At 64.5% G+C, this 56,986-nt stretch carries 47 protein-coding genes and 2 pseudogenes; 35 read left to right on the top strand and 14 right to left on the bottom strand.

Annotated features, from left to right (window positions below):
• The 17 genes from ABGI63_RS21020 to ABGI63_RS21100 form a co-directional block, all read left to right on the top strand.
• Nucleotides 1-1,658 (top strand): PEP-CTERM sorting domain-containing protein (locus ABGI63_RS21020; protein WP_349744424.1); only part of this gene is annotated, 1,658 nt, incomplete at its 5' end.
• A 23-nt stretch (nt 1,659-1,681) separates the two neighbouring features.
• The gene (locus ABGI63_RS21025) at nt 1,682-2,383 is read left to right on the top strand and encodes a PEP-CTERM sorting domain-containing protein (protein WP_349744425.1); all 702 of its coding nucleotides are present in this window, start codon (nt 1,682-1,684) and stop codon (nt 2,381-2,383) included.
• Between the two features lie 77 nt (nt 2,384-2,460).
• Nucleotides 2,461-3,162, top strand: a complete 702-nt coding sequence (locus ABGI63_RS21030) for a PEP-CTERM sorting domain-containing protein (RefSeq protein WP_349744426.1) — start codon at nt 2,461-2,463, stop codon at nt 3,160-3,162.
• Nucleotides 3,159-4,481: a hypothetical protein gene (locus ABGI63_RS21035; RefSeq protein ID WP_349744427.1), complete on the top strand. Its 1,323-nt coding sequence runs from the start codon at nt 3,159-3,161 to the stop codon at nt 4,479-4,481. The genes ABGI63_RS21030 and ABGI63_RS21035 overlap by 4 nt, the downstream gene beginning before the upstream one ends.
• 10 nt (nt 4,482-4,491) lie before the next feature.
• Nucleotides 4,492-4,944 carry a hypothetical protein gene (locus ABGI63_RS21040; protein ID WP_349744428.1) on the top strand — a complete coding sequence of 151 codons (453 nt, stop codon included), beginning with the start codon at nt 4,492-4,494 and terminating at the stop codon, nt 4,942-4,944.
• Entirely contained in the window at nt 4,941-7,004 is a 2,064-nt protein-coding gene (locus ABGI63_RS21045; RefSeq protein ID WP_349744430.1) for a SpoIIE family protein phosphatase, read from the top strand. Before ABGI63_RS21040 ends, ABGI63_RS21045 begins: the two co-directional genes overlap by 4 nt.
• Entirely contained in the window at nt 6,980-7,423 is a 444-nt protein-coding gene (locus ABGI63_RS21050; RefSeq protein WP_349744431.1) for an ATP-binding protein, read from the top strand. Before ABGI63_RS21045 ends, ABGI63_RS21050 begins: the two co-directional genes overlap by 25 nt.
• 34 nt (nt 7,424-7,457) lie before the next feature.
• Entirely contained in the window at nt 7,458-7,802 is a 345-nt protein-coding gene (locus tag ABGI63_RS21055; RefSeq protein WP_349744432.1) for an STAS domain-containing protein, read from the top strand.
• Nucleotides 7,803-7,817: 15 nt separating this feature from the next.
• Nucleotides 7,818-9,434, top strand: coding sequence for a Na/Pi symporter (locus tag ABGI63_RS21060; RefSeq protein WP_349744433.1), 1,617 nt, complete (start codon nt 7,818-7,820; stop codon nt 9,432-9,434).
• Nucleotides 9,431-11,212: a solute carrier family 23 protein gene (locus tag ABGI63_RS21065; RefSeq protein ID WP_349744434.1), complete on the top strand. Its 1,782-nt coding sequence runs from the start codon at nt 9,431-9,433 to the stop codon at nt 11,210-11,212. The genes ABGI63_RS21060 and ABGI63_RS21065 overlap by 4 nt, the downstream gene beginning before the upstream one ends.
• A 287-nt stretch (nt 11,213-11,499) precedes the next feature.
• Nucleotides 11,500-12,291: a Crp/Fnr family transcriptional regulator gene (locus tag ABGI63_RS21070; RefSeq protein ID WP_349744435.1), complete on the top strand. Its 792-nt coding sequence runs from the start codon at nt 11,500-11,502 to the stop codon at nt 12,289-12,291.
• Between the two features lie 61 nt (nt 12,292-12,352).
• Nucleotides 12,353-13,165, top strand: coding sequence for a Crp/Fnr family transcriptional regulator (locus ABGI63_RS21075; RefSeq protein WP_349744437.1), 813 nt, complete (start codon nt 12,353-12,355; stop codon nt 13,163-13,165).
• Nucleotides 13,162-13,599, top strand: a complete 438-nt coding sequence (locus tag ABGI63_RS21080) for a chemotaxis protein CheW (RefSeq protein ID WP_349744439.1) — start codon at nt 13,162-13,164, stop codon at nt 13,597-13,599. Before ABGI63_RS21075 ends, ABGI63_RS21080 begins: the two co-directional genes overlap by 4 nt.
• Complete coding sequence (locus ABGI63_RS21085) at nt 13,596-13,994, top strand: response regulator (RefSeq protein WP_349744441.1); 399 nt, start codon at nt 13,596-13,598, stop codon at nt 13,992-13,994. The genes ABGI63_RS21080 and ABGI63_RS21085 overlap by 4 nt, the downstream gene beginning before the upstream one ends.
• 159 nt (nt 13,995-14,153) lie before the next feature.
• On the top strand, nt 14,154-14,627 hold the full coding sequence (locus ABGI63_RS21090) for a protein phosphatase CheZ (protein WP_349744653.1): 474 nt from the start codon (nt 14,154-14,156) through the stop codon (nt 14,625-14,627).
• 266 nt (nt 14,628-14,893) lie between these two features.
• Nucleotides 14,894-15,847, top strand: a complete 954-nt coding sequence (locus ABGI63_RS21095) for a transporter substrate-binding domain-containing protein (RefSeq protein WP_349744442.1) — start codon at nt 14,894-14,896, stop codon at nt 15,845-15,847.
• Nucleotides 15,844-17,514: a sensor histidine kinase gene (locus ABGI63_RS21100; RefSeq protein ID WP_349744443.1), complete on the top strand. Its 1,671-nt coding sequence runs from the start codon at nt 15,844-15,846 to the stop codon at nt 17,512-17,514. The genes ABGI63_RS21095 and ABGI63_RS21100 overlap by 4 nt, the downstream gene beginning before the upstream one ends.
• 36 nt (nt 17,515-17,550) lie before the next feature.
• On the opposite strand, the gene ABGI63_RS21105 is transcribed toward ABGI63_RS21100, so the two are convergent.
• Genes ABGI63_RS21105 through ABGI63_RS21115 form a run of 3 tightly spaced genes read right to left on the bottom strand, consistent with a single transcriptional unit; the run spans nt 17,551 to nt 21,554 of the window.
• Nucleotides 17,551-20,001 carry a sensor histidine kinase gene (locus ABGI63_RS21105; RefSeq protein WP_349744445.1) on the bottom strand — a complete coding sequence of 817 codons (2,451 nt, stop codon included), beginning with the start codon at nt 19,999-20,001 and terminating at the stop codon, nt 17,551-17,553.
• 12 nt (nt 20,002-20,013) lie between these two features.
• Entirely contained in the window at nt 20,014-20,832 is an 819-nt protein-coding gene (locus tag ABGI63_RS21110) for an ABC transporter substrate-binding protein (protein ID WP_349744447.1), read from the bottom strand.
• Nucleotides 20,829-21,554, bottom strand: a complete 726-nt coding sequence (locus ABGI63_RS21115) for an HD-GYP domain-containing protein (protein ID WP_349744654.1) — start codon at nt 21,552-21,554, stop codon at nt 20,829-20,831. The genes ABGI63_RS21110 and ABGI63_RS21115 overlap by 4 nt, the downstream gene beginning before the upstream one ends.
• A 119-nt stretch (nt 21,555-21,673) precedes the next feature.
• On the opposite strand from ABGI63_RS21115, the gene ABGI63_RS21120 reads away from it, so the two are divergent.
• The 10 genes from ABGI63_RS21120 to ABGI63_RS21165 all read left to right on the top strand — a co-directional run bounded on the left by ABGI63_RS21120 (nt 21,674) and on the right by ABGI63_RS21165 (nt 33,535).
• Nucleotides 21,674-22,342, top strand: a complete 669-nt coding sequence (locus ABGI63_RS21120) for a response regulator (RefSeq protein WP_349744448.1) — start codon at nt 21,674-21,676, stop codon at nt 22,340-22,342.
• Complete coding sequence (locus ABGI63_RS21125; RefSeq protein ID WP_349744449.1) at nt 22,339-23,034, top strand: response regulator; 696 nt, start codon at nt 22,339-22,341, stop codon at nt 23,032-23,034. Before ABGI63_RS21120 ends, ABGI63_RS21125 begins: the two co-directional genes overlap by 4 nt.
• A 171-nt stretch (nt 23,035-23,205) precedes the next feature.
• A complete protein-coding gene (locus tag ABGI63_RS21130; RefSeq protein ID WP_349744451.1) occupies nt 23,206-23,586 on the top strand; it encodes a response regulator in 381 nt (126 codons plus the stop codon).
• Between the two features lie 48 nt (nt 23,587-23,634).
• Nucleotides 23,635-24,084 carry a response regulator gene (locus ABGI63_RS21135; RefSeq protein ID WP_349744655.1) on the top strand — a complete coding sequence of 150 codons (450 nt, stop codon included), beginning with the start codon at nt 23,635-23,637 and terminating at the stop codon, nt 24,082-24,084.
• Between the two features lie 499 nt (nt 24,085-24,583).
• On the top strand, nt 24,584-26,131 hold the full coding sequence (locus tag ABGI63_RS21140; RefSeq protein ID WP_349744453.1) for a methyl-accepting chemotaxis protein: 1,548 nt from the start codon (nt 24,584-24,586) through the stop codon (nt 26,129-26,131).
• A 919-nt stretch (nt 26,132-27,050) separates the two neighbouring features.
• A complete protein-coding gene (locus tag ABGI63_RS21145) occupies nt 27,051-27,758 on the top strand; it encodes an ABC transporter ATP-binding protein (protein WP_349744455.1) in 708 nt (235 codons plus the stop codon).
• Nucleotides 27,755-29,179, top strand: a complete 1,425-nt coding sequence (locus ABGI63_RS21150) for a DUF3526 domain-containing protein (RefSeq protein ID WP_349744456.1) — start codon at nt 27,755-27,757, stop codon at nt 29,177-29,179. The genes ABGI63_RS21145 and ABGI63_RS21150 overlap by 4 nt, the downstream gene beginning before the upstream one ends.
• Nucleotides 29,180-30,631 (top strand): DUF3526 domain-containing protein, encoded by a 1,452-nt coding sequence (locus ABGI63_RS21155; RefSeq protein ID WP_349744457.1) that lies wholly within the window; start codon nt 29,180-29,182, stop codon nt 30,629-30,631.
• A gap of 7 nt (nt 30,632-30,638) precedes the next feature.
• Complete coding sequence (locus ABGI63_RS21160) at nt 30,639-32,843, top strand: TonB-dependent siderophore receptor (RefSeq protein WP_349744458.1); 2,205 nt, start codon at nt 30,639-30,641, stop codon at nt 32,841-32,843.
• A 5-nt stretch (nt 32,844-32,848) separates the two neighbouring features.
• Nucleotides 32,849-33,535, top strand: a complete 687-nt coding sequence (locus ABGI63_RS21165) for a PepSY-associated TM helix domain-containing protein (protein ID WP_349744459.1) — start codon at nt 32,849-32,851, stop codon at nt 33,533-33,535.
• Nucleotides 33,536-33,617: 82 nt separating this feature from the next.
• Here the strand turns inward: ABGI63_RS21165 and ABGI63_RS21170 are convergent, their stop codons facing one another.
• Nucleotides 33,618-36,443: a diguanylate cyclase gene (locus ABGI63_RS21170; protein ID WP_349744460.1), complete on the bottom strand. Its 2,826-nt coding sequence runs from the start codon at nt 36,441-36,443 to the stop codon at nt 33,618-33,620.
• A gap of 88 nt (nt 36,444-36,531) precedes the next feature.
• Nucleotides 36,532-38,076, bottom strand: coding sequence for a methyl-accepting chemotaxis protein (locus tag ABGI63_RS21175; RefSeq protein ID WP_349744461.1), 1,545 nt, complete (start codon nt 38,074-38,076; stop codon nt 36,532-36,534).
• 506 nt (nt 38,077-38,582) lie between these two features.
• Here ABGI63_RS21175 and ABGI63_RS21180 point away from each other — a divergent pair.
• Both ABGI63_RS21180 and ABGI63_RS21185 read left to right on the top strand, forming a co-directional pair.
• Nucleotides 38,583-39,824: a cyclic di-GMP phosphodiesterase gene (locus tag ABGI63_RS21180; RefSeq protein WP_349744462.1), complete on the top strand. Its 1,242-nt coding sequence runs from the start codon at nt 38,583-38,585 to the stop codon at nt 39,822-39,824.
• A 93-nt stretch (nt 39,825-39,917) separates the two neighbouring features.
• The gene (locus tag ABGI63_RS21185) at nt 39,918-40,967 is read left to right on the top strand and encodes a hypothetical protein (protein WP_349744463.1); all 1,050 of its coding nucleotides are present in this window, start codon (nt 39,918-39,920) and stop codon (nt 40,965-40,967) included.
• Between the two features lie 306 nt (nt 40,968-41,273).
• Here ABGI63_RS21185 and ABGI63_RS21190 read toward each other — a convergent pair.
• Both ABGI63_RS21190 and ABGI63_RS21195 read right to left on the bottom strand, forming a co-directional pair.
• Nucleotides 41,274-41,642 (bottom strand): annotated as a pseudogene (locus ABGI63_RS21190) (transposase); the annotation flags it as partial.
• Between the two features lie 242 nt (nt 41,643-41,884).
• Nucleotides 41,885-44,146: a bifunctional diguanylate cyclase/phosphodiesterase gene (locus ABGI63_RS21195; RefSeq protein ID WP_349744464.1), complete on the bottom strand. Its 2,262-nt coding sequence runs from the start codon at nt 44,144-44,146 to the stop codon at nt 41,885-41,887.
• Between the two features lie 318 nt (nt 44,147-44,464).
• On the opposite strand from ABGI63_RS21195, the gene ABGI63_RS21200 reads away from it, so the two are divergent.
• The 3 genes and pseudogenes from ABGI63_RS21200 to ABGI63_RS21210 form a co-directional block, all read left to right on the top strand.
• Nucleotides 44,465-45,424: an IS1595 family transposase gene (locus ABGI63_RS21200; protein ID WP_349744465.1), complete on the top strand. Its 960-nt coding sequence runs from the start codon at nt 44,465-44,467 to the stop codon at nt 45,422-45,424.
• Nucleotides 45,425-45,745: 321 nt separating this feature from the next.
• Nucleotides 45,746-47,113 (top strand): methyl-accepting chemotaxis protein, encoded by a 1,368-nt coding sequence (locus tag ABGI63_RS21205; RefSeq protein ID WP_349744466.1) that lies wholly within the window; start codon nt 45,746-45,748, stop codon nt 47,111-47,113.
• Nucleotides 47,114-47,176: 63 nt separating this feature from the next.
• Nucleotides 47,177-47,810 (top strand): annotated as a pseudogene (locus ABGI63_RS21210) (methyl-accepting chemotaxis protein); the annotation flags it as partial.
• A gap of 4 nt (nt 47,811-47,814) precedes the next feature.
• On the opposite strand, the gene ABGI63_RS21215 reads toward ABGI63_RS21210, so the two are convergent.
• From ABGI63_RS21215 to ABGI63_RS21230, 4 genes are all read right to left on the bottom strand, one after another.
• Nucleotides 47,815-48,741: a GGDEF domain-containing protein gene (locus ABGI63_RS21215; RefSeq protein ID WP_349744467.1), complete on the bottom strand. Its 927-nt coding sequence runs from the start codon at nt 48,739-48,741 to the stop codon at nt 47,815-47,817.
• A 125-nt stretch (nt 48,742-48,866) separates the two neighbouring features.
• Nucleotides 48,867-50,420: a methyl-accepting chemotaxis protein gene (locus tag ABGI63_RS21220; protein WP_349744469.1), complete on the bottom strand. Its 1,554-nt coding sequence runs from the start codon at nt 50,418-50,420 to the stop codon at nt 48,867-48,869.
• 19 nt (nt 50,421-50,439) lie between these two features.
• On the bottom strand, nt 50,440-51,003 hold the full coding sequence (locus ABGI63_RS21225) for a cache domain-containing protein (RefSeq protein WP_349744470.1): 564 nt from the start codon (nt 51,001-51,003) through the stop codon (nt 50,440-50,442).
• Between the two features lie 30 nt (nt 51,004-51,033).
• Entirely contained in the window at nt 51,034-51,876 is an 843-nt protein-coding gene (locus tag ABGI63_RS21230; protein WP_349744471.1) for a substrate-binding periplasmic protein, read from the bottom strand.
• An 84-nt stretch (nt 51,877-51,960) separates the two neighbouring features.
• On the opposite strand from ABGI63_RS21230, the gene ABGI63_RS21235 reads away from it, so the two are divergent.
• Nucleotides 51,961-52,593 carry a Mu transposase domain-containing protein gene (locus tag ABGI63_RS21235; RefSeq protein WP_349744473.1) on the top strand — a complete coding sequence of 211 codons (633 nt, stop codon included), beginning with the start codon at nt 51,961-51,963 and terminating at the stop codon, nt 52,591-52,593.
• Between the two features lie 755 nt (nt 52,594-53,348).
• Here the strand turns inward: ABGI63_RS21235 and ABGI63_RS21240 are convergent.
• Nucleotides 53,349-53,522, bottom strand: coding sequence for a hypothetical protein (locus ABGI63_RS21240; RefSeq protein ID WP_349744475.1), 174 nt, complete (start codon nt 53,520-53,522; stop codon nt 53,349-53,351).
• A gap of 266 nt (nt 53,523-53,788) precedes the next feature.
• Between ABGI63_RS21240 and ABGI63_RS21245 the strand changes: the two genes are divergently transcribed.
• Nucleotides 53,789-54,691, top strand: a complete 903-nt coding sequence (locus tag ABGI63_RS21245; RefSeq protein ID WP_349744476.1) for a hypothetical protein — start codon at nt 53,789-53,791, stop codon at nt 54,689-54,691.
• Between the two features lie 10 nt (nt 54,692-54,701).
• The gene (locus tag ABGI63_RS21250; RefSeq protein ID WP_349744477.1) at nt 54,702-56,015 is read left to right on the top strand and encodes a phosphoribosyltransferase-like protein; all 1,314 of its coding nucleotides are present in this window, start codon (nt 54,702-54,704) and stop codon (nt 56,013-56,015) included.
• Here the strand turns inward: ABGI63_RS21250 and ABGI63_RS25910 are convergent.
• Nucleotides 56,012-56,215: a GIY-YIG nuclease family protein gene (locus tag ABGI63_RS25910; protein WP_432767455.1), complete on the bottom strand. Its 204-nt coding sequence runs from the start codon at nt 56,213-56,215 to the stop codon at nt 56,012-56,014. The genes ABGI63_RS21250 and ABGI63_RS25910 overlap by 4 nt on opposite strands.
• 452 nt (nt 56,216-56,667) lie before the next feature.
• On the bottom strand, nt 56,668-56,922 hold the full coding sequence (locus ABGI63_RS21255; protein ID WP_349744479.1) for a helix-turn-helix domain-containing protein: 255 nt from the start codon (nt 56,920-56,922) through the stop codon (nt 56,668-56,670).
• Between the last annotated feature and the right edge of the window lie 64 nt (nt 56,923-56,986).

The following is a 56,986-nucleotide window of genomic DNA, read 5'->3' on the forward strand; positions in this document are numbered from 1 at the left end:
GATTGCGAAACGGGACTTACGAGCTGAAATTCAACAGCCTGCTAGTGCTGGCCGGCGGCAGGTTGGAAGTGGACGGCCTGCGTGGCGCCGTCGGCAGCGGTGGCCTGGATTGGCGCAGCGGCACGCTGCAGCTGCATGGCAACGCCCGCCTGGCCGAGAACCTGCCCGCCCAGCTGGCGCTGCGCAGCGGCCAGCGGCTCATCGCCGATGGCAGCCTGTCCATAGACCACGGCAGCCAGTTGCTGCTGCAGGGAGGCGTGCTGAGCTTCGCCGTGCTGAACCTGGACGGCGGCCGCCTGGACCTGAACCCGCAGCAGGCCCTCGGCGGCCACTTCGCCTGGCAGCGGGGCACGCTGGCCATGCGCGGCGATGTGGCGCTGGACAACCCCTGGCTGGGTGGTCGCGCCACACTGGCCCAGGGCCGCACCCTGGAGGTCGGTGGCCAGCTACAGCTGGGCCAGGGCCAGCTCACCGTGGCCCAGGGCGGCGTGCTGGTGGCACAAGGCGTGCAGGGCAGCGGTCGCCTGGTGCTGGACGGCGGCATGCTGCGCACCGAGACCTTCGGCGCCGAGACTGCGGCCCGCCTGAGTTGGCAGCGTGGCACCCTGGCCATCACCGGCGATGGCGGGGCAGCCCTGGGCCAGGGTGGCCTGAAGAAGTTGACCTTGCTCAACGAGGGGCAGACGCTGCAGGTCAGCCAGACCCTCAGCCTGGCCCGCGGCACCCAACTGCTGTTGAACGGCGGCCAGATCGACGCCGGCACCCTGGCCCTGCAGGGTGGCGCTCTGATCAGCACCGGCGCCCCCATCCTGCTGGGCGACGTGCGCACACTGCAAGGCCATGGCCTGGTCAGCGGCGCGGTGCAGGGCGCAGCCCGCACCCAGCTGGTGGCCCAGGGCGGCACGCTGACGCTGGGTGATGCGGACCAGTTGGGCGGCTTCGTCCATGCCGGTACGCTGAGCGTCCACAGTGGCGCCACCGCCCTGCTGCTGTCCGCCGATGCGGCCAGGCTGGGCGCCTCGACCGAGCTGCAGGCCGGCGCTCGGCTGAGCACGCTCAACGGTGCCCTTTTAAGCCAGGGCACTGTGCTGCAGTCCCATGGCGATGCGACGGTGCAGGGCGAGTTCATCAACCAGGGCCGGGTGCAAGGCGAAAACGGCACGCTGAGCTTCCTGAACGATGTGCGGGGCGCGGGCAGCTTTGCCGGCTCGGTGCTGTTCAAGGCCGGCTACCGGCCCGGCAACAGCGACGCAAGCGTCGACTTCGGCGGCGGCCAGCTGAGCTTTGCCCCGGGATCGGTGCTGAACATTGAGTTGTTCGGCGCTCGGCCGGGCCAGCAATACGATCAGTTGCTGAATATCGGCTCACTGGACTTCCAGGGCTCGCTGAACCTGGTGTTTGCGGCAGGCTTTGTGCCCACGGCGGGCAGCAGCTTTGCCTTGTTCGACTTCAAGAGTTTCAGCGGCTCCTTCGACCCCAGCCGCATCAGTGTCAGCGGCTTCGATCGCAGCCGGCTGGATTTCTCCGACATCAGCAGCAATGGCCGCGTGCTGGTCAGCGCCGTGCCCGAGCCGCACACCTATGCGCTGATGCTGGCCGGCCTGCTGGCCGTGGCCGGCACCGCACGGCGGCGCGCCGCCAAAGCCTTGCCATGCTGATCCTGCAATCCGGAGCCTCCACCATGCCCGTCGTCCTCAGATTCGTCGCCAGCCTGGCCCTGCTCGCCTGCAGCACGGCCCCGCAGGCCAATTCATTCAGCGCCCAAGCGCTGGGCAGCACCACGATCCGGGTCGGCGAGGTCTTCTCGTTCGAGGCCGCCCTGAGCTACACGCCCTGGCACAGCACCGAAGCCTTGCCCGGCGACCCCGTGCCCGGGCCCACCTTCTGGGGCGAGCAACAGTGGTATGCCCAGGGCTACCGCCACGTGTACGAGAACATCCAGGACATGCGCCTGACAGCCCTCGCCAGCAACGGGCAGTCGTTCGGCGCCCAGGCCTCGATCGGCAATACCCGGCAGGTCTTCGGCTTCAGCTTTGACCGCCCCGGCATCTACCAGATCAGAACCGCGGCCGACGTGGCGAGCATCTTCCATATCACCACCGAACAGCGCTACGACGCCCGGGAGTGCTATTTCTGGATCTGTGGCGACTCCTACCACCATCATTACGCCCGCAGCTTCAGCAGCTACGTTCAGCACGCCGGCCTCGGGCAAGGACTGTTCGATCTCACCGTCCTGCCGGCGGTGCCCGAACCGGCCAGCGCAGCCCTGTTACTCGCCGGGCTAACAGGCCTGGGCCTGTACGGACGTCGCCGTGCCCCCTCAACCGTGGGGCGTGAGCCTGGGCCGATTCAACGCTGGTTCAACGACGGCCGCCGACGATGAATCTCCTGCATCCGATCACGGGTGACGGACCGATACCCGCAAGCCGGCCATCGATCAACCGAAAAAGGCCCCACCTCATGCGCCTCATCCAAACTGCCAGCGCGCTCGCCGCGCTCCTGCTGCTGTCGGCCTCGGCCCTGGCCGCCCCCGTCGTCAGCCTGGGCCAGCTCAGTCGCGCCGACGGCAGCACCCTGATCACTGACAGCCTGAACCAGCGCGACTGGCTGGGCTGGGATATCAGCAGGGGCCGCACGCTGGCCGAGCTGGCCGTGCTGACCGCTGCCGGCGGCGTCTTCGCCGGTTACTCGATCGCCACCAGCGACGATGCCGCGCTGTTCATGCGGGCGGCCGGTGCTGCGTCCTGCCCCGACATCCCGGTCTACGCCGACTTCCGTGACTGCCTGGTCTCACCGGCCCTGAAGGGCCTGGCCGCGCTGGTCGGTGCCATGGACTACGGTGATGGCGGGTCCCCCGACTTTGCACACGGCGTCGTCGCCTACATGAACGAGCGGTTGCCGCAGCGGGCCGGGATGCTGATCGCGAAGGACCACTTCGGCCGCATCGAGACCTGGAGCCACCTGCTCAGCAGCGACAACTTTGCCTCGCACGCCGACGTCGACGAGCTGACGGCCTCCGGGATTGGCGTTGGCTGGCTGCTGTATCGCGAGCAGGCCGGCACGGTGCCGGAGCCGGCCAGCCTCGGTCTGGTCGGCCTCGCCCTGGCCGCCCTGGCCTGGAGCCGCAGAAGCCCCCAGCGCCGCCGGCTCATGCCGGCATGACTGCGCGCGGCATTCTGAAGCAGGGATTGCTGGCCCTGGCAGGCCTGGCCATGGCCGGCGAGGAGACTGGCGTCGAGCCCTTGCGCTTCTCGGGCTTTGCCACGCTGGGACTGACCCACAATGACAACGCCACGGCTGGCGCGATCACCTCGTTCTCGCAGACGCGGCCGGCGCGGCGCGGCTGGTCGGCCACTATGGACTCGGTGCTGGGCCTGCAGCTGGAATGGCAGCCGCTGGCCGGCACGTCGGTGCTGCTGCAGGGTGTGGCCCGGGCCGGCGAGGACATGCAGCCACGCCTGCGCATCGCCGCGCTGCGCCAGCAACTGGGCCAGGGCCTGAGCCTGCGCCTGGGCCGGCTGCGCAGTCCGCTGTACTTCGACTCCGATATCGCCGAGATCGGCTATGCCAATCTGACCGCGCGCCCCGCCCCCCCGATCTACGGCCTGGTCAACAGCGTGGCCAGCCTCGACGGCGGCGATCTGCAATGGCGGGTCAACCTCGGTGACGCCAGCCTGCTGGCCCAGATCTATGGCGGCGGCAACGACTACCAGCACCGCTTCAACAATCTGTCACCGGTGCAGATGGCCGATGCGCGGCTGCGCGGCCTGCGCGGCTTCAGTTTCAGTGCCAATCTGCCCGATCTGACCCTGCGGCTCTCGCGCACCGAGATCGATCGCTACACCCTGCGCTCGCCCCAGGTGGCGGAGATCAATGGCGGCCTGACCCAACTGAGCACCGCGCTCAAGCAACTGGCGTCGAATCCGCAGTTGCCGGCGCCGATGGCGGCCGCGCTGCAGACCAAGGCCGCGGCCCTGGCCGGGCTGAGCAACCCCTTCGACAACCGTCCGATCTACACCAGCCTGGGCCTGGACGGCAACTGGCAGCGCTGGCGCCTGCTGGCCGAGTTGACGCGGATGAACCCGCGCAACGACCTGGTCGGCCGCTACCGCGGCTACAGCCTGACGCTGGCGCGCAGCATCGGTGACTTCACGCCCTACCTCAGCCTGGTCCAGCAAAAGCGCTACGGCCCGGTGCTGGACACACAGGCGCTGGCACCGCTGGGCCTGGATCCGCAGCTCGATGCCGGCCTGAAGCAGTTGCGCGCCGGCCTGGATCAGGCCCAGCAGTTCGCCGACATCTCCACCCGCTCGCTGAGCCTGGGTCTGCGCTGGGACTGGCGCGAGAACACGGCGCTGAAAACCCAGCTGGACCTGGTGCGCACGCCCAACAGCTATACCCCGGGCGCGCTGGCCGTGCGCACCCTGCCCTTCGACAACAAGCTCCAGCTGTTCAGCGTCACGCTGGACCTGGTCTTCTGAAGGGCCGGCCATGAACAAGGAACGACTGAGCGCCCTGCCCGTGATCTCCCTGCTGGCCCTGCTGTGGGCCGTCCCAGCCCTGCCTGCGGCGGCAGCCACCGATCTGATCGTCATCGCCCACAAGGATGTGGCCCTGGACAAGATCAGCCCTGAGCGCGTGACCCAGATCTTTCTTCGACAGCAGCAGAACTGGCCCGACGGCCTGGCCATCCAGCCCATTGATCTGCGCGAGGGGAGCGGCCTGCGCCGTGCCTTCTATGACCAGGTGACCGGCCGCAGCCCCGGCCAGTTGCGCGCCTACTGGGCACGCCAGAGCTTCACCGGTATGGGCCTGCCGCCGCGCCAGGTCGACAGCGACGAGGAGGTCGTTCGGCTGGTGCAAAACACACCCGGCGCGATAGGCTATGTGATGCGCAAGCCCAGCAGCAGCGTCAAGGTTCTGCTGGTGACCGCGCTCGAATGAGAGCGGAGCAAACCAGGGAGCGGCGCGGCCCGGTCCTGCAGCTGCTGGCTCCAGCCACTTGGCTGTCGGGCCGGTTGAGCTTTTCGCGCAAATACCTGCTGGTGGGCGCGGTGATGTTGCTGGCCCTGGGCCTGCTGAGCCTGCCGCTGCTGCGTCAGACCCATGAGGCCGCGCGCCGCGCCGAGCTAGAGCGCCGCGGCCTGCAGGCTTTTGCGCAGCACAGCGAGCTGCTGGCCGAACTCGTAACCTTGCGTAGCCGCGCGATGGCCGATGCCACAGCCGACACCAGCAGCAGCGCTTCGCTTGGGGAGCAGATCGCGGCGCTGCAGCGCTGGAGCGAGCGCGCTGCGCCGCGCCCCTCGGAGCTGCCCCAGCTGAGCCAGCGTCTGCTGCGGCAGTGGACCCAGCTGCAGGAACTGCCGCCCGGTGAACCGGCCCAGCCGCGTTTTGCCGCCCACACCGGTGGCATCAACGCCATGCTGGCCTTGATGCGTGAGAACGCGCGCGCGCACCGCCTCAATGTCGATGCCGAACTGGACGCCGCCTTCGACGTGCTCAGCAACCGCCTGCCCCTGCTGCTGGAAACCCTGGCCAAGCAACAGGATGTGCTGGGCCTGCGCAGCGAGGCCATGTCCGGCTACGCGCTGGGTGCCCAAGTGGTGATCAGCGAGAACGCGCCGGCCCTGCGCGCCGGCATCGCCCAGTTGCAGCAGGAGGCTGCCGTCGGCGTGGACCTGCAGGGCTCCCTGGCCGAGCTGCTGGCACGCATCGAGCGCCAGCAGGAGGCGGTCGACAAGGTGCTGGGCGATGCCAGCGCGCTGCAGGAGATGCGCCAGCTGGCCGGTGCCAATCTGCAGCAGGCCCTGGTCTTGTTGCGCAGCGCCACCACGGTGGCCGATGCCCGGCTGCAGCAGCGGCTGACCCGACTGGAGCGCAGCCAATGGCTGGTCGGCGCGCTGCTGGTGGCCGCAGTGGCGGCCATCGCCTATCTGTTCGCCGGCATCTATGTCTCGACCCTGGGCTCGCTGCGCCGGCTCTCGCAGGGCACCGAGGCCTTTTGCGCCGGCCGGCTCGACACCCGCATCAGGCTCGACAGCCAGGACGAACTGGTGCAGGTGGCCGGCAATTTCAACACCATGGCCACGGAAGTGGGACGGCTACTGGCCGTGATACACGAGCAGAACGAATCGCGCCAGCGCGAACTGGAGCGGCTGGTGCAGGCGCGCACGCTGGAGCTGGCCGACAAGAACGACCAGTTGCACATGGCCGCGCTGCGCGTTCAGGAGGAACTGGCCTCGGCACGCGAGATGCAGCAGGCCATCCTGCCGCAGAGCTTTCCCGACACCGCCGACTTCTCGATGAGCGCCTGCATGCATCCGGCGCGCGAGCTCGGCGGCGATTTCTACGACTGCTTCGCGCTGGCCGATGGCCGCTGGGGTTTTCTGGTCGCCGACGTGGCCGGCAAGGGCGTCGGTGCAGCCTTCTTCATGGCGGTCTCGCGCACCGTGCCGCAGGATCTGGCGCAAACGGGCATGGCGCCGGCTGCGGTGCTGGCCCGCGCCAACGAGCTGCTTTGCGGGCGCAATCCGATGGAGCTGTTCGTGACCGCCTGCTACGTCATCTACGACCCGCGCGACGGCGGCCTGGTTTACGCCAGCGCCGGCCATCCGGCCCCGCTGCTGCGCAGCGCCACCGGCCAGGTGCAGGCGCTGGACTGTGACTGCGACCTCGCGCTGGGCGTGCTGCCGGGCATGGACTACCGCAACCGCCAGGCCAGGCTGGCCGCTGGCGACACACTGCTGCTCTACACCGACGGCGTCACCGAAGCCTTTGCCGGCGATGGCCAGGGCTATGGAGATGCCCGTCTCCAGGCCTGGCTGCGGCAAAGCTGCGGCGAAGTGGCCGCCGACAAGCTCGACGCGCTGGTGGACGATGTGGCCGGCTTCGTCGGCACCGCCGAGACCTCCGACGATCTGACCGCCCTGCTGCTGTGCCGCAAGTCCGGGCCAGCAACCCTTGCCAAGGAGAGCTCGACATGGGCCATGCCCCTCTGCAACTGAAAAACAAGACCCTGCTGCTGGCCTATCGCCTGGTCAGCCGGCTCGACGCAATCGCACCGCTGGCTGCGGCAGTGGACAAGGCGCTGCCAGACCGCCCCGACCTGGCCCTGACGGTCAATCTGTGCCTTGAAGAGCTGATCACCAACATCATCGAGCACGGCCTGATGGGCGCAAGCGACCGCCAGATCCTGATCCGACTATCGCGCTCCGAGGATTGGCTGGAGGTGCTGCTCAAGGACGACGCTCCGCCCTTCGATCCCTTTGTCCAGGCCCCCGCGCCCGAGCTGGATGCCGATGTCGATGCGCGCGCCATCGGCGGCCTGGGCGTGCATCTGGTCAAGACCCTGATGGACGATGTGCGTGCCTTCTATGACGGCAGCGGCAATCTGATCATGCTGTTCAAGACCCTCAAGCGCTGAACGCCAGCGCAACACCGCAAGGAGAGCAATCCAGATGAGTTTCGAACATCAAAGCAGCGAGGAGCAGGGCAGCCAGTTGCTGGCGCTCAGGGGCCGCATCGACAGCGCCAGCGCCCCACTTTTCGAGCAGGCCGTGCTGACACTGTTCGCGATGCCGGGACGCCGTGCGGTGCTGGATTTCGCGGCCGTGGACTACATCTCCAGCGCCGGCCTGCGCGTGGTGCTGATGGCCGCGAAACGCGCCAGGCAGGGCCAGGGGCGGTTGCTGCTGTGCGCGTTGCCCCAGCATGTGCGCGAGGTGTTCGAGATCAGCGGCTTTCTGAAGATCATCGAGGCGGTGGACGAGCGCGCGGCCGCGCTGCGCCAGCTGGCGGCCTGAACCCGCACGAGGTCCATGAGCATCTTTTTCAGCCTGTTCGCCGGGCTGGGCCTGTTCTTCATTGGCGTGCGCCTGATCAGCGCCAATCTGCGCCAGGTGATCGGGCGGCGCCTGCGCCAGCTGATCGCACGCGCCGTCACCGGCAGCGGCTCGCTGGCGCTGTTCGGCCTGCTGGCCGGCGCGGTGATGCAAAGCGTCAACGCCGTCATTCATGTGTTGGTGGCCCTGGTTACCGCCGGCGCCATGGATCGGCACAAGGCCTTTCCCATCATCCGCTGGGCCAATCTGGGCACCTCGCTGCTGGCCCTGGTGGCGGCCATCGATCTGCATGCGCTGGCCCTGTGCCTGCTGGGCCTGACCGGCATCGCCTACTACCGGCAGATCGACCAGTCGACACGCTGGCGCCATGCCCTGGGCGCGCTGCTGGGCCTGGGCCTGCTGTTCCTGGGCACCGACTTCATCAAAAGCGGCGCAGCGTTGCTGAAGACCGCGCCCTGGCTGCGCAGCCAGATCAGCGAGCTGAGCATCTGGCTGCTGCCCAGTTTCGCGATGGGCGCCGCGGTGGCCTGGCTGGCGCAGTCCTCGACCACGGTGGTGGTGATCACGATGAGCCTGGCGGCGGGCGGCCTGCTCGGCTGGAACGGCGGCGCGATGCTGGTGATTGGCGCCGGCCTGGGCTCGGCCGCCTCGGCCTGGAGTCTGGCCGGCCGGCTGCAGGGCAGCGCGCGCCAGCTGGTGTTGTTCCGGGTGCTGCTGCGCCTGCAGGGCCTGGTCCTGAGCTTGCTGTTCTACGCGGCCAATCGCTGGCTGCTGGACGATGCCTTCGGCAGGCTGATGGATGGGTTGGGCCTCGGGGCGGCGACTCGCCTCGCTGCCCTTTACATGGTGGTGCAGTTGCTCAGCGACCTGGCCAGCCGCGCGCTGCAGGCGCCGAGTCTGCGCCGGCTGGAGGCCTGGGCCCCGCCCTCGGTGCAGGAGGACTTGAGCCGCCCGCATTTCGTGCACGACGAGGCGCTGGACGAGCCCGAGACCGCACTGCTGCTGGCCGACAAGGAGCAGCAGCGACTGCTGACGGCCCTGCCTAACTATCTGGACGCCTTGCGCCAGGATGGCGGCGCCGCGCTGGCCGCTGGCGCCCGCCAGGCCGCCGAGAGCCAGGTGCTGCGCTTGTGCGAGCAGTTCCTGCTTGAGCTGATCGACCGGCAGCGCAGCCGCGCGGTGCTGGAGCGCAGCATGGTGTTGCGCGATCGCAACCGCCTGCTGGCTTCGCTGCAGGATTCACTGGCCGAGCTGTACGGCGCGACCCGTTCCGCCCATGACAGGGCCGACGCGGCAGCGGTGCGACAGCTGCTGGACCAGTTGGTGCAAAGCCTGCACATGATGCTGCAAACCCTGGCCGATGCCGCCGGCAGTGCCGAAGCCGAAGATCTGGCCCTGCTGCGCGCCCTCACCCATGACCGGTCCGAGCTGATGGACGGCATACGCCGCCGCCTGCAGAGCGGCGATCTCGACGCCAGCTTGCAGCAGGCCGTGTTCACCGCCACCAGCGTGTTCGAGCGCTGCGTGTGGCTGCTGCGCCGCTACGTGCTGCTGTTGGACGCACCGTTCGGCCTTCCGACCCCGAGCCCATGACCCTGTCCCAACTGCTGTCCCGCTGGCTGCCTCCATCCAAACCGGCACGCCGTCCCTTTGAGCTGGTCTATGCGGCCGACGAATGCCCGCCGCCGGCCGCGCTGGGCCTGCTGGCGCTGCAGCATGCGGCCATCGTGCTGGCCCTGATCGCCCATGTACTGGCAGCCGCCAAGATCGCCGGCCTGTCGCCGCCACAGACCCATTCCATCGTCGCGATGACCTTGCTGGGCATGGCCCTGGGCACGGCCCTGCAGGCCTGGGGTGGCCGGCTGGGCAGCGGCACGCTGCTGGTGTTTCAGCCCGATCCAATGATGATCACGGTCGCCGGCGCAGCGATCGCCGCCCAGGGCGTCGGGGCGCTGGTGCAGGTAACCGTGGTAACCGCATTGGTCACCATGGGCCTGGGCCCGCTGATGCGGTACCTACGCCCGCTGTTCCCGCCAACCGTGGTGGGCACGGTGATCTGCATGGGCGGTCTGGCCCTGGTGGAGCCGGCGGTGCGCAGTGCGCTGGGCATCAGTGGCGGCGGCGCCACAACACGGCTGCAGATCGATGCCGTCAGTGCGCTGATCTCGGGCACGGCACTGACCGGCATCGTCGTGTTGTCGGTCTGGGGCGGGCGGCGCTTGCGCCTGCTGGGCCTGCTGGTAGGCATGCTGGCCGGCCTGCTGATCGCCGCCTTGAGCGGCCGGCTGGAGGGCATGGACTGGCTGGCCGGTGCGCCGCTGCTGGCCCTGCCGGAGCCGATCACCCCCAGCTTCAGCCTGGGGCCCGAGATCCTGATGGCCATCGTGCTTATCGCGGCACTCAACCAGCTGGACAACATCGGCTGCTTGATCGTGATGGACAAGACCAACAACGCCGACTGGCGGCGTGCCGACATGCAGATGGTGGGCCGGGGCATCCGCGCGAACGGCGCCAGCGATCTGATCAGCGGCCTCGTCGGCAGCTTTCCCACCGCCCCCAGCTCGGCCAATATCGCCCTGGTCCACGCCACCGGTTCCAGCGCCCGCGTGATCGGCCTGGCGGCGGCCGGCCTGCTGCTGCTGGTCGCGCTGAGTCCCAAGCTGAGCATGGCCCTGACCCTGATACCACAGGCGGTGCTGGGCGCGGTGTCGCTGTATGCGGCGGCCTATCTGATCGTCTCGGGCATCGAAATGATCGCCAGCCGTGCGCTCGACAGCCGCGGCATCTTCATGGTGGGGCTGTCGCTCTGCGCGGGTCTGGCCACCCTGCTGATGCCTGGCCTGTCCGAGGGACTGCCGGAAAGCCTGCGCTTTCTGGCCGGCGATGGCTTTGTCGTCACCGGGCTGTGCGTGCTGCTGCTGAACCTGCTGTTTCGGCTGGGCAGCAAGCGCAGCGCCAGCAGCCTGCTGGACCCGATGGCCGGCGCGCTGAACCACCAGATCACCGATTTCGTCGAGCGCCAGGGCCGCGCCTGGTCGGCGCGCGCCGAGGTGGTGCAGCGCGCGGCATTGGCCGCGCTGGAGGCCGCCGAAGCCCTGGCTGCCGCCGGGCGCGGCCGGCCGCTGTCGCTGCAGGGCCGCTTCGACGAGTTCAACTTGGACATCGAGTTACTGCACGAGGGCCCAGCCCTGCCGTTGGCCGGCGGCCAGGCCCCGAACATGGACGCGCTGTTGGATGGCGATGACGAGGCCGCGCTGGACGCCGCGATGCAGCGCGTCTCCAGCGTGCTGCTGCGCCACCTGGCCGACAAGGTTGAGAGCAGCGGGATCGGTGGTGGCCACGCAGTCTTGCGCCTGCACTTCGATCATTGAGGAGGAAGAAGAGCATGTCAGCGCTGGCGGCCTTGCCGGCGTCTCCCCGCAGAAGGAGGTACCAACGCTCATTCAACAGCCGCTACGGTCGACGCCGGACCAGAATCGCTCGCCGGGCACCACCGCCCCACACAAAGACACTGCGGATTCGCCTGGAGGCCTTCCAGTGTGCACTACCCCACGAATTCCCCGCCGGCTAACGGCAGCCACTTCGCAAATATGACAGTTTGAATTATCGTTACTAGCAATTACACCAATTCAGGTGCAATTGTTACCAACCCAGGATCATGGATCTTTGCAACTTGGTGCTGGTGTTGGAAGGGGTGGGCATCACACCGGCCGTCGCGGGTCAGCTGGCCGCGAGTGCGTCAAGCCGCGACTTTCCGAAAGGAGCGCTGATCGAAATGCGCGGCCAACCGGCTCGCTATTGGTGCAAGGTCGAATGCGGTGCGGTCGCCGCGCAAGTAAAGCTCGGGCCCGACATCGAAGCGCCCTGGCCCGTGACCCTTGTCCATGGGCCGGGGGTGTGGCTGGGGGAGGCCGCCCTGGTGGCCGGTGCGCGGCGGGCCGTGGACATCGTGGCCCTGACAGACTGCCGACTGATCCTGATCCCGCGCGAACTCTTCATGCTTGCGCTCGATGGTTGTCCGGTGTTCGCTCGCTACCTGTTGGACACGGTGGGCTTCCGCACGGCGCGCATGACCGAGGTGCTTCTGGCAGTCAAACATGGATCGTCAGCCTTTCGGGTCGCATGCACGTTGGCGCATTTGGCCGAGTCGCTGGACTCCGGCGGCTTCGATCTGGCACCCGCCAGCGACCCTACGGTCGACCTGATGGCCTCGCAGCAGATCCTGGCCCAGGTGTGCAACGTCTCGCGCGTCGTGCTCAACGGGATTCTGGCAACTCTGAACACGGCTGGGTTCCTGCGCACCTGCTATGGCCGAACCAGGCTGCTGCGCTGCGCCGACTGGCGCGCTCTGGCGCAGCGCACGCGACAGGCGCCACTGCTGCCGTGCACGGCGTCCATCTCTCAGGTCATATCCGCCCTGCAGGGATACACCGATCTGGAGGCTGCATGAGCCCCCGTCCGGCCGCTCCGCAGAGGGCTCGCACCGGCGTGCGGAGCACGGAGGTTGCCCAATGAGTTACATGCTGGACCATCTGATCGGCATGGGAGTGCCTCCGGTTCATGCCGCAGCAGCAATGCGAGAAATTCTTGTCCGCACGTTTCAGCCCAGCGAAACACTGGCAGGGCGTGGTGATACAGCGGCGTGGCTCTACCACCTGGCTGATGGACTCGTGATGGGCTGCGTGCAGACGGACCTCGGCCTCCAGGCACTGCACCTGCATGGCCGTGAAGACTGGTTCAACGCCCCGGCAGGGCATTTCGATGCGCCTCTGCCGACCGATCTGGTCGCGCTAACCTGCACGACTGCGTTTCTTGTTCCCGTCTCCCTCTACAGCCATCTGCTCAACACCGAGCCAGCATTCGCCCGACGGATGTTGGATCTGGTGGCCTTTCGAGGATACAGATTGGTGGACATGATGCTGGCGTTCAAGCACGGGACGCCAGCGTTTCGCATTGCCTACACGCTCGGGCATCTTGCCGAGTCGATCCAGGCCGGTCCCACCGGAGAATCGAGTCTGGAGGCCTCGCTCGCCGTGTCGTCGCAACTGTGTGGCGTCTCCCGAACCATCCTGACGGACATGGTCGCACGCCTGGTCAAGGCGGACCTCCTGCAGCACCACTACGGACGCCTGGTGTTCAAGCAAGGCCGAACTGTGTGGGTGAGCTTCATGCATCAGTTGCGGGAGTGCGAGTTCATGCCGGTGCAGTTGAGCGCCAGTGAGGCCGTTGCGATGCTGGTCGCGGTGCGTTCCGGCAGCCGTCTGCGCGACATTGCCGGGGCTGGCCATGTGCATCTGGGATCATTGAGGAATGCCACCACATGACGATGAACGGAACACCGCCTGTAGGGGCGCCCGATGACGCCGTTTGCCGAGTCTTGGCATTCACAGCATGCGGCGACACCTTCGCAGTCGAGCGCCACCATGTACGGCAGATCGACCTGTGTGATCCGAGCGTACCCGTGCTCGACCTGGGCGAGTGGCTGATGGGGCAGTCAGCGTCACCCGGGGAACTTCTCATGCTTGAAACCCACGGACAGTTGCTGATCCTGCGTGTTCAGCGCGTGTTGGGCGAAGTGTCCTTGCCACGGAAGCAGATACAGACGCTGAACCAAGGAGTCAGGCGGCATGTGGTCGATGCAATTGCCCACAACGGCCGAATGAGCATTGCGATTGTGAGCCCAGACCGTTTGATGACCGCCGCACACGCAGGCAATCACCGAATTGATACCCCCAGCCAATCATGGAGTCCGCAATGAAGAATCGAATCTCCGGAATGACCTTCCTGGTCGTGGACGATTGCTCGACCATGCGCAGGATCATTCGAGGCCTGATCGTGGGAACTGGGTGCGAACGCGTCATCGACGCCGCGAACGGTGCAGTGGCGCTACGAATACTCGAGCAAATCCCAGTTCATTTCGTGATCAGTGACTGGAGCATGCCCGAGATGACCGGCCTGCAGTTGCTGCGGCAACTACGTTCGACAGAACGCTTGAAGGCACTGCCGTTTCTGATGGTGAGTGCCGAATCCGCGCACACCAACATCGTAGAGGCCGCCCAGGCCGGCGCCGACGGCTACATCGTCAAACCATTCGACGCCGCGCAGTTGAGCGAAAAGGTCCATCACATTCTTGAGAGGCGAGCCATGACGTAAGGTCTGAGCCTTGGCCAGCCTGTGGCCTCCTGACCGCCTCTGTCCTATGCTCAAAGTCGGAAATCCAATAGCCGCACACGGGATGTAGACGCCAACCGGGGAGAAACACAATGGCAACGGTGCTGCAACTACTACAAGAGATGCCGGACGCGCGCGCGCCTGGCTTACGCGGGCCGGATGACCGAAGCGGCAGCCCATGAGGTACTCAACCTTGTCGAGGGAAGCCAGCCAGAGTGCCAACGCGCCGTCGCCCAGTGCAACGAACTGATGAGTGCGTTGGACGGCATGGCCGCCTCTCCCGAGCTTGATCTCGTCAGAGCCCGATCAATGCTCCGCTTGTGCAGCACCTTCGCCGCGCGCATGGCGGCCTTTGCCAGCGCGCAGCACGTCACCCTGAGCGACATCATGCTGAGGCAAGATTTTCAGGACCTGTCAGGCCAGGTGATCGGCAAGGCAATTGCGTTGATCGAGCACGCCGAGGGCCGACTTGGAGAAGTCATTGGAAGTCTCAGCCCCGCAACGACGACCCCACCCAGCGAACCAGCCGATTCAGTCCTGGCGGGACCGCAAGTGCCAGGCAGGGCGCTCAAGCAGGATGATGTGGATGACCTGCTCGCATCGCTCGGCTTCTAGGCGGTGCTGATCATGGCAATGCTTGATGCCGACAGTCCTTGCGCGTTGGCTTGCGCCAAACCGGCAGCTGTAAGAGTTGACGGGGCGTTGCTCCTCACAATTGATGATGTAGCCACGCTTGATTGCGGTCGGCGCAATCAACGCCAGACGGCAATCCTCCTGGCGACAAACGAGCTGGTCCGAGCTGGTCAATTGACCCCAACGAGCGTGGACAACTTCATCCTCGAAGGCTAGTATCACCGTTCACTCGACGCGAGTCACGCCGTATGTCGCTCAGCTTGATTCAGGGAGGCGGCTGCATCGCTTCAACCCTGACCAAGGTACTTCCTTGGCTAATGGGCGGGTACGTGCTACTGCCGGGAGCGCTCTCGGCGGCTGAATCAGCACCATCCCTGCATGGGGCCACATCACCTAACCGCGAAGCCGTACGGTTTGCGGTCGAAAAAGACTACCCGCCTTTCGTGTTTGAGGCCGATGGCCGGCCTCAGGGGCTGTCAGTGGAAGTCCTCGCACTCATTGCGCAGCGCGTGAATCTGCAGATCTCGCCCCAGCCCGCGCGGACGCTACCAGCAGCACTGTTGGCGGTAAAGCAGGGAGAGGCCGACCTGATTTCATCGGTGCGATCAACGACTGAACGCGCAAGCTATTTGCTGTTCACGGAGCCGTACGTCCGGGTGCCGGCCGTGGTCGTGAGCAAGGACTCCGCACGCAGCGCCCTGGCAGCGCTCAGCGGCCGCTCTGTGGCTGTCAGCCGGGGGTATGCCGTGGAGGCCCATGTGCGCCTGCGAGCGCCGCAGGTGAACTGGGTGCCTGTCGATGACGACGCCACTGCACTGAAAGGAGTCGCTGAAGGACGCTATGACGCGGCTGTCGCCGACATCGCCAGCATCGACCACCACGCGCCGCGTCTGAGCATGCCGAGTTTGACCATCGGAGAGCCCGTGGGCTTTGAGTACGCGCTGAGCTTTGCCGTGCGCATGGATCAAGCTCGCCTTCGCGACAAGCTCGACGAGGGGCTGCGCCGTTTGACACAGGAAGAGCGCCAGAGCATGCGACAGCGCTGGTTGCCTTCGTCTGGCTTGGTGCCCAGCGCGGCCCTGATGCCAATTGGCGCCATGCTGGGCCTGGGGTTTCTGATGGTAGCCTTGCTGCTTGGCGTTGCCGTGTGGTGGCGGGGGCGTGCACACCGCAGTCAGCACGACGGCGGGGCCGCAACATGAAGCAGCAAGCCCACCCAGCTGCCCACTTGCATGCCCACATGGATCCGGGCGACGAAACGCAACAGGGCATGGCCGCAGCCTGGAAGCCCTCCATGGGCTGTCTGGCGGGTATGTCGGCGATGTACGCAGTTGCCACGCTGTTGTCCGTGGTGGCTTCGCGCCACAGTGGCCCGGTTGCGCCGCTGTGGCTGGCCAACGGCATCGGAATGGTGCTGCTGGCCGCCGCGCCGTCGCGCTCACTGCCCTACCTGCTGGCTGCGTTGGGGCTGGGCAACTGGGTGGGTGGTCTGATCGGTGGCGACAGCATGCTGCGGGCAGTGATCTTCGTGCCGGCCAATCTGCTGAGCATGACGCTGGCAGCGCTTCTGCTGCGCCGACGACTGGCCGAGCTGATGGTATGCAGGGAGCCGTGGCGTCTGGTCCAAATGGTGGCGCCCATCGTGATCCTTCCTCCTGTTGCGGGAGCGCTGCTTTTCGCATTCGTCTTGCATGGCATCGAAAAGGCCTCGTTCGGCACGGCCTGGCTCAATTGGTACCAAAGCGACATCGTGGGCACCTTGGCGACACTCCCGCTGGCGCTGGCGCTGCTCACCACGCCCTGGAAAGAGACTCAGCACCGTCTGTTCTCCCTTCGAAGTGCGGCATGGATCCTGGTAGCGACCGGCACGCCGCTGGTCGCGTTCAGCTGGCTACCGTTTCCATTCATCTACATTGCGTTGCCGCTGCTGGGGGCAGCCATGTCCTCTGGCCTTCTGGTAACAGCTGCCGCGAACCTCGCCAGCATCAGCGCCGCCAGTGCCGCCATGGCATTGGGCCTGTTCGCGCTGCCGCCGATCAACGCCGGCTGGGAGCCATTTTTCATGTACCTGCCGTTGGCAATTGCCATGCTGCCCGCCTTGCTGCTGGCGGTAACCATGGAAGGTCTTGCCCGCAGCCAGGCCGAGCTGAGGCACTCCGTTGACCAGTTATCGCGAACCAATCAAGAACTCGAGCATTTCGTGCGGGTCGCTTCACATGACCTGCGCGATCCGCTCAACGCGATCACCGGCTTTGCCGACCTCGCCTTGACTGCGGCGGAACCACTGGCGCCGGACCAGACACGCAGGTACTTCCAGCACATGAAGCAGGCGGCGCTGCGCATGTGCGAGCTGATCGACGCGCTGTTGGCCTACGTCCGCCTCGATCGGCAGGAATCGATGGCTGAACAGGATGTCAAGCTCAACGACGTACTGGACGGGGTGCTGTCGAATCTGTCTGCGGTCTTGCGCGCAAGTGGCACCACGGTGAAGCATGACGAGTTGCCAATCGTGCGCGGACACCCTGCGATGCTCGGCTTGCTGTTGCAGAACCTCATCTCCAATGCGCTGAAGTTCGTCCCTCCTGGCCGTGTTCCCGAGGTTCACATCGGCTGGTACTGGCGCAGCGACGGCAGTGCCGTGCTGCAGGTGAGTGACAACGGCATCGGCATTGCTGAGGCGGACATCGGACGCTTGTTCACACCGTTCGTGCGCTTGCGGACCAGCACGCGATACGAGGGGACGGGCCTTGGTCTGGCCACATGCAAGCGAGTAGCCGAGCTCCATCACGGGCGGCTGTGGGCGGAGTCCCAGCCCGGAGGGGGAACGACCTTCTGCATGGAGTTCCCCACGCGCGACAGTGCTTCGTGATTCGTTGGTGAAGCGACTGGTCCTGGGTCAAGCCCGTCAGGGCGGCATCGATTGGGTGTCTTGGAATCCGCGGACCGGCAGATGAATGTGGAACACCGCCCCGCCGCCAAGGCCATTGCCTGCTTCAATGCGCCCCCCCATCAGTTCGATCAGCTTGCGGCAGATGGTCAGTCCAAGCCCCGTGCCACCGGCGCTCGATTTGGTATTGCTCGCCTGAATGAAGGCCTCGAAGATGCGCTCCAACTCGGCGGGCGGGATGCCCGGCCCCTGGTCCCGCACGCTGAAGGTGATCTCGCCGTCTCCGGTAACGTCGCCATCAAGTTCAATGGCCGTGCCCTGCGGCGAGAACCGGATCGCATTGGCCAGCACGTTGCGCACGACCTGCTGGAAACGCTTGGGATCGACCTTGGCAACCAAGGGCGCCTCGGACAGTTGCAAGTCGATGCGCAGGCGCCCTCGATCAAGCTGCGGCTGCAGCTCCTTCACGACCGCACGCACCAGAGGTCGCAGATCGGTGCGCTCAAGATGGAAGGTGCCCACAGGGCTGTCGATCTTCGAGACGTCGAGCAGGTCGTTGACGAGGGCGAGCATATGCCGGCCTGCTTCGTGGATGTCGGTAAACATGGCAGCCAGCTTGGGGGCCGAACTGGCGCCTCGCACCGATCCGAGTTCAGCAAAACCGAGGATCGATTGCAGCGGCGTACGCAGCTCATGGCTGATGTTTGCGACGAACTCGGACTTGGCGCGCGAGGTCTCCTCGGCAGCATCGCGCGCTTCGCGGGTCAGCCGCTCGGCTGAGCGGAAGTCGGTCACGTCAACAAAGGTCGCCACCACAGCTCGGCGCTCGTCCTTGCGCGCCGGCAGCAGTTGCTTGGTCACGATGACGTCGCGCCAAGCGCCATCGTGCCGCAGCACACGGGCCTCATAGCTTGCACGACCGCCCGCGGCGGTCAGACAGGCGTCATGCCCTTCGTGCTGGCGCGCCTCGTTCGACGACATATGGAAACCCACGCGCTGCCCCAGCACCTGGTTCCTGGAAATGCCCATGAACTGTTCCCAGGCGGCGTTCACTGACAGATAGCGGCCCTGCAACTCAAACATCGACACCGGATAGGGACTGCTTTCGACCAGCAGCTTGTTCAGCTCCAGCTGCTGCTCCAGATGCTGCTGGGCCTGCCAGCGATCGGTAATGTCATTCGCGCCCCCGGCGAATCCAATCACTTCACCGGCCTTGAGCATCGGGACGACGAGGATGTCCGCCCTCCTCGCTTGGCCTCGGCTGAGAAAGGTGGCCGTGGCCGTACGCAGGTCCGCGGAGCGCGGCGAGAACAGCGTGCGCAAGCTTCCACGTTCAGCGTCGGGTACGAACTCAACCAATGCTCGTCCGAGCGCTTGCTCCTTGGCGCAACCGGTCAGCGCCCGCCAGTGGTCATTGACAAAGGTCAGCACGCCATACTCGTCGGTGCGAAAGACGGCTGCCGGCACGCTGCGCACGAGGCCGGCAAGCTCTCTTTCTCGCTCCTCGAGTTGCCGCGTCGCTTCGTCGGCAGAGGCCAGCGCCAACTCGCGGGAGCGCAAAATGCGCCACGCAAGTGCGGAAAGCCCGATGACGAGGACGGCGGCAACAGCCATCACCCCAGTCAATCGCAACCGCGTTGCTGCGGCGAGTTCGAGCGCTGCCGGCGCCTGTTCGACGACCACCATGAACAGCCGAGACCGGGACGCACTCCAGGCAAGCACACGATTCGCACCGGTCGCGTCGGGTTCCAGTCCCGTGCCATGATCCCGACCCTGCGTCAGGGCGGAGAGTGGCGTGGCCCGAGAGTCCATGCGATCGCCGGGGGCCAATCCCGCAAGAGGCGTAGCCGCGAGCACCATGCCATCGTGCCGGACGAGCATCGCCTGGCCACTGTCGCCGATCGCCTGAACCTGCTGGCTGGCCACGGCATCAGCATTCACCAAGGCCACGAGAATCAGCCGACGGCCGTCATGCGCCTGCGTCGTTCTGAGCACTGGTACGAAACCGCTGACGGCCCTGACTGGTGCTTTGAGCGTCAAGTCCTGCAGTGAACGGGCGGGCGTGTAGGGGCCTAAGACGGAACGCCCCAGCTCTGAAGGAACTCCACCCAAACGGGCAAGATCCACCAGATGGCCCACGTCAGCCGGAAGAGAAGAGGCGAGCACGCGGCCACTCGAGTCCAGCACAGCCAGTTCGCGCAGTGCGGGCCCGGCCGACAGCGGAACAGCGGCCGGACCGCGCTCCGCGACGGCGGAAGCCACGGTGGCCAGTGTGGTGGTAGCCGAATCGATGCTGCGCTCAGCATCGTTGACCAACATGCGAGCCATCAGCCGGCCTCTTTCAAGCGCAACGCTCTTGAGTTCATTGCGCTCTGCCCCGATCCAGACCGCGACCAATGCCGCGCAGACTGTCGCCAGGGCCAAGCCGCCCAGCAGAGCTCGGCGCAGCGGCTTCGATATGGACTGCATCGACCTCGCCCGTCAGGGTTCAACGATGGCGGTCAGTCCGTGCCGTTCAGCGGCTGCGGCCAGCCGGCCATCGGCCTTGATGCGCCCAACGAAGGCATCCACGGCGCGCCACCATTCATCATCACCTGGCTTGACGGCATAGCCATAGGGCAGGCGGTGGAATGGCGACGGTGGCGCGAGACGCTTGGCCCAGGCCGCCTGATCGAGCAGTCGGCGGCTGTAAGGAAAATCGGTCATGAAGACATCGATGCGCCCCGCTTCGAGCTCTTCCTCGCGCGTGGCGGGTGCACGCACGCTGACCAGGGTGGCATGCCTGAGCGCCTTGGCCATCACCGGCTCCATGAAGGTGCCTGCGGCCACACCCACAGCAACGCCGGGCTGATCGATGTCACCCCAGGTACGCACACTGCGATGGCTTCGCGTGGTCACCGCATAGATGTCACTGCTCAGATATGGCCTCGTGAAGCGCAGTCGCTCCATACGCTGGGGCAGGATGCCGACGGCAAACATCGCCACGTCGCAACGCCCCTGCTCGACGTCGGGGATCAGTGTGGCGAACGAGGAATCCACATATGCAATCGACACACCAAGATCATGGGCAAAAGCGGCCGAGAGGTCGATATCGATGCCCTGCAACTGCCCGCTGGCCGGATGGCGATAGCTGATGCCGTAGTAACCAGGCCAGATGCACACACGCACCTTTCCCGCCTCCTTGACGCGCAGGAGAGTCGAGTTGGCCGTGGCCGATGTGGGCAAGAGCAGCACAACGGCCAAGCAGGCCACAGCCTTTGCCAGCGTAGGCACCACTAGGCGAAGGGCTGCAGCCATCATGATGTCGATGCCTCCGGCAGTTCAAGAGTTCCGCCCTCCACCAGTTGTTCGCACGTCGGCGGATTGGCATTGATGCGTTCCCGCAGGCTGCACAGCCGGTCGGCGTTGGCCATGAAACAGTCCACGACGCGGGGATCGAAGGCACGGCCGCGCTCGGCCATGAGCATCTCCAGGGCCTTGGCGTCGCTGAAGGCGGGCCGGTACACACGGTCCATCGTCAAGGCATCGAAGAAGTCCACGACGGACACAATCCTTCCAGACAGCGGAATCTCCTCCCCCGCCGTACCGACGGGATAACCTCGGCCGTCCCAGCGCTCGTGGTGCGTGAGGGCCACTTCGGCTGCCAGCTGAAACAAGGGGATGCGCGATCGGCCAAGAATGCGGGCGCCGAGTTCGGGGTGCTGATTCATCACCAATCGTTCATCGGCAGTGAAGCCTCCGGGCTTCTTGAGCACGCCGTCAGGAATGCCGATTTTGCCCACATCATGCATGGGTGCGGCCCGGCGCAACCGGGATGCAAACGCTGCGCCCTCGCCCAGCAGCAATGCCAGCTCTTCAGCCAGGAACCCCATACGGACGATGTGTATGCCTGTGTCGTCGTCACGAAGCTCAGCGGCCAGGGACAGCCTCAGCAGCGCCTCATGATGGGCACGAGCGACCTCCTGCAACGCGGCATTGCGCTCTCTGAACATGCGCCCCAGATCGGCCACGATGCGCTCCATCTGGGCCTGCTGAGCCGTGCCGAAAGCCTCATCTGCGGCAACATCGGTATCGTTTGCTGAACGTATCGTCATGACTGCAAGTATCATCTATGTCAAATTAATCTGGCAAACTGATTCACATGCAACACGGCACAATCGCACACATGGCAGTTTCACCGAATGACGATGAGTGCAGCACGCTCGAAGCCGCACGCATGCTGAGCTTGGCCGTGCGCTCCGTGCAGCTCATGGTCGATCGAGGCGAGTTGCAGGCATGGAAGACACCGGGCGGGCATCGCCGGATTTCCCGCACGTCGGTCGAGCGCTGGATATCGAGTCGCACGCCAACCCCGCCAGAGAACGCTCTGGTCGAACGGTTGGCCGGCAACGCACCAGCACCCTGCGGGAGGGTGCTGCTAATCGAGGATTCGAAGCACTTTCAGAGCCTCATCTCCATGCTCATGCGGCGCAGCTTTCCCGAGGTGGAACTGCATGTCGCGGATGACGGCGTGGTGGGCTTGGCCATGGTCGGCCGATTGATGCCCGACTTGCTGCTGGTGGACCTGCTGTTGCCCGGCATTGATGGTGCCATGCTGCTGGCCAACCTGCGGGCGCACCCTCAATTCGCCGCAATCAAACCAATCGTGGTGACATCTCTCGGAGAGGCCGACCGCGCCCCCTTTGCCTATGCACTGCAGAACGTGCCGGTTGTGCACAAGTCGCGGGTGATCGATGAACTGCCGACGCTGCTCACTCAACTCCTTCCGGTACCGGCAGGCCGAACGCCTGGCTCACAGGTCGGTCGATGAGGGCTCGGGTACTGCTGATCGAAGACGAACCCTCTATCCGGCGCTTCGTTGGCATCGCGCTGGATGACCTTCCAATCGAGCTCGTTTGCGCCGATGGCCTCACGAGCGCGATGCACGAGCTGCAAGGCAGCGCGGAACCGTTTTCGCTCGTGCTCTGCGATCTGATGCTTGCCGACGGAAGCGGCCTTGAGTTGCTGCGGCAGCTCGCTCGCTCGCCGAACCTGCGCCGTGGCGCAGAACTGGTGGTTCTCAGCGCCGGCCTGAACAGCGCAACGCGCGGCGAGCTGGAAGGCATCGGCCTGTTTCGGATGCTCGCCAAGCCGGTGCCGCTGGCCGAACTCCGGGCTTGCGTGATTGATGCAGTAGAAGTAGCGCCCACCGCAAGCGAACTCAGGCCCGACGACGGATTGCTTGAGGCCTTCAGAACCGAATGCCTGGCCCAGTTCGATGCTGACATTGCGGCCGGCGACCAGGCGCGGCAGAGCGGCGATGCTGCGGCGCTGCGCCGACTCGGCCACAACCTCAAGACGGTACTGGCAACGCTCCAATGGCACAACGTGGCTGCGGAGGCTGAAACGCTGGAGCGAGCGGCCCAGGAAGACTCAAGTGCAGTTGACGCCGCATGGCTTGCCTTGCGCTCGTCCCTGCTGGAATTGCGCGAATGTGCGGGCCGCCCCGGATCGAACGACTGAGATCGATGCGGTGCGTGCGGAACATCACAGACACATGAGTCCGCGATATTGTCATTTCGATCAATTTGATATCAAATCAATCCCATGCACCGCGGCACGGTTTTCGTTCAAGAGGACCTGCGGTGAAGACCCATTCATGTGGGAAGTGACAAACAGCCGAGGTCTCCGATTATGAAACACCGCATCCTCGTCGTCGAAGACCAGCCGGGCATCCGCAAGCTCATCCAGATGTCGCTCGAACTGGGCGATTATGAGGTGTATGAGGCGCCCGATGGGGACACCGCCCTGATCATGGCGGCCCAGATCAAGCCAGATGCCGTACTGCTCGACGTGATGATGCCCGGCACGGTGAACGGTCTGCAGGTATGCGAACGTATGAAGCGCGATCCCGAACTCGGTCAAGCAGTCGTCATCATGCTGAGCGCGCGCGGACATCAAACCGACATCGATGCCGGAGCCAAGGCAGGCGCCGACGCCTACCTCGTCAAACCGTTCAGCCCACTCGAGCTGATCGAACGCCTTGAGACGTCGCTTGCGGCGACTGTCGGGTGACACAGCATGAACAACAACGATCTGCTTGAGCCGACCGGGCATTCCTGCATGCAAGGCCACCGGGGTGCGAGCGCAGCGCGCCTGGCCGGCATCGTTGCCCTCGTGGTTGACGATTTCTCCACGATGCGCCGCATCATTTCGGCCCTGCTCAAGGACCTTGGGTGTGAGAGAGTCATTGAGGCCGAGGACGGCATCGAAGCGTTGCGCGTCCTCGAAAACCAGACGGTGCACCTGATTGTCAGTGACTGGAGCATGCCCCGGATGACGGGGATTGAACTGCTCACCAGCATCCGCACCCATGCCAGACTGGGCACACTCCCCTTTCTGATGGTGAGCGCCGAGGGCTCGCGCGAGAACATCGTTCAGGCCGCCCGAGGTGGTGCGGATGGCTACATCGTGAAGCCCTTTACCTCCGCCGTGCTCGGAGACAAAGTGGAACTTGTGCTGCGCAAACGCGCCGCCGCTGCGGCTGACGCCCCGGTGCCTGCTGCGGCATGATGCATAAGAAGCAGCGTCTCCGATGCAAGTGAGTTGCTGGGGCGGTATCGGCAACGGACAAACCGCAAGGAAACGAAGCGGCCGCCCTCGTACTGAACTTCATGGGTGCAGAGCACCCGCATATCGTGAGAAGGCTCCGCGCTACCGCGAAACGACTGCAGCCCTAAAGAGCACGGCCAACTTACCGAGTCTCACCCTCAAACAAGCATGGTCCAGCGTCCAGCTTTACGCTGGGCTGCCGGCACGCATGGTCGTGCTTGCGAACTCGCAACATCCCGTGGTGCCGGACATCCACTGCTTGCCGCCTGTCGGGCCCCTAAATTGAAGCGGCGAAGTACCTGGCGGTGGACCATTTCTTTGACGTACATCAAGCAATCTTCGCGGCGGTGCGAGCACCGTCGCTTGGGTTGGATGCGGCCGTCAGGCAATCGCCAGTGTCTCAACTTCTCCATCCTCTTCTCAGACGCGTCAATGGCGCGTTGCATACCGGGCAATCATCATGCGAATCAATGAACCTGTCACACAGCGAGAATTTGAGTTCCCCGCCGATGCAACACTGATGTCGACCACCGACCCTCAGAGCCAAATCACCTACGCCAACGCAGCATTCGCTGCGGTGAGTGGCTTCACCAGCGAAGAGCTGCGGGGGCAGCCGCACAACTTGGTCCGCCACCCCGACATGCCAATAGAAGCGTTCGCCGACATGTGGCGCACGCTCAAGGCAGGCCTGCCTTGGACGGGATTGGTGAAGAACCGTCGCAAGTGTGGCGACCACTACTGGGTCAGGGCCAATGCTGCCCCGGTGGTTCGAGGCGGTCGCACCGTCGGCTACATATCGGTGCGAACCAAGCCTTCGCGGGACGAGGTCAATAGCGCGCAAGCGCTGTATGCGGATCTTCGCCAAGGGCGGGGTCGTGGGCGCGGGCTGCATCAGGGCGTACTCGTTCACGGCGGAGTCTGGGCATGGACCTCATGGCTGAAAACGATGCCGGTCCGCTGGCGGATTCGTGGCGTCATGATGGTCTTGTTGCCTGGGCTTGTTGGGGCGGCCGTCATGGTCGGCATGGCTGGCGAATCACTCGGTGGCTTCGCGGCGCTGAGCGCAGCATTGCTGTCACTGGGTTCGTGGCTGCTGGAGTGTCAGATCGCACGCCCGCTGGAACACGTGCAGCGCCAGGCATTGCGTGTGGCAACGGGCGAGAGCCAGGAGGTTGCCCCTCTCGATCGGGTCGATGAAATCGGCATGACCATGCGCACCATCAACCAACTCGGCCTCATGTTCCGCTGGCTCACCGACGACGTGAGCCAACAGGTGTTGACGGTGCAAAGCGCGGTCTCGGAGATTGCTCGAGGCAATATGGACCTTGGCTCGCGTACCGAGCAAGCTGCCGCCAGCGTGCAGCAGACGGCCTCCTCAATGGAGCAGATGACATCCAGTGTGACGAACAATGCTGAAACGGCAACACAGGTCAGCCGACTGTCCCGTTCGGCCAGCGACGCGGCCGAACGAGGTGGCCAGGTCGTGTCCGAGGTGGTAGCCATCATGCACGAGATCACCAAAGCTTCCAATCGTATTGCCGACATCATCGGCGTCATCGACGGCGTTGCGTTTCAAACGAACATACTTGCGCTCAATGCCGCCGTCGAAGCGGCCCGCGCCGGAGAACAAGGGCTCGGCTTCGCGGTAGTGGCTGGCGAGGTGCGGAACCTCGCCGGGCGATGCACGCAGGCCGCCAAGGAGATCAAAGTGCTGATCGGTGCCAGCACGGACAAGGTCGACGCCGGCTCAAGAATGGCCGACGAGGCTGGGGTCACGATGGAGCGCATCGTGGAACAGGTCAAACGCGTGTCCGATCTCATCGCCGAGATCAGCAAAGCAACGACCGAACAGTCGGCAGGCATCTCGCAGGTCGGCCAAGCCGTTAGCCACCTTGACGAGATCACCCAGCAAAATGCAGCGCTGGTCGAGCAGGGGGCGGCAGCCTCGCAAAGCCTGGAACAGCAGACGGCGCGTCTGGTAGAGGCCGTGAGCGTGTTTCGCCGCTGATCCGGCGGAGCGATGCAATGGCTGGCTCGCACCACGAGCCAGTTTATGCCCGGATTTTTCGCCAGCGAGCGTTTAGTTCCCTGCGCGTAGTTCGCTGCGTCACATCATCGGCCCACCGTGACTTTTCTGGCGAGTGCTGCGCAGCTTGCTGCCTCCCGCCACGAACGCCCGGATTTGCGGGAAGGCGGAGGGCATTTGTCATCGAGCTGCGACGGTAACCCGTCACAACGCGACCGATCGCAACTGGATCGGGCCGGCAGCCATTCTGCGGCGGGTCGATGACGAGCCATCGACGATCAGCGCACTGCGCCTTTTTTCTCTCCATGACTGGCGGACTATCACAGCCGACGGCGGCGAAGCAGCACTCACCATCGTCCGCGATGAGCCCGTTGATCGGATAGTTTCCGACATACTGCCGCTGCCGGCCGTTGCCAGGAATCGACTGGGCCTGCACGGCTCAAGTTGCGCACTTGCTCCCCGACACCGAGCGGGTACTGGACGATCTCTGCGAAGCACGGGCAGTGTGAGGCTTTGCCGTTGCGATGACCTGCGGCGCTGATCGCTGCCGAACGTCAATCTCCCAATGAGTTGCCTGAGATGTTCACGCCACAAAAATTCTTAATGCGAATTGTTCGTGTTACGATTTGTGCCTCAAGCTGCATGTCACGCTCATCGCTAAGACTCGCAGGAACTCACAGAGCTAGCCATAGCCAGCCCAGGACCGCTGAACAGCGCCGTCCTCTCCGGAATACGCCTTCTCGCGAAATGGCTGTGTTGAAAGCCCACGGACGGAAACACCGGCCAGCGCATTGATCGTTCGCCCTTGTGCGCCGCCGACAACGGCCTCCCGGAGGCAGGACGCACTCGGTCAAGCCCATCGCGCGCCATAGCTTCTGAACCATTGCCTTCGAGTCCATCCATGCTGCAAGCCACGCAACTGAGCAAACGATTCGGTGCCCATCAGGCGCTCGATACGCTGACACTGTCGATCGCACCCGGCGAGGTGTTCTGCCTGCTCGGCCCGAACGGGGCCGGCAAGACCACCACACTAAACCTGTTCCTGGGCTTCTTGAAGCCGACGCAAGGCGACGCCCGGGTGGATGGCCTGGATGTGGCCACCGATCCAGATGGCGCACGTGCGCGCCTGAGCTACCTGCCCGAGCAGGTGGCGCTGTATCCGCACCTGTCGGGCTTGGACAATCTTCGCTTCTTCGCCAGCGTATCCGGCGCCCGAACCGACACGCCAATGCTGCAGCAATGCCTGGCCGATGCCGGCCTGCAATGTGACGCGTTCGACCGCCGGGTGTCCGGCTACTCGAAGGGCATGCGGCAAAAGGTGGCGGTCGCACTGACGCTGCTGCGCGCCAGCAAGGCCTTGCTGCTCGACGAGCCCACCTCGGGTCTCGACCCGCAGGCCTCGCGCGAGTTTGCCGGCCTGATCGGTGGTCTGCGTGAGCGGGGCCTTGCCGTGCTGATGGCCACGCACGACCTGATTCACGCGAAGGACGTGGCCACACGCATCGGCATCATGAAGTCCGGCCGGCTGGTGGCCGAGTTCGCGTCCGACGAGGTCTCCCACCAGCAGCTGCAACAGGCCTATCTGGACCAGATCGGCGGTACTCCATGAGGCGCGCATTGGCGATCGCCGGCAAGGACCTGCGCGAAGCTACGGCTGACGGCCGTCTGTGGCTGGCATGGGCGCTGGCGGTCGGCGTACTGGCGGTGGCGGCGCTGCAAGGCTGGACTGCATTGTCACAGGACGAGTCGGAACGCAGTGCCATCTCGAGCCTGGTGCGCACGCAGTGGGAAACCCAGGGAGAGAAGAATCCGCACAGCGGCGCGCACTTCGGCCAGTACGTGTTCAAGCCCGCCAGCGCAAGCGCATTCATCGATGCAGGGGTCAATGCCGACGCGGGGCGTGCCATCTGGCTCGACCCGCACCGGCGCAACCTGTCGCGCCTCAAGGCGTCGGAAGACCAGTCAGCCGCCGAACGGCTCAGCCGTGGCGGCGTGGGCCTGGTGCTGCAATGGATACTGCCGCTCCTCGTGGTTCTGCTCAGCTTCGGTGCCGTGGCCGGTGAGCGCGAGGCCGGCACTTGGCGAATGCTGGCGAGTCTGGGCGTCACATCCGGCCGCTTGCTGGCCGGCAAGCTGGCCGGGCTTGGGCTGGTGCTGGCGCCGACCTGGGCCTTTTTCTCGGTCGTACTGGGGTTGGTTGCCTGGCTGGGCGGCCCCGGCAGCGCCGATACGCTCGGCCGCATCGCCGGCCTGACCCTGCTGTACACGCTGTACCTGGCCATCTTCGGACTGCTGGCGCTGGGCGTCTCGGCACGCTGCGCGTCGGCTTCGCGAGCCCTGGCGCTGCTGCTCGTGCTGTGGGGCATCAACGGTTTCGTCGCGCCGCGCCTGGGCGCGGCGGTGGCAAGCGCCGCCGTCGGCCTGCCGACATCGGAACAGTTCCACGCCGCCGTCCACCACGACATCCAGCGGGGCATGGGCCAGGATGGTGACGCCAGCACGCGCTACCAGCGCTTCCTGGCCGCCACGCTCGCCCGCTACGGCGTCAGCCGCGCCGAGGAACTACCGGTCGGACTGCGCGGCCTGCGGCTGATCGAGAACGACGCCTATTCGAGCCGTGTGCACGACAAGCACTTCCGGGATCTGGAAAGCCGGCTCAGCGCGCAGGCCGAGTGGCAGCTCTGGGGCGCGCTGTTGGCCCCGCTGATGCCGGTTCGTGCCCTGTCGCAGGCGCTGGCGGGCACCGACCTTCATCATCACATGCACTTCGCCGCCGCCGCAGAGACCTATCGGCGCGGTTTCGTCGATGCCACCAGCGAACGCATCGCCCAACGCAACACCGGCACCGGCAACGCCGCCACGGCCGACAACGAGTTCTGGGCATCGCTGGCCCCGTTCGCCTACCGGCCACCGACCTGGACCTGGGGGCTGGCTCAGCAGTGGCGCGCACTGGCACTGCTTGCGCTGTGGCTCCTGGCAGCAGCCTGGTTTGCAGTCAGCGGCTTCCGCCGCTTCACCACGGAGGTTTGAATGAACGGCATCTTCCGGGCCGCCTATTTCAAGGCGGAATGGCTGCGCTTCAGCCGCGACCGCGCCAATCTGCTGGTGCTCGGTATCCTCACCCTGCTTTGCCTGATCGCGACAGCCAACGGTTGGCACGGTGCACAACAGCGCCGCCAAGTGCAGCAGCAGGCCACGGCCAGCGCCCTCGAACGACTGGCACGCATGCAGCACGAGGTCGCCTCCATCGCGCCCGACCGCCCCTTGATCGCGCAGGGCATCGACCCCGCCAGCCCGGCCAAGCTGGCCAATGGCGACGCCACATTCCGCGTTGGGTTGCCGCCTGCCGCTGGCGCCGCGCTGGCACTCGGAACGGCGGCGCTGCTGCCCCAGTCCATCGAGGTCAGCACGCGCACGCGCCACACCCAGGCCGCGAACCAGAACATCGTGAATCCGGCGCTGGCAAGCAGCGGCAGCTTCGACCTGGCCTTCGTGGTCGTCGTGCTGATGCCGCTGGCGGCGATTGCTCTGGCATGGCGGCTGCAAGCCCATGACCGCGAACTCGGCACCTGGCGGCTGATCAGTGCGGTGCCGGGCGCCGCGCGCGGCCTGTTCGCAGCAGCCTTGCTGCTGCGCCTGGCCCTGCTGTGCTTCGCGCCGCTGCTGGGCGGCGCGCTGGCAGTGTTCGGATTCGCCGGATTTGGCAGCGCCGCCTGGCTGAGCTGGGGCAGCTATGCGCTGATCGTGCTGCTCTACGCGCTGCTATGGCTGGTGCTGGCCGGCCTGCTGAACCTGACTCCGGCTCGTTCGCAGACACTGGCGCTGAGCCTGGTCGGCCTGTGGCTGGTGGCGGTCTTTGGTGTTCCGGCGGGTATCGCGGCCGGAGCCGGACCGCTGCCGTCGCGGCTCGCCACCATTGTCGAGTTGCGGGCACTGGACGCTGTCAGCCGCGTGGACGGCGAGGCGCTTGAGGAGGGCTACCGGGCCAGCCACCCCGAGGCGATGCCAGGCGAGTCGATGCCGCAGAAGGGCGATCACCGCATCCGGCTGTTCTCGACACAACTCGCCTTCGACATGAAGGCAGCCCCGATCGTCGCCAAGGTGGATGCGGCGGTCGCGCAAGAGAACGAGCGCGTCGAACGGCTGAGCTGGCTTTCGCCGGCCCTGGCCGCGCAAGTGGCGCTGGAGCAGCTCGCCGGCAACGACCTCCACCGCCACCAGCGCTTCATGGCCCAGGTAGATGCCTACCAGGCGTGCTGGCGCGACTACTTCCGACCGCTGGTGCTGTCGATGCGCAATATGCGCGCGACCGACTACGACGGCATCCCGCGCTTTCAATTCACCGGGCCGCCGGTGCTCATGCCGGTCAGCGGCCTGCCGCAAACCGCGGCGGCCGTTGCGGCATGGCTGCTGATCGCCGCCGCAGCGGTCGCCCTCGCTCGAAGGCGAGCCATCAATTCACAACCCTCCCATCTCATCTGATCTGCACATGTCCCCCATCGCCAACCACCCCTTCCGCCCCACCCTGCTTGCAACCGCGCTGGCGCTCTCATGCAACAGCCTCCTGGCGCAGACGGCCGCGCCGCCCCCGAATGCCGCCAGCCCGGCAGCCGTGGCGGGAGAGCCCGACCGCGGCGACGACAAGGCCGCCAGCCTGCCCAGGGTCAGCGTCAAGGCCAACGCCCTGCGCGGCGTCACGCCGGGCACCATCACCTCGACGACCAAGGGTGAGGCCCAGGCGCTCACCACGCCACAGTCGATCAGCGTCGTCACCCGGGAGTTGATGGAGTCCCGCCAGGACAAGACCCTGGTCGATGCCGTGGCCGGCGTGGCCGGCGTGGTGTCCGGCGAACGCGGCAACCGGGGTTTCGACGACATCGGGATCCGCGGCCAGGTGTTCGGGCAGGAGAAGTACATCGACGGCCTGAGCACGATGCGCCAAGGCTACGTGCCGGCCGAGGAGATCTTCGGCGCCGAGCGAGTCGAGGTACTCAAGGGCCCGGCATCGCTGCTGTACGGCAACGTGCGCCCTGGCGGCATGGTCAATGTCGTCAGCAAACGCCCCAGGCGCGAAGCATTCGGCGCGCTCGGGCTCACGATCGGTAGCTACGGCTTCAAGCAAATCACGGCAGACCTCGGCCGCCCCCTGTCGGACGACGGGCGTTCCGCCTTCCGCGTAGCGGCCCTCGCCAACGACAGCGACGACGTCGTGGACCATGTCTACTTCAAGAACAACTACGTTGCACCCTCGTTCCGCTTCGCGTTGACCGACCGCACCGAACTGACCCTGCTCACGAGCCACCAGGACCGGGAATGGTTGCGCCTGCAGGGGCTCCCACCCAAGGGCACGGTGCTGCCCAACATCAACGGCCCCGTGTCACGCAGCTTCTACGCCGGCGAACCCGGGTTCGGCCACAACGAGTTCTCCCGTACGCGGGTGGGCTACGAACTGCAGCACCGCTTCGGCGAGGGCTGGACGCTGCAGCAGAACTTCCGGTGGGACGACTACGTCCTCAAGCAACGCGCATCGGCCTTCCTCGGCGCCCTGGCGGCCAACCAGCGCACCCAGTCGCGCACCGGCAGCATTCAAGACGACGACTATCGCACCGTGGCGCTGGACAGCTATGTCAACGGCAAGGTCGAAACAGCCATCGGCACGCACGACCTGACCTTGGGGCTGGACCTGAACGACAAGCACGGCCGTTTGTCGTCGCAGGCCTGTACGGCAGCCAATATGGGGACGATCGATCTGTTCGCGCCCGTCTATGGCCGATCGATCAGTTGTACCGGTGCACTCGCGGACAGCACCCAGGACATCCGATCCGCCGGCCTGTATGCACGCGACCGGCTCAGCCTGAGCCGAAGCCTGCACCTGAGCGCCGGCCTGCGCCATGATCGGGTGACGGCGCGCACCTTCAACAACCGCACGTCGGCCGTCAGCAGCCAATCCAGGGACAGCGCCTCCACCGGCATGCTCGGACTGAGCTGGGAGGTGGCCACTGGCATCGCACCGTACGCGAGCTGGGCGAACTCCTTCGTGCCGATCAGCGGCACGGATTTCGGCGGGAAAGCCTTCAAGCCCGAAACCGGCCGGCAGCTCGAGGCCGGGATCAAGTTCGAGCGCGATGGCGGCCGGCAGGTGGCCAGCATCGCCGTCTACGACCTCAGGCGCCAGAACGTCACAACCAATGACCCCGTCAACAGCGGCTTCAGCGTCCAACAGGGGGAACATCACAGCCAGGGCCTGGAGCTCGAGGCCGCAGCCGAGCTGCGCAACGGCCTGAGCCTGACCGCGGCATACGCTTACACCGATGCCGTGGTATCCAAGAGCAACGCCAGCCGCGTCATCAATGGCGCCACCCGCTACGAGCAGGGCGCCACGGTCATCAACGTGCCTCGGCACAGCGCCAACGTCTGGGCCGTGTACCGATTGTCATCCGGTCCGCTGGCCGGATTCGGTGTCGGCTTCGGGCTGAGGCATGTCAGCGAGCGCACCGGCTACGCTTACGACTTCGCCATCCCCGGCTACACGGTCTTCGATGCCGCGCTGCAGTATCAAGGAACCGGCTGGCGCGCGGCGCTGAATGTGCGCAATCTGGCGGACAAGTCGATCTACGGCGGCGCTCTCAACAATGACGTCGTGACCCTGGGCGAAGTGCGCCAGGTGAGGCTCAACGTCGTGTACGAGTTCTGACCCCGATGAGCGCGGTTCTCGACAGGCCTGCGTCCATGACAGCGACGGCGGTACAGCGGGCGCACCGCCGCAGCGTGCTATTCATGCGCTGGCTGCGCAAGATTCACCTGTGGGTGGGGCTGTGGGGTGCCGCGCTGGGCCTGCTGTTCGGCGCCACAGGCATCCTGCTGAACCATCGCGCTGTGCTCAAGATACCGATCGAAAAAACAATTCAGCGCAGCGCCCAGTTGACCCTGCCCGCCGATGCGGAACAGCGATTCGGGAGCATCGACGACATGAGGGCCTGGCTGCAGGCCGAGCTGAAATTCGAGGGCGTGCAGGTGCGCAGCAAGATGGAGCCGGCGCGCAAACTGATGTGGGCCGACCGCGAGGTCCAGCAGCCGGCGCGCTGGACCTTCAATCTCAGCAGTCCCCATCGAGGCGTCAGCGCCGAATACTTCGTCGGCAATCGTTTCGTCAAGGTCGACACGCAGGACGCCACGCCGATAGGCGCGCTGACACGCCTGCACATGGCGACGGGAGCGAACGTGTTCTGGGTGCTGTTGTCGGACACCATCGCCGGCGGCCTGATCGTGTTGTCCCTCACCGGGTTGCTGCTGTGGTCGCGGCTTCACAAGCTGCGCCTGCTCGCCGTGGCGACAAGCCTGGCCGGCCTCGTGGGCGCCGCCAGCTTCTTGTTGAGCGCGGCATGAGTGCGGCAGCCCTGGCAAACCACCTACCGGGCGCATGGGTGAGGTTTTGCCGCCGCTGCCTGCGAGCAACAACGTTGCAAGATCAAGATGCAGTGCGTCCACCTCGCTGACGTACACGCACAGATTCGTCAACATGATTTGCCTGGCCGAGGGTCTTGACCGTTTCGCCGGCCACCACCACCCGGTCGCGACCAGCGTGCTTGGCGCGGTACAGCGCCGCGTCGGCCGCATCGATCAGCGCGGGTGCGGTCTCACCATGCTGCGGGTAGATGGACAGGCCCAGCGAGGCACTGATGCCGCCCAGCGCACGGCCGCCATGCTCGAGTTGCAGTGCGCGCACCGCAGCGATCAACTGCTCGGCGCGCTGGTGAGCCTGCTCGGCGTCGATGTCGCACAGCAGCACGACGAATTCCTCGCCGCCGAAGCGGCACACCACATCGCTGCCGCGCACCTGGGCCTCCAGCGCACGAGCCACCGCGCACAGCACCAGATCGCCGGCATCATGGCCATGGCGGTCGTTGAACTGCTTGAAATGATCGACATCGACCAGAGCCAGCGCATGGGCAGCGCCCTTGCGCCGGGCCCGGGCCAGCTCGCGGCGCAAGGCTTCGTCGAGAAAGCGGCGGTTGTAGAGCCCGGTCAGGGGATCGCGGATCGACTGCAGGCGTAGCGTCTCGCGCAGCCGGATGTTGGCCAGTGCCAGGCCGGTCTGCTCGGCCAGAGCCACGGCCAGGCGCTGGCGCATATCGGACTGCTCGGCCTCGACCGGCGGCTCGCGGTGCAGAATGGTCAGCAGACCAAAGGTGTCGCCCTGGGCGATCAGCGGCAAGCAGGCGCTGCCCAGCAAGCCGCCGCCCAGATGCAAATGCGGGCAGGCCAGCGGCTGAATCTCGCCATTCAGATGGTGAGGCCGGCCGCGGCGCAGTGCCCAGCAGTCATGGCTGCCGAAGCTGGCCTCGGCCTCGTCGAGCGGGCCCCAGCCCATCTGCTCCTCCAGCAGCTCGCCGCCCGGCACCGGCAGATAGAGTGCGCCGCTGCTGGACGGGAACAGCCGCGGGCCATAGCGGCGCAGGCAGTCGTAGGCTTCCTGCGGTGTCGCGCATGCCTGCAGGAAACTGGACAGCTCGCTGAGCAAGCTGACCTCGCGATAGGTCTGGCCGACCATCTCCAGGCTGCGCTCCAACTTCTCGTTGGCCGCGCGCAAGGCCGCCTCGGCCGCCTTGCGCGCGGTGATGTCATGTGAGACCCAGAGCGTGCCCTTGGACGGGTCGCGCGGGTCCATGGCCTTGCTGTGGCTGCTGACCTCGATCAGGCGACCGTCCTTGCAGCGCAGCTGGGTCTCACCGATCCAGACCTCACCGCGGTTCAGGGGTTCATAGGCCTCGCGGCCCAGCGACTCATAGGCTTCCTCCGAGGCAAACATCAATCGCGTCGAATGCCCGGTCAGTTCGCCCGGCGCATAGCCCAACATCTGTTCGATGCCGCGATTGCAGCGCATCGTGTGGCGGTCACGCACCAGCATGATGCCGGCATTGGTGTTGTCGAAGATCGCCTGCAGCTCGAACAGCGCCTGCTGCAGCGCCCGGTCGGCTTCCTGGCGGTCGCTGATGTCCTCGGTGATGAAAATCGTGCCCTTGCTGGCATCGCTGGAGTCGATCGCCTTGGCCAGCATGCGGCACCAGAACAGTGAGCCATCGCGCCGCCGCATCTGCAGCTCCACATCCAGCCGCTGCCCACCCCCAAGCACCGGGACCGCCCGCCGGCTCAGGGCCTCGAAGGCAGCCTCGTCCGGATAGACCAGCCGGGTCGGCCGGCCGACCAGCTCCTGGGCCGGCCAACCGAACATCTCCCCGAAGCGCTCATTGCAATGCAAGAAAGTCTGCTCGCGCGTGAAGGTGATGCCCAGCGAGGCGTTGTCGAGGATGGCCTTGTACTCAAGCAGCAGTTGCTGGCGCAGTGCCTCGGCCTCATGGCGCTCCGTGTTCTCGATGCCAACCCAGATCGTGCCCTTGCTGAGGTCATGCGGGTCGATCGCTTTGCCATGGCTGTTGACCCAGATCGTCGAGCCATTCTTGCGCATCACCACGGTATCGCATGAATAGCCCTGGCCCGAGGCGATGCAGGACTGGGCGACTCGGCCGAAGTCCTGCCATTCCTGATCCGAGTTGAAGTAGACCCGGGTCGACAAGCCGTTCAGCTCGCCCGGCTCATAGCCCAGCAATTCCTCCATGCGGCGGTTGCTGCGCCGGATGATGCGGTCCTTGTCGACCAGCAGGACGGCCACGGTGGCATTGTCGAAGATGGCCCGCTGCTCCATCAGCGCCCGCTCCAGTTCGGCGGTGCGTTGCTCCACCAAGGCCTCGAGCCGGGACTGATAGCGTTGTAGCTGGTCCTGCTTGCGCTGGCACTCGATCGCGATGCCGGCCAGCTGGGTCGCGACGGCCAGCAGCTCCAGCTCGGCGCTGCCGGGCGAGCGCACCGCCTTGTAGTACATCGCGAACGATCCCAGCACCCGGCGGTCGGTCGCAACAATGGGCGTAGACCAGCAAGCGCGGAAGCCCTCGCCCTCGATCAGGGCCTTGTAAGGCGCCCAGCGCGGGTCGCTACCGATGTCGGTGACCACCACGGTCTGGCTCAGCGCCATCGCACTGCCGCAGGAGCCCACCTCGGGGCCGATCGGATAGCCGTCCAGCGCCTGCAGATAGGCCGGGGGCAGGTGCGGCCCGACGCCGGGCCGCACATGGATGCCGTCCTCGTCCAGCAGCAGCACCGAGCAGTAAAGCCCGTCGGACTGGGCCTCAATCAGCAGGGCCAGGCGCTGCAGGGTCTCGGTCAGCGGCGCGCCGCGGGCGATCAGCTCCAGCAGCTGCCCCTGCCCGGCATAGAACGACATTGGCGCCAGCGACATGCCTCACCTCCCTCGACGCGACTTTGGTAATCGCTCATATTAGGCGGGGTGCCCTCAGGCGGCAATCACGCTAACCACAACCCTAGCTCTACAGCCTAAACACCGCCACGGCTTCCACCATGCTCGCGGCCTGTTGCTTCAGGCTCTCAGCGGCTGCGGCGGACTGCTCCACCAGGGCCGCGTTCTGCTGGGTGCTGCGGTCCATCTGGCCGACGGCATCACCGACCTGACTGACCCCACTGCTCTGCTCACGACTGGCGGCGCTGATTTCGGCCACGATATCGTTCACGCGCTTGATGGCCCCCACGATCTCGGTCATGGTCTGGCCGGCCTCGTCCACGAGGATGCTGCCCTTCTCGACCCGTTCCACGCTGCTGGCGATCAGGGACTTGATTTCGCGGGCCGCCTCGGCGCTGCGCTGGGCCAGGCTGCGCACCTCGCCGGCCACCACGGCAAAGCCGCGGCCTTGCTCCCCGGCCCGGGCCGCCTCCACGGCCGCGTTCAGCGCCAGGATGTTGGTCTGGAAGGCGATGCCATCGATCATGGCGGTGATGTCGGCGATGCGCTTGGATGCATCGTGAATGTCCCCCATGGTGTGCACTACCTGGCCCACCACCTCGCCGCCGCGGGTGGCCACCAGCGAGGCATTGCGGGCCAGTTGGTTGGCCTGCTGGGCATTGTCTGCTGTGTGGCGCACCGTGGCCCCGAGTTCGTCCATGGTTGCCGCCGTCTGCTGCAAGGCCGCAGCCTGCTGTTCGGTGCGTGAGGACAGATCCTGGTTGCCCCGAGCAATCTGCTCGCTGGAGCTGGCCACGCTCTCGGCATTGCTGCGCACATGGCCGACCACGCGGGTCAGGGCGCCCTGCATGTCCTGCAGGGCCGCCAGCAGAGGCGACAGCTCGTCACGATGTGTGTCCTGCAGGCGGGTGCCGAGGTCGCCGTCACGCACCTGCTCGGCCACTTGCCGGGCCAGGGCAACCCGGCGACGCAGGCCACCGGCCAGCCGCCACGAGGTGGTCACCAGAACCACGGCAATCAGCACCACCAGGACCTCCAGCAGGCGCAAGGTGTCTCCTACCTGATCGGCCACGGCCTCGATATCCTGGGCCAGGGCCGTCTTCTGGTAGTGAAGTGTGTCTTCCAGCACCTTCAACAGCGCGTTGCGCGCCGGGATGGTCCGGTCTACCAGGTAAGCAAAAGCCTCGTCCTTGCGGCCCTCGCGGATCAGCGCGAGATTGGCTTCGCCCTCTCGCCAGAACTCGGCCACCACAGGCGGCACAGCAGCGTAGCGCTGTTTGCCGGAGATGGTGAACAGGCCCTTCTCGTAGCTCTGCTGCAAGGTGTCCAGAGTCTGCCGCAGCTTGCCGATGTCCTGCAGCGTCGCATCCAGCTCGGCCGCGTTGCGTGTCAGCATGGCGTGACGCAATTGCAGCGAGACGCGGGTCACCGTCAGTTCCATGGCCGCAATCTGATCCAACTGAGGGATGCGATCCTTCTCGGTATGGCGGGCCGCAGCGACTGCGGCATTAAGTTTCACATCGGCAATCAGCGCCATCGCCGCCAGGGCCAGGGTGACCAGGGCCGTCATCAGATACAGGCGGGCTGCGATGCTCAGTCTTCTTAGCTGGGGCATAGGTCTCTCCACATGGTCAAACACTGCAATCAGTTTCAGCACTTCGTAGGGCCGGGTGCTCGATGACTTGAATGTAAGCGCTCGATATCAATTGGCGCAATTGATTATTTTGATACAAATGCACTCGACGCAAATTACGTCACGCTCCGTACTGTCCAGTGGCCAGCAATGAAATTGCTACGCCGTGGGCAGACATGCGCATCGTAAGAACACGGCACTTCAGGCCCGGCGCCGTCCGCCATTTGGCCGCGCCAGGCGCGCGTCGAAGCAGAGCAGACCGACGCCAGGATGTGTGCCATGACGGTGCTCAGCCCGAACGGTCTTTGCGCCACATAGAGTCGGTGCAATTTCTCACGAATGGAACCGGGTTCCGATCACCTGCAGTCCAGGTTCTCAGCATTAGTATGTGGACATGGATCAAGACCGCACTTCATTTGTGCGAGTGGCGACGCAGGCCGATCGATGGGGTGGGATTGGCACACAAAAAGAATGAAGAGACGAACACCTTGAAGAAGAAGATTCCCACCACCGAGTTGAGACTCGGCATGTACGTTCTCAAGCTGGGCGGATCCTGGTTCAGGCACCCGTTTCTGCGCGGGAGCTTTCTTCTAGATGATGAAAATGATCTGAATGCCATACGGGAGTGCGGCATCAAGGAGGTGTGGATCGACCCGGAGCAAGGCCAGTTCTCCAGCAAACCCGTCCCCGCTGAACCGAGCCTGAAACCAGAGGCCAACGAGTCCCCACCGGCGCTCCCGGCTCTTGCGGATCCGCCCGCGCCCACCGCTGAGGCCAAGCCACTTCAGGTTCGGGTATCAATGTCGCAAGAGGTGGAACGTGCCAAACGCATCTGTCTTTCGGCCAAGACACAGGTCAAGGACATGCTGCAGGCCGCGCGGCTCGGCAAGGCGATCGATGCCGCCACGTCACAACTGCTGGTGAACGAGATTGCAGCATCGGTGGAGCGCCAACCTGTCGCCCTGCTCAGCGTAGCTCGGTTGAAGACCCATGACGACTACACCTACATGCACTCGGTGGCCGTCTGTGCACTCATGGTCGCGATGGCGCGCCAGCTCGGGTTCAATGACGTGCGGACACGGCAGGCAGGATTGGGCGGATTGATGCACGATCTGGGCAAGGCCGCGATGCCGTTGGCCGTTCTCAACAAGCCGGGCAGGCTCACCGACGCGGAGTTCGACATCATGCGCAGCCATCCGATTGCCGGCGCCAACATGCTGCGCAGCGCCGGCGCGGACTCCATGATCATCGACATTGCGCTGCACCACCATGAGAAGGTGGACGGAACGGGCTATCCACACCGACTTGCCGGAGATGCGATTTCCGAGCTCGCCCGCATGGGAGCCATCTGCGACGTCTATGACGCGGTAACGTCCCAGCGCGCCTACAAGGATGCGTGGAACCCGGCAGCGGCGATGCAGCAGATGGCAAAGTGGGAAGGCCATTTCGACAAACGCTTGTTCGGAGCCTTCGTGAAGTCGGTCGGCATCTATCCCGTCGGCTCGCTCGTCCGGCTGGCATCCCAGCGCTTGGCGGTGGTCATTGAGCCAGGAGGCGTCGAGTCCTTGCTCACACCGAAGGTCCGGGTGTTTTTCTCGCTACGATCCAAGGAACAGATCCCGGTGCAGACCCTCGACTTGGCTGCGTCTGGCAGCAAGGACACCATCGTCGGACCCGAGGATCCATCCAAATGGGGCTTCCGCGGCCTGGATGAGCTCTGGATGAAGTGAAGGTAAAGCCGGCTTGGCTGGGTTTCCGGCCAAAACTTGCAGTTCGCTACAGAGTGCGCTACAAACGCATCACTTTGACTACATGAACGCAAAATGAGACTTTCACTTGAGACGCTTCTCCATCGCCTGGTTGGACGCGGCAATCAGATCGCCCTGCAGACACCGGCTCGGACCGACGAACGCACGCCGACGTCGATACGACTGAAGCCGGTAACCAAGCATTTCCTTGAAGCGCAAGCGGCTGCGCTGAATACATCAGTTCAAGGACTGATCGACCTCATCCTGGACGGCGTCGTGGAAGCCACGACGGATGATCCGACGGCTCGACTACGCTCCATCCGCGAGCGCTTCTTCATGCTAATGCAGGCGCATGGATTGGATCTTCCGGCGGCTGTTGAGCTCATGTCCTCTCACGGGTTCACGCTGTCGGCATTGAATGATGCAGACCGGCTGCTCGACCTCATGACGCCTCTCGCACTCGAACATCTAGCCGAGACATTCCACGTGCGTAGCGATTGGCTGCGCGGCGCAACCGACCGAGCCGTGAGTGCAGATAGCAACGTACGTTGGTACAAAGACGTTCCAGGCATGGCCCGTCAGCTGATTGCCCATGCGCAGGCGGGCCGTCGGCCGGAGTTGATGTTCATCCGACGCCAACGCGCCGATTTCGAGCGTGCGTTCGAAGACAACGACACCGGCAAGACACCCAAGGAGCCGATTGGCGTCGTGTTGCGGCTGTATCGCACAACGCCCACCGGTACGGCCTACACAAGCTACCAACTATGGGAGTTCGAGCGGTGGAACTATTGGCGCTGTCGCGAACAGATCAAGATGCTGATCGCCTTCTGCGAGCAGTTGCGTGTTTCGGTCGTCGGCCACGAACTCAAGGGAGAAGACATCGACCAGTTGCTTTCCGGCAGACAGCTGCCGGTCACCCTGCTTGACCGACTCGGCTCCGTTTCTTGGCATCCAGACGACTACGCCAGCTTCGCGTTCGAAGTTCGCCATGAATCCATCGAATGGTCTAGCGTGGCCAAGACTTACCGCGACTCAGCTCTTCCTGCTATGGCCGTCGAGGCAGGCGCCGCTCCATTGCCTGACAGAGCTTGGCGAGCAGGCCCTCCAACTACAACCGCAAACTGAATCGCCCCGGGGCGATTCAGAATTGCATTTGCGGATCTTTGCGGAACGGACTGCGAAGCCCAGTTCGTATCAATCGGCGATGGCTGCGCTTGAGCGCATACGACGAGAAAAGTCTTCTAAAACACAGAATTAAAGAAATGCGGGAGAAGGCTCGCTTACAGTGGTAACGAACGACCGGAATTTAAGCTGTGAACTGAAATTGACCAAATTGCGGTAGCGTCCCATGTCGCTGCGCTCCTATTGGACGCAGCGATGTTCGGTTGAACCCGTCATCGTCGCGGTCAAGACACTCGGCCGCACCATGGCCCCGCTGGAGTGCTGTCGCGGGACCACGCCCAGCCAGGCCGCGAACTGACGGCCGTTGTCGAAGTTCTTCGCATCACCAATGCTGGCGACCAGAGCGGTCGCGGTCAGGGGACCAATGCCCGGCACCTTCTCCAGACGCTGGCTCGCATCGCTGTCGCGGTGCCAAGCCTTGATCTGAGCCTCGATCTCGTTGACCTGCTGCTGCAGCACCTTGAGGTGATCAAGCAACCGCTGGATGATCAAACGGAAGGAACCGGGCAACTCGTTCTCGGCGTCTTCGATGACCGCCTCGCAGATCGCCTCTGCATCTGCGGCATCGTTCTTGTTGCTCTTGACATACGGCTTGACGAACTGCGGGGCCATCAGCCTGCCGTCTACAGGTGGGGTCGGCCATCCCAGTATTGCTTACTGCGAGGCTCCAAGGCCTTCAGGCTCAACAGGCCCAGTGCGTGCGTAGTGCGCGACGCACGGTGGCGCGTTAATGAATGCCTGGAGATGTTTGTAGCCCCCTTGCACCTCAATCACAGGTCTTCTAAGCTACCTTCGCCGGCCGCGCTGGAGAAACGCTGCAGTACGCAAGGCCGAGGCGCTGATCGAGCGCGAATCGGCCATCATGCTGCCGAACGAGGCAGGGCAATTTCGTAGCCGTTCCGGCCTTTAGTTTTCACGACATAGAGCGCTCCATCAGCTTCGGCGAGGAGGGCTTCGGCGGTGCATTCGGCCCTCCGATCAAAGCTGACCCCGATGCTGACGGTCACCTGAATGGACTGTTGCTCGCTCACAGCAATCGGCTCGCCCATCAACCCGACGATTTTGCGCGCGACCAAAGTCAGGGTTTCGTCGGACGCAAGATCCTCCAGGACCACCACAAACTCGTCCCCGGCGAACCGGACCACCGTGTCGTGCCGCCGAACGCAGGCTTGAAGACGTTTGGCGACCTCCATCAGGATGGCATCGCCGACGGCGTGCCCATACTGGTCGTTGACCCCTTTGAAGCGATCCACATCCGCGAACAGAATGCCGATACCTCGCTCATTGCGTCTGGCCCGAGACAGCATTTCGGGGATCCGGTCGCTGAAGTAGCGCCGGTTGTACAGGCCGGTCAGGCTGTCCGTATGCGCCATGGCCGCCAGCTTCTCCTCCGTTCGTTTGAGTTCGGTGACATCCACGCTGACGGCGTAGATGCCGTCAACCTGGCCCGTCTCGTCCACGTCGGGTACATAGTTGTTCTTGAAGACTCTGGTGCCGTTCGCAATCTCGCGCTCCGATACGAACTCGACGAGTTCGCCGCCTAGCGCCTTGTCCAGGTATTGCACCCTGCTGGCGTAAAGCTCCTCCCCCCATATCTCGCGCACGTGCTTGCCCTCCGCCCGCACCCAGTCCGACCCCAACCAGCGCACGCAAGTCCCATTCGCAAAGGTAAGGACAAGGTTCTTGTCGAAGTGAGCCAGCAGGATAGGCACCGTTTCGGTCAGCCCCCGCAGCAAGCGCTCGTTTGCCGCGATGATCTCGTTGCTGGCGGCGAGCGCCGCCTTCTGGCGATATGCAGCCGTCACATCCCGCAGATTGACCGCCACGCCATCGCCGACCGGCACGATGTGGCGGGTCACACGGATGCTACCGTCCTGCGCCGTGCCGAGTTCGAACTCGCTCACCTGCGACTTGTGGTTCGTGACGACACGGCAGAACGCTGAGATCCAAGGGCTGGCACCCCGCGCACCAAGTACCTCGGTCAGCGTGCGGTCCAGCATGTTCAGACCATTGCGTTCCAACCAGCGGACACCTCGCTGATTGGCATGTTGGCAGACGAAGTCCGTCAGTTCACCTGCCTCTCCCCGACACGCCTCGAAAATGAAGAAGGCATCGAGCTGCGCGTTCGAAGCAGCAGCAAAGAGTTCGCTGGATCGCGCGGCCGCCCTGCAGCTGACATCCAGTTGCCTCGCGGTCAGGAGCACGGGAATGAATGCGATGAGAAGCAGCACCGAGGCAAGACCAAACGCCATCAGCACCGCAGTGCGCCGGGCATAGAACGGCGACAGGGCCTCGTTCCGATCCAGTGCTGCAGTCACGATCAAGCCAGTCAGCCGATTGGTCTTGAAGGCGACGTAGCGCGGCACGCCGTCTATCGCACTTTCCGTCTCATAAGCGCCACTGTCCTTCAGCAACGCATGCCGGGCAAGCTTCGAGCCCTGTACCGACCTGCCGAAGTCGAAGACATCCCCCTTGCGCCAAGCCCGGGCCACCCAGTCCCGTCCGGTGACCCCCAGCACTCCGCTACGGCCCAGATGGTCTTCGGCGAAGAAGCTGGTGAAGTCCTTGGGATCGATCGCCGCGACGGCAACGCCCGCAAACCGGCCGACCGAATCGCGCCGCGCACTGCTCACATGGACCCGCCACTCCTTGCTGTAACGACCGATGATGGGGGCGCCCACGTAGAGGCCCTGGGTCGGGTTGTCGCGATGAGCCTGGAAATAGGGCCTGTCCGTCACCGCACTGCTGCCTTCCCCGCTTGCAAGTTGGGCGCTACTCGCGATCAACTCCCCGGTGGCATCGGTGACGTAGAGGCTGCGAACACCGGCATCAACAAAAGCCCCCTTGGGAGCCAGCAGCTCCAGTTCGCGCTGAAGCTCCGCCGGAGACTTGTGTTCTGCAAGCAGCGTAAGCATCAACTTGACCTGGGCCAGATGCCGATCCACGAAAGCCTCGTAGACCTCTGCCGCACCGGAAACGCGATGCATGGCTTCCTGCTGCGTGCGTTTGTGGTCCTGATGGATCAGATAGGCACCCAGAGCCCACACGGCGGCCATCAGTACCGTGCACATCAACACCAAGCCTCGTGTGAGCCGGCGTCCGGAACACGGGGTTATCGCCATGGGGACCTCATTCTTGTTCTCTATCACCCGACCCGACGTCTTCGTTTCAGACATTGATACGGAAGGGAACCTCGATTTTGAACCATCCGACGGGTCTGGCGCGCCCCGTAAACGGGCTCTGCAGCGGCGCAGAGAAAAGGAACATACTCTTCGGCTCGGATGCCGCGAGCTTCAACTCAAACTGCCGGCGTGGCGCTGGCGCTACACCCCAAAAAGAAGGCTCTTTGCCCATTAGGTAGTGACAGGCGCACGCCATGAGCCAGTGGCCGTGCATCGTGGCAGGCATACGGCGGCAAGCCGGGTGTTCTGGAGCAGGCGATGCAGGAGCAAGACTGGAAGCGATGGCTGGAGCGGTTGCACGAACTCAGCCCACGGCAACGCCAGGCGCTGATGGCACAGTTGCACACGCCGGACGAGCGCGAGCGGGTGCTGGCGCAGATTGACCTGGCGAGCGCATTCAAGCCGAGTTGTCCGCACTGCGAAGGAACACGGGTGGTGCGCAACGGTCAGGCCGACGGTCTACAGCGCTACAAATGTCGTGGCTGTGGCAAGACCTTCAACGCCTTGACGGCCACACCACTGGCCCGACTGCGCCAGCGTCACAAGTGGCTGGCCCAGGCCCGGGTGCTCGACGAGGGCCTGAGCGTGCACCAGGCTGCCGAGCGTCTGCAGGTTGCACCCGGCACCGCGTTCCGCTGGCGCCACCGCTTCCTCAGCCTGGCCCAGCAGGCCAAGTCAGCGCTGCTCAGCGGCATCGCCGAGGCGGATGAGACCGTCATCCTGCGCTCAGCCAAAGGCCAACGGGTGAGCGCACGGGCGCCCCGCCGCCGTGGCGGCCACGCCAGCACCCGCGGAACCGGCGACGACCATGTTCCCGTACTGGTGGCCCGGGACCGTTCAGGTGGCAGCACCGACTTCATCCTCGGGCGAGCCTCCAAGCGCGAAATCTTGGCCTCGCTCGCTACCGTGCTCGCCTCGGATGCCGTGCTGTGCACCGACGGCAGCTCCGCCATGGCCACCGCCGCCATCGAGATGGGCATCGAGCACCACGCCCTGAACATGAGCACCGGCCCGCGCGTGCGCGGGGCCTGGCACATCCAGAACGTCAACGCCTACCACTCGCGGCTCAAGGGCTGGCTGCGCCGCTTCCGAGGCGTAGCTACCAGCTACCTGCACCACTACCTCGGCTGGTTTCGTGTCGTTGACCGTTGCGCTCCTGCCCATCTGCCTCCGGAACAACTCCTCAGCCTCTCCCTCGGCCGCTTCGTTCATCCATAGGCAACGAGCAAAGAGCCAAAAAGAAGCCCGCCGGGGTTGCCGGCGGGCTGAACGGTTTGCCGGTGTCATCACGGCACGCCGCCGACTCAGGGAGGAGAAGCCGGACCAGCCCACAGACCGGCACCCCGATGATAAACGAGCACCCGGACAACGATGGAATGTCGCAGTTGCTCCGCCGATTCAAGGCGCTCGAGTTCCGCTAGATTCACTGAATCTTGAAAGGAGCCCCAGGTGAACACAACCTCTGAGACAACTATCTCGCGCGCAAACGTCGCCGAAGGAGGCAGCGCCCGCGAATCCGCTTGGCGTGAAGCCGACCGGATGATGCTGGGAGCCCTGGGGCTGCATCTGGCCTTGGCCCTGGCATTGGGCTGGTACTGGGAACAATTCGGTCTGGCCCTGAGCGCCGGCCTGCTGATCTGCGGTGTCGCGCTTGCCGCCCATGCCATGGCCGGCGGCCGGGCCCTGAGCGCACATGCAATGGCGGCCTGCTCGATGGCCATGGTGGCACTGGAGATCCAGTTGGCACGCGGCATGCTCGAATTCCACTTCGGCGTCTTCGTGACGCTGGCCTTCTTGCTTGTCTACCGGCATTGGGCCCCCATTGTGACCGGTGCGGTCGTGATCGCTGTCCATCATCTTGCTTTTGATCGGATGCAGCTCGCCGGGCTGGGCGTCTTCTGTCTGACCGAGCCGGGCTTCAGCCGGGTGTTGGTGCACGCCGGCTACGTGGTCGTGCAGACGGGTTTCGAGATCTTCATCGCCATCCAGATGCACCGACGCGCGGTCGAGCAGTCCGAGTTGGAGGCGCTGGTCGAGCGGCTGACGGCCCATGAGCGCATCAACCTCGACAGCGCCGGGCGCCGCGCGGCCACCGGCACGACGGCGCTGCTGCAGGGCGCGATCGATCGTATTCACGCAGTGATCCGCCAAGTGCAGGCCGCGGCACAGAACATCGGCGGCGCAAGCGCCGAGATTGCTGCCGGCAATCAAGACCTCTCGGTGCGCACCGAGAAGACCGCATCCAGTCTGCAGTCCACCGCCTCCTCGGTCGACACGCTGACTGGCGCGGTACGCGAGACGGCCGGCTCGGCACGCGAGGCCAACGCCCTGTCCGGCTCGGCCTCTGCTGCTGCGGCGCGCGGTGCCGAGGTGGTGGAGCGGGTCGTCAGCACGATGCAGGCCATCGATGCCAGCGCCAAACGCATCGCCGACATCACCGGACTGATCGACAGCATCGCCTTCCAGACCAATATCCTGGCGCTCAATGCCGCCGTCGAGGCGGCCCGGGCTGGCGAACAAGGCAAGGGCTTTGCCGTCGTGGCCACCGAGGTACGCAGCCTGGCCCAGCGCAGCGCAGAGGCCGCCAAGGACATCAAGGGCTTGATCGCCGCCTCGGAGGAGCAGGTCGCGGCCGGTGCGAGCCTGGTACAGGAGGCAGGCAACGCCATGCGCGAGATTGAAACGGCCGTGCAGCAGGTGGCCGGTCTGATTGGCGGCATCGCCGAGTCTGCCTCACAGCAGAGCAGTGACATCGAGCGGGTCAACCAGGCGATCACCCAATTGGACCAGGTGACCCAGCAAAATGCGGCGCTGGTCGAGCAGTCGGCTGCGGCAGCCGAAAGCATGCGCGAGCAGGCGCAGCGCCTGGCCGATGAGGTGGCGGTTTTCCAGACCCGGCAGGATTGAAGAGAAGTCTGCGACGGCTGATGGTCGCCGAGCCAACTGTCGCTTGTTGTCCATCACACGGAGGCAGCCACCATGGATGAGCTGAGCTCCACCGTGCGCAACAACGCCGACAGCGCCCAGCAGGCCAACCGGTTGGCGCAGGATGCCTCGCAGGTGGCGCGCTAGGGGACCAGGTGGTCGAGCGGGTCGTCGAGACCATGCGCGGCATCAACGACGGCTCGCGCCGCATCGCCAACATCATCAACGTGATCGACGGCATCGCCTTCCAGACCAATATCCTGGCGCTCAATGCGGCGGTCGAAGCGGCCCAGGCCGGCGAACAGGAGCGCGGATTCGCCGTCATGGCCAGCGAGGTGCGCAGCCTGGCGCAGCGCAGCGCCGAGGCCGCGCGCGAGGTCAAGACCCTGATCGGTGCCAGCGTCGAGCGGGTCGAGCAGGGCTCGGTGCTGGTCGACCAGGCGGGCCCGACAATGAGCGAAGTGGTGGCTCCATTCAGCGCGTAGCCGACCTCGTCGGTGAGACCGCCTCCGCCAGCCAGGACCAGGTCGGTGAGGCCACCACGCAGATGGACAAGGTCACGCAGCAGAACGCGGCCCAGGTGGAGGAGTCGGCCGCAGCGGCCGAAAGCCTGAAATCCCAGGCCGAACAGTTGGTGCAGACCGTGGCTTACTTCCGGCTCTCGAACGGCCAGCGCTGATGGCTCAGGCCGTGTCGACGCAACAGCGATCGCGGCCCTCAGCCTTGGCCCGGTAAAGCGCTCGGTCGGCACGCTGGTACACGCTGCGAGCGCTGTCCTCTGGGCCGGCCATGGTCAACCCGGCCGAAGCGCTATAGGCTTGCTCCGGATGCTCGACCAGCGGCCTGGACTCGCGCAGGCACCGCAACAACCGCTCGACGATGGCCAGCGCCTGTGCCGGCTCTACCTCGACCAACAGCAGCATGAACTCCTCCCCGCCCAGACGCGCGCAGGCATCGCCGCGCCGGGTGCTCTGTTGCAGCTGGCGCGCAAAGTCACACAGCACCCGGTCTCCGGCCTCGTGACCGTAGCCATCGTTGATCAGCTTGAAGCGGTCCAGGTCGAGCAGCACCACGGCCAGGCTGCCGCCCTGCGGCCGGCGCAGTCGCGCCAACTGCATCTCCAACTGTTGTAGCACGTGGCTGCGGTTGCCCAGGCCGGTCAGCGCATCGGTCTGAGCAGCGCGCAGGGCACGGTCGCGCTCCTGGCGCAGTGCCCGCCCATCTGTGCGCAGCGCCGTGATGTCGCTGGCGCTACAACACATCCAGCCATTGGGCAGCATGGTTTCGCTCATCCAGATCCAGCGCCCGTCCACCAGATCGGCTTCGAAAGCGCGAAAAGGCAGCTTGCCACGCCGCGAGGCCGCGGCGGACAGCCAAGCCTCGGCGTCGGATGCCAGGATCACGTTACCGTGCCCGCTGGCGCCATTGGCTCGCATCATCTCCAGCCAAGTCAATCGCCCGTCCGGTACCGCGTGGAAGGCCGTACGAAAGGCCGGGTTGGCGTAACGCAGCAGATCCCGTTCGTCGAACACCGCCAGCAGTTGTGGGCTCGCCTCGTGCAGGGCCATCAACTGGCGGATCAACTCGTCGTCAGGGACCGGCAGACTCATGGGCGAAGTTGGCATCGGCATCCCGTTAGTATCGCTGCGCTAATAGGGCAACTATCCCCACGCCTCCTCTCGAGCGCTTCACTGCCCTGCAGGTCGAGCTCGGCGCACGTGCGCAGCAGTCATAGTCAGGTCAGGCGGAATACTGCCACCGTGTCGGACAGCCGGGCAGCCTGCTGCAGCAGGCTCTCTGCGGCGGCGGCCGACTCTTCCACCAGGGCGGCATTCTGCTGGGTCACCTGGTCGAGTTGCCCCACCGCTTGGCTCACCTCGCCCAGGCCCTGGGTCTGGGTATGAGAGGCCTCGGTCAGGCCTATCATCAGCTGGCTGACGCGCTGGATCTGCGCCACCACATCCTGCATGGTGCGTCCGGCCTGATCGACCAGCCTCGTGCCCTGCTCGACGTTCTCGGCGCTGGCACCGATCAGCGTCTTGATCTGCTTGGCCGCTTCGGCGCTGCGCTGGGCCAGCACCCGCACCTCGGCCGCCACCACCGCAAATCCTCGACCCTGCTCGCCGGCACGGGCGGCCTCCACCGCAGCATTGAGCGCCAGGATATTGGTCTGGAAGGCGATGCCGTCGATGGTGGAGATGATGTCGCCGATGCGCTGGCTGCTGCCGGCAATATCGTGCATCGTGCTCACTACCTTGGCCACAGCCTCACCGCCCTTGACCGCCACTGCACTGGCCTCCAGCGCCAACTCACTGGCTTGGCGTGCTGTTTCGGCGTTCTCGCGCACCCTGCCGTTCATGTCAGCCATCGAGGATGCGGTCTGCTGTAGCTGGCTGGCCTGCTGTTCGGTGCGCTGGGAGAGGTCGGTGTTCCCGGCCGAAATCTCGCCGGCTGCGGTGCGCACCGAGTCGGCGGCCTCACGCACCTCAGCCAACGAGCCGGCGAGGCGATCACGCACCAACGCCATGGCACGCGTCAGGTGGCCGATCTCGTCGCGCCCCTGCGCATCGAGCTGCTGAGTCAGGTCGCCGGCGGCCAGGTGATCTGCCGCCTGGGTCAAGGTCTGCACGCGCCTGACCAAGCCACCGGCCAGCCACAGGCTGAGCAGCACACCGGTCAGCAGGGCTACCAGGGCCACCGCCGGGATCGCCAGGCCCAGGCGTCGCGCCTGTGCACGCGCCGCCCCGACCTCCGCGCCAGCATGCTGGAGATCTGCGGTAGCCTGACGGCTGACGACGGTCAACAGCTTGTCGTACTGGGTTTGGGCCGTGCTCAGGAAGGTGACGGCCATCACCGCGCCCGCCGACTTCATGCCCAGGGTCTCCTCCACCGCCTTCGCGTAGGCGGCCAGCCCCTTGGCGAGCTCCTGCAACTGAACCCTTTCTTCGGTGTCGGTGGCAGCTTCAAGACGGGCCTGCAGCGATTGCTGCAGGCCCGTCTGGACCTGCTTGAGGGCCGCGTCGACCGCGCCGATCTCCTGGGCGTTGTAGCCCATGGACTCGTATCCGATGGAGCGGTTGATCAGCCCGTTCATGTCACGCAGGCCGGCATCGAACTGGGCCAGGAACGTGTAGCTGGGCAGGCGCTGGGACTCCAGTGCGTCCAGCGCCTGTCGCTGCTGGGCAAAACCCCACATCGCGCCGGCGGCGGTCAGCAGTAGTAGCCCCAGGCAGATCAGGGGGGCCAGCAGCAGCTTGCTGCGCAGGCCCAAGTGGTCGAGGGTAAGCATGGGTGCGACTATGCAGCGATCACTTAAAGACGACCGAGCCCACGTACATGTCCTGACCCGGCACGGCGCGGCTGTACATCACCGCATCGCCGATTTGTTTGGTCGCTGGATTGGCCCAGCGCATTTCGACCTGCCCCTGGCCCTTGGCCTTGACCTGGGCGATGGTTTCCTGCACGAAGGCCTTGCCGGCGGCATCCTTGGCCTCCAGCATATTCTTGCCGACCATCTTGCCGTTGGACGAATGGGCGACCATGCTGCCGTCGAACTTCACCGCGACCACATAGAGCGCGCCCTTGGTCCATTTGCCGCCGGCATTGAACTCAGTGACGGCGCCATCCACGCCCTTGGCCTTGACGGCAGCCACGGCCGCCTCCAGCAGGGCCTTGGCCTCCTCCGGCGTTTCGGCCCCAGCCCCCAGGTTCAGGCCGGACAGGACGAGGGCGATGGCGAGATGCTTGATGTTCTTCATGGGTATGATCCGAAAGGGCGAAAGCAGGATAGTCGCCACCACAAGGGCAACTGGCCCGCAGTTTGTCGGCCCACGCTGGCGAAACTTGAGAGCTGATGTGGCGAACTCGTGCATATGCCACACCCGAGGCCATGCGACCATCGGCTACCGCGCAATCCGGTGCTGCGGCACGTCCTGCAGGCCGTAGCGGGCCAAGTAGCGCTGCCAAGTTTGGTCTCTGCCGAGTTTTGCCAGTAGGGCCAACAGGGTATGCCGAAGTTCCGGCGGCAAGCGAGGCGACAGCAGCATGCGTCGCGCGTAGCGGGCGCGCGCTTTCGGTGCCACATGGATTTGGCCGGTCAGCTCGGGCATCTGTCGCAGCCACCATGGCCAGCCGCTCTGCGCCAGGAACACAACATCGACACGCCCCCGCAGCAGCTTGCGCAGGTTGGAGGCCGTATCGCTCGCATCCTCCCGCCGCACAAGCCCCTGAACAACCAAAGGATCCACTTCCACATAGCTGTGCCCCAACACCCCACCCAGGCGCAGTCCCCGCAATGAAGCTGGGCCGTCGTAATCCAGCGCCCGATTTTTGTGGGACAGCACCAGGTCGGCATCCTCGATTACCGGGGCAGACCAGACAAAGCGCGTCATGCCGGCGTCGCCAAACCAGGCCGGCACAACCCAGGGCACCAGGCCCCGCCAGTCGGGCGCGCGCATCAGCAGATCCAGACGTCGCCGCGGCAGCCCGCTCAATCGAACCTCCAATTCCTCGGCCAGAAGACTCTGGCGCAACCAAGCCACGAGGTCGTAGTTCAAGCCTTCGCCTGGGCCGGTCTGAAAAGGCGCAAAGTCGTAATGCGACTGGACTTCCAAAGCCGCTCCCCGGGCCACGCCTCGGCCGGACAGGCACGAGACAGTACCCAGAAGCAACAGCGAGCGACGGTGTAGCAGCATGGCGACGTGGCACCGATAGTCGAGGCCCAGTGTGGCATGGGTTCCTGCCATGAGTCCAGCCACGGTATCGGGAGCAAGGGCTGTCCTCTTTGCCGCGAGACCACGCCGGCGGGGCCGTCAGGGAGGAAATAGCAGTTGGGTGATCGTGAACAGAGTTCTTTGCCCCTCGTCGCAGTGCAGCCCGATACTCCCGCCCAGGACATTGCAGATGATGCTGTGGACCAGATGCAGCCCCAACCCGACCTGGGTTCCTGGCACCGGGTGGACGCGCACCGCGACTGTCATGTGCAATTCGAGCGCATCCTGTACTCGGCCCCGTTCACGCTGGTCGGCAAGACCTTGTGGCTGCGCGCCACCGATGCAGCAGATGCCCTGTTCGAGGGTTACCGCCATATCGCCACCCATCCGCGCGGACTTCGGCCCGGCCAGCGCGTGAGCGAGCGCGAGCACGTGCCGCCCGAAGCACAAGCCCTCTTCGGGTGCGACCGCACCTGGTGCGCCGCCAAGGCCGAGCGCATCAGCCCCAGTTGCAAAGCCTTGATCGAGCAACTACTGCGCGACCACATCCTGAAGCGGCTGTGCGAGGTGCAGGGCGTGCTGGCCCTGCTCAAGCCCTATGACCGGGACCGCTTGGAAGCGGCTTACTCCCGCGCGCTGGCGCACGACTCGCCCCATCACCGCACCGTCAAGACCATCTTGTCCACGGGCGCCACTCTGCGCACCGCGGCCATCGTCCAGCTTTGCAGGCGCATCGCCGTCGGCAAGTGAATGACTATGAGCCAGCCCAGCATCTTTGTTCCCGATGACCCAGCAGGCCGAATCTCTCATTGGCCTACGGAGGGACGGATGGTCAGTGGCGGCAGACATTTACGAACGACCCTGAATTTAAGCTGTGAACTGAAATTGCCTGAAATTGACCAAATTCGGTAGCGTCCCATACCGCTCCGCTCCTAGTCGGCGCACCGATGTTCGGATGGGCACGTCATTGTCGCGGCCATGACACTCGGCCAAACCTTGTCCCCTTCGACATCAATGGTCAATGATCTGCCACACGCATCGCGTTGGTGCGCATGCTATTTTCGGCACATGAAGCCAGTAGATCAAAGCCCAGATGAAACGGGCGCCCTTGCGTCTACAGAGGCCTGTGATCGGCGTCCTCGTCTCAACGTCAAGCTGCACCAGCGTCTGATGCTTGAGGGCAGCGCCAAGCCGTCAACGTTTGCGTCCGCGATGGAGGCGCTTTGTCGCATCCGTCGACAACGAGAAGCAGAGGCACGAAGTGACGGCCAATGAAATCAATGACTTATACAAGATGCGCTTGCTGCTTTTGACCGCAAGGCACCGTATTGGTGCAGAATGACTGTCGACTGTGTTTCATTGGCTTGAAGCAGCTCCACCCAAGATCCCAGCCAGATCGAGATGTCTTGTCGCGGGCCACGACAAATCGCTATCACCACTCAAAGATTGATAGACGGAAAAGAAACGGCGAGCTAAAAAGCTCGCCGTTTCACGATCAAGACGGTTCAGGCAGACTTCACACGAAATTCCCTTGTGAAGGGAACGTTCGTCGAACGAGTACGGCTGCGGAGCATCCCGTTGGTCGCAGCGTCCCGTGCAGCCAGAAGTGCTTCCGACATGCTGGCCTGCTTGAGACCTAGCACCTCGGTGTTGATGTCACTACGTTCTTTGGTACGCATGGCCAGCTCCTGTTGGCCATGCGTACCAAGAATGCTATGATCAAGGCAGACGAGCTTACAGAGCGTGCGTACCTATGGTTACGCCCTCAAGCTGCGCGGCCAACCTGCACCTGGATGAAGTTCCAGGGGAACTGTGGGAGCCAACTCGTCAGAAGAGGTGAGACGCAAGAGACCTCTATTCAGACACCCGCTGAATGTCTGTCTAATCAACTAAGCAGTCGAGCCCACAACTTTGTGGGCTTTTGGCTTTCTGGAGCTTGATAAGCATGGATGCTCAGTTCGAAGGATCGTCAGAGAAGGTGCTCACCGACGTGGTCGACCGAGTGCGCTCGCGTTTGCTTGCGCTGAAGAAAGCGCGCATCGTCGGCTCCAAGCTTGCGTCCATCGTTGGCGCGTCGCTCCCAGAGGGCAAGACTTTCCGTGACCTTCTTCCCGATGGAGTGGAGCGAGAGGCCGCTCCATTTCGTATCTTCGCTGAGAAATGTCTCGCTGAGGTAGTCACGCTGTCGTCGGCACGGCGCGGCACTGATCTGCTGTATGACATCGTTGATTCTGGTCAGGAAATTGAACCTGAGCCGGGTGACCTGTGGCGAGCATTCGTCTCAGTACATCCAACGCAGCAACTCCTCCTTGATCTAAAGGCGCTTTCTCTAAAAGCTTTCGCGTCGCCAAGTGCAAAAGCAGCTGACCACGCCGCCATACTGCCCGTTTCACTAGCCGAGCACAAAGATGTGTGTATTGCCTACCGCGGGCAGCTGAAGCAACGAGGCGTGGATGCTCCTCAGCTCGATGACATCCTGCAGGACTACTCTGCGGCCTCCTATACCAAATGGTTGAGAGTTCTGAGAACTCATACCCCACCTCTTGATCGCGAATGGGGAGGGTATCGCAAGCAGGAGATGCTTTCGATCTTTGAGGCGCGTTTGCGGCAGCTTGGTATCGATGATGAGCAACGGCTCAATGTCGTAGCCCAACTCGCCGATGACGCGCCGTTAAGCGGTGGCAATTCTGCACCGCGGCTTGAGACAACAGCGCCAGAGGCTGCGCCCAAGGAAACTGCCGTAGAACAAGCGCGGCGACGCCTTCACATGGTGATTGACCGAATGACGCTTGAGCAAATGAACGCCCTCCTGATTCCATTTGGCCTGCTGCCCACTGATTTCCAGTAACTGACGTGCGATGAAGCAACTCATCGTTGCTGCCACTCCAGCGCAAATCGCTCAGTTGGAGGAGGAGCTTCCTGCAAGCACCGCCGGACGTTGGATTAACCATATCCAACTCATCAGGCTGTCTGACTCCAACAGAGCAGCCAATGACCTTGCGCTGCGGGATGTGTCACGCACTCATCCTCAAGCGGGGTGCTTCGCAGATAAAAATGTGACGTCTCGTGCACTGGAAGACAGCGGCGTCATTCGGATGACCAAGGCCGAGCTGAACAAGAAGACGGCCGCTTGGCTCAGCGAAAACCGCATTTCATGGCGGGGTAACGTGGCCGAATGCATGCGACACGCGTCGTATCGCTGGATGGACGTCGATGCGTGGAGTCATCAGTTCAAAAGGGTTGATCCGATCCTGGGTCCGAGCGTGGCGATCGCAATACTTGCGCAGCTTCGAATCATCGGCATGCAGGAGCTCGGTGCTTTTTTGACTGACGAGTCACTGCCAGAGGCATCTCACAACGCCTACTTCATGGGTGCGGATCCGCTAAGCGGAGACCATGGCTTAGCCATGATGTTGAGCCAAGCGATCAGCAATAAGAAGCTGTCGGAAGCATTCAAGCTTTCCAACTTGACCACTAGCTCCACGATTCGGATGTTCAATGACGGCGGCTGGAGCGGAGGCGAATCATCCCGACGCCTCAAGTGCATGTACACGAGTTGTCAGCGCAAGGCCAGTCATTTCGAGCCGACCCATGCACTCGATATGAGGTTCGCCTTCATCACGGACATCGCCGAAAAAGTTCTTCAGGCTAGCATCGACCAGCTCGAAGTCGATTTCAAGGTCAGCAAGGCGTCCATAAGGGTCTCGTACCCCGAGCAGAACCGGTTGTGCGTTCAAGACGATCTGGGCAAGACGACTGGCCTTGCTTTCAGAGATCCTGCGATCGCTCGATATGTGGATCCAGCCGGCATGGAGGCCCTTTGCAAGCGCATCGGCAAAAAGATTGCAGGCAAGCGACCGTTGGGGACGCAGAAGATCGCGTCAACCATTGGGTTTTGGCACAGTCTTCCGAAGGCAATGTTGCCAGTATTGATTATGGGTGGTGGGCCAATACGTGACGGAAAAGGAGGGGAGTTTTCATGGCGCCCATTGATTGCGAGCCAGCACGTGCTCAACCCTGAGCCTGATGACCTTGACTACCATTGCAAAGACTGCCCACTCGCACCGGACGAAGAAAAGCTGCCCACTGTCATGGCTGAGGACACAGATCCCGCAGGAAAGCCATCGAATGCTGATGCTGCCAAGGTAGCACTCAACGAGGCGTGTCGCTAGCCCGCAGTGACGAAATCGATGATCGATTGAATTTCAGCGATAGTCGTGTTGAACCACTCAGTGCCGGGGATGTTCTCGCGCCGCTTCCCACTCGCCTTGAACACGTTGTGCGCAGCCTTCTCGGCGGCGCCGACGCGGTTGACTTGCCAGCGTCCGAGGATGACCAGGTTGTCGAACGTCGCCGATCCCTTGCATTGAATCGCGACACTGTCTTAGACGGCGCCTGTGGTCATCCCGATCTTGATCGAGAACGAACCGCCCCTGCCTAGCAGCCCTGGCTGCGAGGAGATTCCCCGCCGCCAATCGGCTCATGCTTGCCACCCGCCCCCTCCCCGGCAATTGCGGTGAATTGCGGTCCAACACCGCAATTGCGGCTCCCGACAGCAATTGGGCCAAGTGCCTGGCTTGCTTCGTTTTCTCCTGATCGCCACACCGGCCCTCTCTTCTCCAGATGGAAAAAAGCCCCGGCCATGGACCGAGGCTGGAAAGCCTAACGCTGTCATCACGCGGAGGCTCCTGCTCAGGGAGGAAAAGCAGGGGCAACACCTCGCGGCGCAGCCTGCCACCACTTTACCAAGCCCCGCATGATTGGATGCTGGGACAAACGCGCGGCCTGCTGCAGCGTCTCGCGGTCGGCGTCGGGCATACCGCCTCAGCTTTCGTCCAAACCCTGAAACTGCAGCGGATCGACCAGGTCCCGCAGGGAGACGCCGATGGCCTTGGCTAGTGCCTCGGCGCTATCGAAAGAGATGTTGATCGTGCCGCGCTCTACACGGCTGAGATAGGCCCGCGACACGCCAGCCTCCAGCGCCAAGCCCTCTTGGGTCACATCCTTCAAGCGCCGAGCTCGACGAAGGTTACGAGCAAATATCTCTCTGGCAGTAGGGATCGGCTTGGCTTTGGACATGGGCCAAGCATGTATTTCGGGGGCTTTCCTCTCTACACATTCCGATATACATTTGGTGCTCTTT

This window comes from Roseateles cavernae (genome assembly GCF_040187885.1).
In the GTDB taxonomy this organism is placed as follows: domain Bacteria; phylum Pseudomonadota; class Gammaproteobacteria; order Burkholderiales; family Burkholderiaceae_C; genus Roseateles_E; species Roseateles_E cavernae.

What these genes read in the sequence shown, in the direction of transcription:
- ABGI63_RS21025 (WP_349744425.1), top strand. Translation starts at nt 1,682, where the DNA reads ATGCCCGTCGTCCTCAGATTCGTCGCCAGCCTGGCCCTGCTCGCCTGC.
- ABGI63_RS21030 (WP_349744426.1), top strand. Translation starts at nt 2,461, where the DNA reads ATGCGCCTCATCCAAACTGCCAGCGCGCTCGCCGCGCTCCTGCTGCTG.
- ABGI63_RS21035 (WP_349744427.1), top strand. Translation starts at nt 3,159, where the DNA reads ATGACTGCGCGCGGCATTCTGAAGCAGGGATTGCTGGCCCTGGCAGGC.
- ABGI63_RS21040 (WP_349744428.1), top strand. Translation starts at nt 4,492, where the DNA reads ATGAACAAGGAACGACTGAGCGCCCTGCCCGTGATCTCCCTGCTGGCC.
- ABGI63_RS21045 (WP_349744430.1), top strand. Translation starts at nt 4,941, where the DNA reads ATGAGAGCGGAGCAAACCAGGGAGCGGCGCGGCCCGGTCCTGCAGCTG.
- ABGI63_RS21050 (WP_349744431.1), top strand. Translation starts at nt 6,980, where the DNA reads ATGGGCCATGCCCCTCTGCAACTGAAAAACAAGACCCTGCTGCTGGCC.
- ABGI63_RS21055 (WP_349744432.1), top strand. Translation starts at nt 7,458, where the DNA reads ATGAGTTTCGAACATCAAAGCAGCGAGGAGCAGGGCAGCCAGTTGCTG.
- ABGI63_RS21060 (WP_349744433.1), top strand. Translation starts at nt 7,818, where the DNA reads ATGAGCATCTTTTTCAGCCTGTTCGCCGGGCTGGGCCTGTTCTTCATT.
- ABGI63_RS21065 (WP_349744434.1), top strand. Translation starts at nt 9,431, where the DNA reads ATGACCCTGTCCCAACTGCTGTCCCGCTGGCTGCCTCCATCCAAACCG.
- ABGI63_RS21070 (WP_349744435.1), top strand. Translation starts at nt 11,500, where the DNA reads ATGGATCTTTGCAACTTGGTGCTGGTGTTGGAAGGGGTGGGCATCACA.
- ABGI63_RS21075 (WP_349744437.1), top strand. Translation starts at nt 12,353, where the DNA reads ATGAGTTACATGCTGGACCATCTGATCGGCATGGGAGTGCCTCCGGTT.
- ABGI63_RS21080 (WP_349744439.1), top strand. Translation starts at nt 13,162, where the DNA reads ATGACGATGAACGGAACACCGCCTGTAGGGGCGCCCGATGACGCCGTT.
- ABGI63_RS21085 (WP_349744441.1), top strand. Translation starts at nt 13,596, where the DNA reads ATGAAGAATCGAATCTCCGGAATGACCTTCCTGGTCGTGGACGATTGC.
- ABGI63_RS21095 (WP_349744442.1), top strand. Translation starts at nt 14,894, where the DNA reads ATGTCGCTCAGCTTGATTCAGGGAGGCGGCTGCATCGCTTCAACCCTG.
- ABGI63_RS21100 (WP_349744443.1), top strand. Translation starts at nt 15,844, where the DNA reads ATGAAGCAGCAAGCCCACCCAGCTGCCCACTTGCATGCCCACATGGAT.
- ABGI63_RS21105 (WP_349744445.1), bottom strand. Translation starts at nt 20,001, where the DNA reads ATGCAGTCCATATCGAAGCCGCTGCGCCGAGCTCTGCTGGGCGGCTTG.
- ABGI63_RS21110 (WP_349744447.1), bottom strand. Translation starts at nt 20,832, where the DNA reads ATGATGGCTGCAGCCCTTCGCCTAGTGGTGCCTACGCTGGCAAAGGCT.
- ABGI63_RS21115 (WP_349744654.1), bottom strand. Translation starts at nt 21,554, where the DNA reads ATGGAGCGCATCGTGGCCGATCTGGGGCGCATGTTCAGAGAGCGCAAT.
- ABGI63_RS21120 (WP_349744448.1), top strand. Translation starts at nt 21,674, where the DNA reads ATGCAACACGGCACAATCGCACACATGGCAGTTTCACCGAATGACGAT.
- ABGI63_RS21125 (WP_349744449.1), top strand. Translation starts at nt 22,339, where the DNA reads ATGAGGGCTCGGGTACTGCTGATCGAAGACGAACCCTCTATCCGGCGC.
- ABGI63_RS21130 (WP_349744451.1), top strand. Translation starts at nt 23,206, where the DNA reads ATGAAACACCGCATCCTCGTCGTCGAAGACCAGCCGGGCATCCGCAAG.
- ABGI63_RS21135 (WP_349744655.1), top strand. Translation starts at nt 23,635, where the DNA reads ATGCAAGGCCACCGGGGTGCGAGCGCAGCGCGCCTGGCCGGCATCGTT.
- ABGI63_RS21140 (WP_349744453.1), top strand. Translation starts at nt 24,584, where the DNA reads ATGCGAATCAATGAACCTGTCACACAGCGAGAATTTGAGTTCCCCGCC.
- ABGI63_RS21145 (WP_349744455.1), top strand. Translation starts at nt 27,051, where the DNA reads ATGCTGCAAGCCACGCAACTGAGCAAACGATTCGGTGCCCATCAGGCG.
- ABGI63_RS21150 (WP_349744456.1), top strand. Translation starts at nt 27,755, where the DNA reads ATGAGGCGCGCATTGGCGATCGCCGGCAAGGACCTGCGCGAAGCTACG.
- ABGI63_RS21155 (WP_349744457.1), top strand. Translation starts at nt 29,180, where the DNA reads ATGAACGGCATCTTCCGGGCCGCCTATTTCAAGGCGGAATGGCTGCGC.
- ABGI63_RS21160 (WP_349744458.1), top strand. Translation starts at nt 30,639, where the DNA reads ATGTCCCCCATCGCCAACCACCCCTTCCGCCCCACCCTGCTTGCAACC.
- ABGI63_RS21165 (WP_349744459.1), top strand. Translation starts at nt 32,849, where the DNA reads ATGAGCGCGGTTCTCGACAGGCCTGCGTCCATGACAGCGACGGCGGTA.
- ABGI63_RS21170 (WP_349744460.1), bottom strand. Translation starts at nt 36,443, where the DNA reads ATGTCGCTGGCGCCAATGTCGTTCTATGCCGGGCAGGGGCAGCTGCTG.
- ABGI63_RS21175 (WP_349744461.1), bottom strand. Translation starts at nt 38,076, where the DNA reads ATGCCCCAGCTAAGAAGACTGAGCATCGCAGCCCGCCTGTATCTGATG.
- ABGI63_RS21185 (WP_349744463.1), top strand. Translation starts at nt 39,918, where the DNA reads ATGAGACTTTCACTTGAGACGCTTCTCCATCGCCTGGTTGGACGCGGC.
- ABGI63_RS21195 (WP_349744464.1), bottom strand. Translation starts at nt 44,146, where the DNA reads ATGGCGATAACCCCGTGTTCCGGACGCCGGCTCACACGAGGCTTGGTG.
- ABGI63_RS21200 (WP_349744465.1), top strand. Translation starts at nt 44,465, where the DNA reads ATGCAGGAGCAAGACTGGAAGCGATGGCTGGAGCGGTTGCACGAACTC.
- ABGI63_RS21205 (WP_349744466.1), top strand. Translation starts at nt 45,746, where the DNA reads ATGATGCTGGGAGCCCTGGGGCTGCATCTGGCCTTGGCCCTGGCATTG.
- ABGI63_RS21215 (WP_349744467.1), bottom strand. Translation starts at nt 48,741, where the DNA reads ATGAGTCTGCCGGTCCCTGACGACGAGTTGATCCGCCAGTTGATGGCC.
- ABGI63_RS21220 (WP_349744469.1), bottom strand. Translation starts at nt 50,420, where the DNA reads ATGCTTACCCTCGACCACTTGGGCCTGCGCAGCAAGCTGCTGCTGGCC.
- ABGI63_RS21225 (WP_349744470.1), bottom strand. Translation starts at nt 51,003, where the DNA reads ATGCACGAGTTCGCCACATCAGCTCTCAAGTTTCGCCAGCGTGGGCCG.
- ABGI63_RS21230 (WP_349744471.1), bottom strand. Translation starts at nt 51,876, where the DNA reads ATGGCAGGAACCCATGCCACACTGGGCCTCGACTATCGGTGCCACGTC.
- ABGI63_RS21240 (WP_349744475.1), bottom strand. Translation starts at nt 53,522, where the DNA reads ATGCGTACCAAAGAACGTAGTGACATCAACACCGAGGTGCTAGGTCTC.
- ABGI63_RS21245 (WP_349744476.1), top strand. Translation starts at nt 53,789, where the DNA reads ATGGATGCTCAGTTCGAAGGATCGTCAGAGAAGGTGCTCACCGACGTG.
- ABGI63_RS21250 (WP_349744477.1), top strand. Translation starts at nt 54,702, where the DNA reads ATGAAGCAACTCATCGTTGCTGCCACTCCAGCGCAAATCGCTCAGTTG.
- ABGI63_RS21255 (WP_349744479.1), bottom strand. Translation starts at nt 56,922, where the DNA reads ATGTCCAAAGCCAAGCCGATCCCTACTGCCAGAGAGATATTTGCTCGT.